The sequence below is a fragment of the Teichococcus aerophilus genome (assembly GCF_014490485.1).
In the GTDB taxonomy this organism is placed as follows: Bacteria; Pseudomonadota; Alphaproteobacteria; order Acetobacterales; family Acetobacteraceae; genus Pseudoroseomonas; species Pseudoroseomonas aerophila.
In genome coordinates this window covers 19,933-66,132 of record NZ_JACTVA010000029.1, presented here as the reverse complement: position 1 = coordinate 66,132, position 46,200 = coordinate 19,933, and the positions used below count along the sequence as shown (strand labels likewise).

The 46,200-nt window shown below is 67.4% G+C and carries 35 protein-coding genes; 20 read left to right on the top strand and 15 right to left on the bottom strand.

Annotated elements, in window-relative coordinates; genetic code table 11:
• Window positions 1-992: 992 nt before the first annotated feature.
• The 9 genes from xrtA to IBL26_RS15715 form a co-directional block, all read right to left on the bottom strand.
• A complete protein-coding gene (gene xrtA, locus IBL26_RS15755) occupies window positions 993-2,471 on the bottom strand; it encodes an exosortase A (RefSeq protein WP_187785459.1) in 1,479 nt (492 codons plus the stop codon).
• Window positions 2,468-3,715, bottom strand: coding sequence for a TIGR03087 family PEP-CTERM/XrtA system glycosyltransferase (locus IBL26_RS15750; protein ID WP_187785458.1), 1,248 nt, complete (start codon window positions 3,713-3,715; stop codon window positions 2,468-2,470). The genes xrtA and IBL26_RS15750 overlap by 4 nt, the downstream gene beginning before the upstream one ends.
• Window positions 3,716-3,721: 6 nt before the next feature.
• Window positions 3,722-4,756, bottom strand: a complete 1,035-nt coding sequence (locus IBL26_RS15745) for a FemAB family XrtA/PEP-CTERM system-associated protein (protein WP_187785457.1) — start codon at window positions 4,754-4,756, stop codon at window positions 3,722-3,724.
• Entirely contained in the window at window positions 4,753-5,613 is an 861-nt protein-coding gene (locus tag IBL26_RS15740; RefSeq protein ID WP_187785456.1) for an XrtA system polysaccharide deacetylase, read from the bottom strand. The genes IBL26_RS15745 and IBL26_RS15740 overlap by 4 nt, the downstream gene beginning before the upstream one ends.
• Complete coding sequence (locus IBL26_RS15735; protein ID WP_187785455.1) at window positions 5,610-6,572, bottom strand: AAA family ATPase; 963 nt, start codon at window positions 6,570-6,572, stop codon at window positions 5,610-5,612. Before IBL26_RS15735 ends, IBL26_RS15740 begins: the two co-directional genes overlap by 4 nt.
• 11 nt (window positions 6,573-6,583) lie before the next feature.
• The gene (locus tag IBL26_RS15730; RefSeq protein WP_367615444.1) at window positions 6,584-8,200 is read right to left on the bottom strand and encodes a TIGR03016 family PEP-CTERM system-associated outer membrane protein; all 1,617 of its coding nucleotides are present in this window, start codon (window positions 8,198-8,200) and stop codon (window positions 6,584-6,586) included.
• A 73-nt stretch (window positions 8,201-8,273) separates the two neighbouring features.
• Window positions 8,274-9,140, bottom strand: coding sequence for a P-loop NTPase (locus IBL26_RS15725; protein WP_187785453.1), 867 nt, complete (start codon window positions 9,138-9,140; stop codon window positions 8,274-8,276).
• On the bottom strand, window positions 9,137-10,669 hold the full coding sequence (locus tag IBL26_RS15720; protein ID WP_187785452.1) for an XrtA system polysaccharide chain length determinant: 1,533 nt from the start codon (window positions 10,667-10,669) through the stop codon (window positions 9,137-9,139). The genes IBL26_RS15725 and IBL26_RS15720 overlap by 4 nt, the downstream gene beginning before the upstream one ends.
• A 2-nt stretch (window positions 10,670-10,671) precedes the next feature.
• Window positions 10,672-11,304: an XrtA/PEP-CTERM system exopolysaccharide export protein gene (locus IBL26_RS15715; protein ID WP_241749435.1), complete on the bottom strand. Its 633-nt coding sequence runs from the start codon at window positions 11,302-11,304 to the stop codon at window positions 10,672-10,674.
• Between the two features lie 349 nt (window positions 11,305-11,653).
• On the opposite strand from IBL26_RS15715, the gene IBL26_RS15710 reads away from it, so the two are divergent.
• The 10 genes from IBL26_RS15710 to IBL26_RS15670 all read left to right on the top strand — a co-directional run bounded on the left by IBL26_RS15710 (window position 11,654) and on the right by IBL26_RS15670 (window position 26,535).
• A complete protein-coding gene (locus IBL26_RS15710; protein ID WP_187785451.1) occupies window positions 11,654-12,982 on the top strand; it encodes an exopolysaccharide biosynthesis polyprenyl glycosylphosphotransferase in 1,329 nt (442 codons plus the stop codon).
• Window positions 12,979-15,027, top strand: a complete 2,049-nt coding sequence (gene prsK / locus IBL26_RS15705; RefSeq protein WP_187785450.1) for an XrtA/PEP-CTERM system histidine kinase PrsK — start codon at window positions 12,979-12,981, stop codon at window positions 15,025-15,027. Before IBL26_RS15710 ends, prsK begins: the two co-directional genes overlap by 4 nt.
• A complete protein-coding gene (prsR, locus tag IBL26_RS15700; RefSeq protein ID WP_187785449.1) occupies window positions 15,024-16,439 on the top strand; it encodes a PEP-CTERM-box response regulator transcription factor in 1,416 nt (471 codons plus the stop codon). Before prsK ends, prsR begins: the two co-directional genes overlap by 4 nt.
• 16 nt (window positions 16,440-16,455) lie before the next feature.
• Window positions 16,456-19,242, top strand: a complete 2,787-nt coding sequence (gene prsT / locus IBL26_RS15695; protein WP_187785448.1) for an XrtA/PEP-CTERM system TPR-repeat protein PrsT — start codon at window positions 16,456-16,458, stop codon at window positions 19,240-19,242.
• 1 nt (window position 19,243) lies between these two features.
• Entirely contained in the window at window positions 19,244-20,557 is a 1,314-nt protein-coding gene (locus IBL26_RS15690) for a putative O-glycosylation ligase, exosortase A system-associated (RefSeq protein WP_187785447.1), read from the top strand.
• A 45-nt stretch (window positions 20,558-20,602) separates the two neighbouring features.
• Window positions 20,603-20,899 (top strand): hypothetical protein, encoded by a 297-nt coding sequence (locus IBL26_RS25735; protein ID WP_241749443.1) that lies wholly within the window; start codon window positions 20,603-20,605, stop codon window positions 20,897-20,899.
• Window positions 20,856-21,971, top strand: a complete 1,116-nt coding sequence (locus IBL26_RS15685) for a glycosyltransferase family 4 protein (RefSeq protein WP_367615443.1) — start codon at window positions 20,856-20,858, stop codon at window positions 21,969-21,971. The genes IBL26_RS25735 and IBL26_RS15685 overlap by 44 nt, the downstream gene beginning before the upstream one ends.
• A 35-nt stretch (window positions 21,972-22,006) precedes the next feature.
• Entirely contained in the window at window positions 22,007-24,061 is a 2,055-nt protein-coding gene (locus IBL26_RS15680) for a hypothetical protein (protein ID WP_187785445.1), read from the top strand.
• 14 nt (window positions 24,062-24,075) lie between these two features.
• Window positions 24,076-25,290 (top strand): glycosyltransferase, encoded by a 1,215-nt coding sequence (locus IBL26_RS15675; protein WP_187785444.1) that lies wholly within the window; start codon window positions 24,076-24,078, stop codon window positions 25,288-25,290.
• 267 nt (window positions 25,291-25,557) lie between these two features.
• Complete coding sequence (locus IBL26_RS15670; protein WP_187785443.1) at window positions 25,558-26,535, top strand: NAD-dependent epimerase/dehydratase family protein; 978 nt, start codon at window positions 25,558-25,560, stop codon at window positions 26,533-26,535.
• Here IBL26_RS15670 and IBL26_RS15665 read toward each other — a convergent pair.
• A complete protein-coding gene (locus IBL26_RS15665) occupies window positions 26,516-26,662 on the bottom strand; it encodes a hypothetical protein (protein WP_187785442.1) in 147 nt (48 codons plus the stop codon). The genes IBL26_RS15670 and IBL26_RS15665 overlap by 20 nt on opposite strands.
• A gap of 79 nt (window positions 26,663-26,741) precedes the next feature.
• On the opposite strand from IBL26_RS15665, the gene asnB reads away from it, so the two are divergent.
• Genes asnB through IBL26_RS15650 form a run of 3 tightly spaced genes read left to right on the top strand, consistent with a single transcriptional unit; the run spans window position 26,742 to window position 31,171 of the window.
• Entirely contained in the window at window positions 26,742-28,655 is a 1,914-nt protein-coding gene (asnB, locus tag IBL26_RS15660; RefSeq protein ID WP_187785441.1) for an asparagine synthase (glutamine-hydrolyzing), read from the top strand.
• Entirely contained in the window at window positions 28,652-30,181 is a 1,530-nt protein-coding gene (locus IBL26_RS15655; RefSeq protein ID WP_187785440.1) for an oligosaccharide flippase family protein, read from the top strand. Before asnB ends, IBL26_RS15655 begins: the two co-directional genes overlap by 4 nt.
• A gap of 3 nt (window positions 30,182-30,184) precedes the next feature.
• On the top strand, window positions 30,185-31,171 hold the full coding sequence (locus IBL26_RS15650; RefSeq protein ID WP_187785439.1) for a glycosyltransferase: 987 nt from the start codon (window positions 30,185-30,187) through the stop codon (window positions 31,169-31,171).
• Here IBL26_RS15650 and IBL26_RS15645 read toward each other — a convergent pair.
• A complete protein-coding gene (locus tag IBL26_RS15645) occupies window positions 31,144-32,208 on the bottom strand; it encodes a GNAT family N-acetyltransferase (RefSeq protein ID WP_187785438.1) in 1,065 nt (354 codons plus the stop codon). The genes IBL26_RS15650 and IBL26_RS15645 overlap by 28 nt on opposite strands.
• Before the next feature lie 65 nt (window positions 32,209-32,273).
• Here IBL26_RS15645 and IBL26_RS15640 point away from each other — a divergent pair, with 65 nt between their 5' ends.
• The 5 genes from IBL26_RS15640 to IBL26_RS15620 are packed head-to-tail and all read left to right on the top strand — an operon-like array spanning window position 32,274 to window position 38,583.
• A complete protein-coding gene (locus tag IBL26_RS15640; RefSeq protein WP_187785437.1) occupies window positions 32,274-34,481 on the top strand; it encodes a glycosyltransferase in 2,208 nt (735 codons plus the stop codon).
• Complete coding sequence (locus IBL26_RS15635) at window positions 34,478-35,236, top strand: YdcF family protein (RefSeq protein ID WP_187785436.1); 759 nt, start codon at window positions 34,478-34,480, stop codon at window positions 35,234-35,236. Before IBL26_RS15640 ends, IBL26_RS15635 begins: the two co-directional genes overlap by 4 nt.
• Window positions 35,220-36,287, top strand: coding sequence for a GNAT family N-acetyltransferase (locus IBL26_RS15630; RefSeq protein WP_187785435.1), 1,068 nt, complete (start codon window positions 35,220-35,222; stop codon window positions 36,285-36,287). Before IBL26_RS15635 ends, IBL26_RS15630 begins: the two co-directional genes overlap by 17 nt.
• Window positions 36,284-37,444 (top strand): glycosyltransferase family 4 protein, encoded by a 1,161-nt coding sequence (locus IBL26_RS15625; RefSeq protein WP_187785434.1) that lies wholly within the window; start codon window positions 36,284-36,286, stop codon window positions 37,442-37,444. Before IBL26_RS15630 ends, IBL26_RS15625 begins: the two co-directional genes overlap by 4 nt.
• Window positions 37,441-38,583, top strand: a complete 1,143-nt coding sequence (locus IBL26_RS15620; protein WP_187785433.1) for a glycosyltransferase family 4 protein — start codon at window positions 37,441-37,443, stop codon at window positions 38,581-38,583. The genes IBL26_RS15625 and IBL26_RS15620 overlap by 4 nt, the downstream gene beginning before the upstream one ends.
• A 316-nt stretch (window positions 38,584-38,899) precedes the next feature.
• Here IBL26_RS15620 and IBL26_RS15615 read toward each other — a convergent pair whose 3' ends face one another.
• Window positions 38,900-39,301, bottom strand: a complete 402-nt coding sequence (locus IBL26_RS15615) for a helix-turn-helix domain-containing protein (RefSeq protein ID WP_277817325.1) — start codon at window positions 39,299-39,301, stop codon at window positions 38,900-38,902.
• A gap of 1,226 nt (window positions 39,302-40,527) precedes the next feature.
• Here IBL26_RS15615 and IBL26_RS15610 point away from each other — a divergent pair.
• On the top strand, window positions 40,528-42,201 hold the full coding sequence (locus tag IBL26_RS15610; RefSeq protein ID WP_187785431.1) for a hypothetical protein: 1,674 nt from the start codon (window positions 40,528-40,530) through the stop codon (window positions 42,199-42,201).
• 41 nt (window positions 42,202-42,242) lie between these two features.
• Here IBL26_RS15610 and IBL26_RS15605 read toward each other — a convergent pair whose 3' ends face one another.
• The 3 genes from IBL26_RS15605 to IBL26_RS15595 all read right to left on the bottom strand — a co-directional run bounded on the left by IBL26_RS15605 (window position 42,243) and on the right by IBL26_RS15595 (window position 44,757).
• The gene (locus IBL26_RS15605) at window positions 42,243-43,466 is read right to left on the bottom strand and encodes an MFS transporter (RefSeq protein WP_241749433.1); all 1,224 of its coding nucleotides are present in this window, start codon (window positions 43,464-43,466) and stop codon (window positions 42,243-42,245) included.
• Between the two features lie 143 nt (window positions 43,467-43,609).
• On the bottom strand, window positions 43,610-44,092 hold the full coding sequence (locus IBL26_RS15600; protein WP_187785430.1) for a hypothetical protein: 483 nt from the start codon (window positions 44,090-44,092) through the stop codon (window positions 43,610-43,612).
• Window positions 44,092-44,757, bottom strand: coding sequence for an NlpC/P60 family protein (locus tag IBL26_RS15595; RefSeq protein WP_187785429.1), 666 nt, complete (start codon window positions 44,755-44,757; stop codon window positions 44,092-44,094). The genes IBL26_RS15600 and IBL26_RS15595 overlap by 1 nt, the downstream gene beginning before the upstream one ends.
• A 164-nt stretch (window positions 44,758-44,921) precedes the next feature.
• Here IBL26_RS15595 and IBL26_RS15590 point away from each other — a divergent pair.
• Window positions 44,922-46,200 (top strand): serine/threonine-protein kinase (locus IBL26_RS15590; protein WP_187785428.1); only part of this gene is annotated, 1,279 nt, incomplete at its 3' end.

The following is a 46,200-nucleotide window of genomic DNA, read 5'->3' as shown; positions in this document are numbered from 1 at the left end:
CCAACTTACCGGACCACCACCTCAGTGTCAACCAGTATTTTAGCTTTATTTAGCAGCGCCTCAGTCTTTACTTCCCGACCACTCAGTTGCCCTTGCGGTGGGGGGCGGTTTCTACCCAACCATCCCAACACCGTCAACACCTAAACTCAGGAAAAGATAGCCCCGAGGAAAATAAGGTGTTCGAGCGTGGGCTTGGCATTCGGAGCCGGCCTACTCGCCGTCGTCGTCGCCTATATATAGGCAGACCCAACCTTAAATTTGCTCGCAAGCTTTGCGCCATAGTGGCCAAGTTCGTATGGCAGATTACGATGCTCGCGGCCCAGACCCACCGCCCCGTCTGCCGCGCGCCCGTGACAACAGGGATAGCCTCTAGAGGCTGTTATGGACCTGCCGCTAGAAGCTTGATTTTGCAGGCGTTCCGCGCCGAGCCCTTATATATAAAGTCAAGCAATTTCAGCTGTTTATGGGTGGTCCATAACAGCCTCTAGCGAGCAGACGCTGAAAGGTTAGTGGCCCCGACAGGACGGAATATGGGGGACGCTGTAGCTGTATGTGATGGCCACCCGCTTGCGCATGCGATGGCAGGTGTCGCTGATGAGCATCTCAGCACAACCTGCTACCGGACCCATCGACCTGTCCTGGAGCAGCGCATCTCGAATTTTTAGGGCCCGCTGCCGAATTGTAGCCGCGCATAAGGTAATCCTCTACGTCGTCATCACCCAGGCCCTTCACCTGGTGGGTAGTCCAGGGGCCCTTTCGGCAGACGAATTAGCTATCTCGGCCTAGAGGCTGTTATGGACCTGCATACAAGCGCTTGATTGCACTGCATTTTCGATGTGGCGCGGCCAAAAAATTTTGAACGAAATCAGCTGTTTATGAGTGGTCCATAACAGCCTCTAGCTGAGCCCAGCGGCGAAGGCAGCAAGACCGCCTGCGAAACGCTCCGCAGCAGCCGCTCAGGGGCGCCCCACGCCCTCAGCCCGTCGCATACCCTAGCGGGAAAGCGCAGCGGCCTGGTCAACAAAGCCGGTCGCCGACGCCTGCATGATGGCCTTTAGCCACGCGCGGTCCCGCTGCTGGCTGGCGGCGTCCCGCGCCTGGGTGTCGTACCGCACGATGATGGCGGCGACGACTGGGCGGCCGGAGCCTTCATGGAGGCTGTTCAGCGCCTGGGAAACGCGGCTTCGGAGCCCATCCCCGGCTGGGCGGCCGCCCAGCCACGAAGCCACTGCGACCATCGCGGCGGACTTAGCGTCCTGACGCACGTTCCAGGTGACATCGCCGGTGGTGATATTGAAGGTCACAGCCTCGTCGTCGTCAGCAGCCATGCCGCGCCGTTCCGCCGAGACCTTGGACCAGGTCACTCGGGGCGAGAACACCAGGAGACGGGCGCTGAGCGTGGCATTGCCGCAGCGGAACTCCGCGCCTGGACCCGTGGCGACACATTCCGGTGGCAGAGCCAGCCGCGGCGCCACGGCCACAGCCGGTGGCACGCGATCGAGCACCGCAGCCAGCGCGGGCGCCGCCGCTGCAAGCCCGGAGCACAGCACGGCGGAGGCCAGCAGCGCTGTGGCGCCTTTGCCAGGGGCACGCGGCAGCATGGAGAGTTGGGGATCCGGCGCGGCGTCCTCCCGGAATGGCAGGCCGGCAAGCACCAAAAGCAGGATGACGACCGAGAAGAACACCCAGCCGTAAAGAAGATGGTCCGCCGCCGCCGCCTCCGCACTGCCGATCGTGTGGCCTAGCAGCACGATCCCCAGGGCGCGCACGCCGTTGGCGATCACGGGCACAACGATAGCCATCGCCATGACCGCCAGACGCCGGGACGGGCTGCGGAAGACGACCAGGGCGTAGACCGCACCGAAGGCCAGCGCGGCGATGATGAAGCGCAGCCCGGCGCAGGCTTCCGCCACCAGGAAGGTGCCGGCCGGGATCTCGATCACCAGGTCATCATGGTAATGCGGGATGGAGAGAACCTGCAGGCCGGTGACGATGAACCAGGCGGTGAAGCGCTGCAGAAGCGGCACGATGAACGCACCGAATGGGACCAAGAACACCAGGTACAGCAGCGGCCCGAGCATGGCGCGCACGAACTGCCAGCCGAACACGGCCAGCACCAGGCTCCAGATCATGCCAAGGACGGCAAGCTGACGCCCTTCCATGATGCCCAGGCGCTCCGCTACCAGCCATGCGCAGCCCGCAAGCAAGGCGCAGATGGCGGCCACGGGCGCGGGCGAAGGCTGCATGCCTTCCAGCCGATGCCGCCGGCCCCAGGCCAGCCACAGGGCCACCGGCAACACCAGCCAGCAATGATTATAGGCTGTCGAGCTTTCCCAGGTATCCAGCGCAGCGATGACCTCCGTGGTGAAGGCCACGAGGAGGACCGCCAATCCGGCCGCGAAAGCCGAGATCGCCATTGGCCAGGATACGCCCCGCAGAGCTGGCGACAGGATAGCGGGATGCGCGCTCATGCCACCGCGCCCAGTTCATGCACCTGCTGCGCCGGGGCCGGTGCGAGCATGCCATCCAGCCGGCGCAAGGTGGCGGACCAGTCATGGCCGGCCAGCATCGCCCGCCGGGCCGCGGCGCCCAGGCCGGAATGCTCGCCACGCAGCACCGCAGAAACCAGGTCGAAGGTCTGCGCGACGCCATCGCCTACCAGCAGGTCTCTGCCAGGCACGGCATGCACGCCCTCGAAGGCCGAGGACGAGGCGACCACCGGGCGCGCCAGGGCCATCGCCTCCAACACCTTGTTCTGGATGCCGCGGGCGATGCCCAGCGGCGCGACCGCGACCGATGCGTGCGCGATATAAGGCCGGATATCCGCCACGGCGCCGACGACATGCACCCCCGGGATGCTGGAGAGCGAGCGTACAGCAGGGGACGGGTTGGCGCCGACGATGAAGAACTCGGGGCTTGGATTGAACGCCGCGCGCAGCCTTGGCAGCACGTTACGGGCAAACCAGCAGACGGCCTCCACATTTGGCCGGTAGTTCATGGTACCGGTGAACACCAGCGGCGAGGCGACACCCTCATAAGGACTGGGATAGGAGCGCGCCGGGTCAAAGAACGCCATGTCGACGCCGTTCTCCACCCAGTCGAGATGGCTGGCGGTCTCGGGCGCCAGCTCCGCAAAGCGGGCGCTCTCATGCCCGGAGACGAAAAGGCAGCGGTCGAACGCCATGGCGGCGCGGCGTTCGAACTCCAACAGGGTCCGCGCCTCGCGCTGCCAGATGTGCCGCATGGGTGACTTGGTCTCCGCCGCATAGGCGCGCCACTTCTCGGAATCCACGTCCACCAGATCCAGCACGCGGGACTGGCGGGGGGAAAACCCGGGTTGGCCGATCAGATACGGCGCCATCGCGGCGGAATAGGCGAACACGGCGTCGTAGCGCCCCGACGCCAGACCCTGGCGGACCCAGGACGCCAGATCGGCGTTGTAGAACCAGCCGGGCGTCAGCGGTTTGCCGGGTCGATAGTGCAGCAGCGTCCGTGCCGCCGCCCGCCAGGATGATCCGGTCGGGTGGGCACGCACGACGTTGCAACATTCCTCCAGCACCGGCAGATGCTGCAGGTCCTGCGGATCATCCACGAGGCAGCCGAGGTCGACGTCCCAGCTCTGCGCCAGATGGCGCAGCATATGCCAGGCGCGGATCTTGTCCCCCTTCTCCGGCGGGTAGGGAATGCGGTGGCACAGGAACAGGAGGCGCTTCATGATGTCCTACCCCAATCCGCGCACGATGGGCGGGCCCAGGAGATTGGCGACCGGCAAGGGCAGGTGCCGCCAGGCAGCGATCAGCAGTTTGTATTTCGGGTTGGACGGGTTGTGTTCGGCCAGAACCGCCCCCTCCCCCAACCGGTAACAATAGTGCAGTGGCTGCGGCGTGAAGCCCCAGTTCTTCTTGAAGTCAAATGCGCCGGTGCCGGATTTGCTGCGCCCGAAATCATACAGGCGGCACCCACGCTCCGCCCCGGCGCGCCGCATGACTTCCCAATACATGAAGTCGTTGGCAGCGACTTGGCGGGCACGGGCCGTGCCACCGCCGTAATAGGGGATGACTTCGTCCCGGAAGTAGAAATTCAGCACCGATGCGACGGGAGCATCGCCGTCAAAGACAGTGACAACGTCGTGCTGCTCCGGGAAATACTTCGCCAGCATGCGGAAGTAATGGCGAGAGAAGACCGGTGTGCCAAGGTTCCGCACACTTTCCGCATAGACCTTGTGCAGCAGGTCGATGTTTCCGTCGCTTACTGAGCGCAAGCCGTTCTGGATGCCCTTCCGGACCATGGCCCGCTGCTTGCGGGGAATGGCCTTCATGTCGATCTCGGCGTCGCCGGAGAAGCTCTTCCTGAAGGTGTAGTGCAGGGGCGGCCGCACGGCCCAGCCGGGCCAAGGCGTGTGAAGCTGCCGGAACTCCAGGCTATCGGCGCCGATGCGGCGCAGCAGCTCCAGCGCATAATGCTCCAGCGCATCCGAGGCAGCCTGCGACATCGCGATCGGCCCACCATAGACGCAGAATGGCGTGGAGATGAGCGCGTCCCCGAACAGCTTCGTCCGCATCCGTGCCAGGGGCAGGATGCCAACGATCTCGCCTGCTTCCTCGGCATAGACATAGTAGGTCTGGTGCGAGAAGGATTCCGCGATGACGTGACGCCAGGCGGAAAAATGGAAGAAGGTCGCGTCCGGCATCGCGCGGACGAAGGCGTCCCAGCGCGCTTCGGACGCCTCTTCCAACTGATGGATCTTGAGCGTCATGCGAGATTCGTCCGCGCTTGAATGGCATCTGCGAAGACCTGGTCCATGCGGCCCCAGGTGAAGTCACGCAACAATTGCTCCACCCGGCTAGCCATTTGGGAGAGGCCGGTGTAATGGCGGAACCGGGAGAGCCTGCTGGCATTGCCGACCCGTGGCTGGGACGGGTCCACTTCCCATGGATGGAAGTAGAACACGCCAGCCCTTTGGTCCGCGGCATTGGCCCTTCTCAGGCCGGCCTTGAAGACCGGGTAAGGAACAAGCCGGAACCACCCGCCACCGGAGCAGGGGAGATTGCGCCCCAGCATCTGCACCGTCGTCATCGGCAGTTCCACGACGCCATTGGCGCTGGGTCGATAGGGCTGCCGAGGCGCATCCGGTGAGCCATACAGGTCGTGGCTGATGGGAAAGACCGATGAGCTGTACAGGTAGCCTTCATCGGCGAGGACTTGATGCGCCCAGGGTGTGTTCCTGGCGCTGATGGAAAAGGTGGGGGCACGGTAGCCCACGACCCCGGCCCCCCCGGCATCCTCCAGGACCGCCTTGGCACGGCGGATATCCTGTCGGAATCTTTCCTCGCCGATCTGGTCCACACGCTCGTGACCGAAGCCATGGCTTGCAAGCTCATGACCATCAGCCACGATGCGCTGGATGAGTTGCGGATGCCGCTCCGCCACCCAGCCCAGTGTGAAGAAGGTCGCGCGCACGCCGGCTTGTGAGAAGATGTTGAGGACACGAACCGTGTTGTCGACGACACGTGATTCCAGATTATCCCAGTCACCCCGGGCGATGACCCCGGCGAAAGCCTGAACCTGGAACCAGTCCTCGACATCGACGCTCATGGCATTGCGCAGGGTCATCGACGCAGCCTCTCGCCGCCGGCGAAGAGGTCGGACATGCGGGAGAAGACGCGCTCACGCCGTGCCACCAGCCGCTCGAGCGCTTCGACGCGCAGGGAGAGCTTGTCCAGCGCGTCGTCGTCGTCATGGAAATCGTCGCGATCGGCATCGTGCGGGCCGCCCAGATCCTCTTCCAGCTCCAGGGCAGTCGATTCCACCATGGAGGCGGTCAGGGTCTCCGAGCCCTCCAGCGCTCCACCCAGCAGCACGCGTGCGCAGAGACGGTTGATCCGCCGCGGAATGCCGCCGCTGTAGCGGTGCACCATGTCCAGGGCCGCCGGTTCCCAATCTGGCCTGCCGTCCCAGCCCACCGCCCGCAGGCGATGCTCGACATAGGCGTGGGTTTCCTCGCGGGACAGGCCGGAGAGGTGGTAGGACGCCAACACGCGTTGCCGAAGCTGAGAGAGATCCGGGCTGGCCATGATCCGCCGCAGCTGCGGCTGGCCGAGCAGGATGGTCTGCAACGGCGCCTCGCCGGACCCGGTGACGTTGGACAGCATGCGCAGTTCTTCCAGCGCCTGCAGCGGCAAACCCTGCGCCTCGTCGACGATCAGCAGGTGGCGCCGGCCGCCCTGCCGCAGTACGGAGGCGATGCCCAGCAACAGCCCCGCCTTGCTGCCCTCAGTCGGCACGCCGAAGGCGTCTGCCACCAGGCGCAGCACGTCCTCCCCCGACACCTGGGTGGTGGCAATCCTGGCCACGGCGAAGCCGCCGCTATCGAGCTCGCCACAGAGCCTCTCGATCAGGGTGGTCTTCCCCGCACCGACCTCGCCGGTGACGACAACGAAGCCTTCCCGCTGCGCCAGCCCGTACATCAAATGGGCATAAGCCCGGCGATGGACGGTGCTGGGAAAGAAGAGACGGGCATCCGGCGTCATTTGGAATGGCGGTTCACGGAAGCCGTAGTGATCCAGCTGCATATCCAATTTCCTTAGAAAGTCTGCCGCAGGCCGGCGATGATGGTGTTCTGCAACGCCCGGCCACTCTCGACATCGTCCGCACGGCTGTTCGTGATGAATTGCAGGGTGCCCACCAGCCCGGGTGCAAGCTGCGTGACCAGGGTCGCGCCGACGGTGAAGACATTGCCGCTACCGCGCGCCGGCGTTTCGAACGTGCCGTATTGCAAGTAGCCGATGGCGGTGGTCGCCGGCGTCAGGCCGTGGGACCAGGTCAGGCTGCCCGAGGTGCCGCTCTGCCGGGAAGCCACGGTGCCGATATCGGTCGAGACCGGCTTGCGCTCCTCGCGCAACAAGGTCAGCGTCAGGATATCCCGACCCCAATCCTGGCTGACGGATGCCGAGGCGCTGCGTACCCGCATCAGGCTGCTCTGCACGCCGAGGAACGAGTTGGCGAATGGCAGCACGGACGGTGCGCCAGTCGCGGTATCGACAGGGTTGCCAAGCTCATCCAGGGTCGTGGTGTTCAGCAGGTCGGCCGAACGCTGCGCCGCCGTCGTCAACCGCTCCGAATAATTGGCGTAGAGGCGGGTGCGGCCGCCCAGCGAGAGCGCGGCATCGACACGTGCTGAGTCGAAGCCATCATGTCGGCCGTAGCGCGCGGTGATGGAACTCTCCGGCGAGAAGGTCAGCTTCGAGCCGACAGACCAGACCGGCTCCGAGATCTCGAACGGCGGCACGCCTGAATAGCGCTGCTGCTCATAACCAACCTCGCCCAGCACGGAGACGAATCGCGTGACCGCGTAGCGGGCTTCGACCGCCGCGATGCGCCGGTACGCATTCTCCAGCACGCCGGTTCCGTCATAGTCGGTGGAGATGGCGCGGCCTTCCAGGGCCAGGCGGCCAAGGTCCTCGCCGGAACGCGCAACCGCATAGAACTCGTTAGCGGTGAAGTCCTGGTCCGAGAAGTATCGCTGGCCCGTGGGCGTGAAGGCGGCCGAGCCATTATCGCTCAGGTTCTGCGTGACCGACTGGAAGGCATAGCCCACCTGCAGCGTCATCAGCCCGCCAAAGCGGTGCACCAGGTAAGGCGAGACCTGAAACGACGTGGTCTGGACCTGATTTCCGCGGCTGTTCGAGCTATCCCCGGCCGCGGCGTAACCGCCATTGGCCGCCTGGACCCCGCCACTGCCGCGCAGATCCAGGAAGAACGTGCTCGGGACAACAGTGACAAGCATCTGGCCATTGAACTGGTGGTCGATGCCGCTCTGGCCGCTATCCGACGCATAGAGCCGCAGATCAGGTTCGTAATTCACCACACCCTGAAAGCGGGCGGTATCGACCGTCACCAGGACGCCGGGCGTCAGAGTGGTGATGAACTCCGCTTCGCGGTTGGAGCGGCTCTGATACAGGTTATCTGTCCCGAGAAACTGCAGGCCAAGGCTGGGCGTGATCGACCAACCGCCGACAGACGGATCCTCCTGCGGAACGGCCACGGCGTTGTACGGAAAGCCGATATCGCCGAGGCGAACCGGGCCCGCCGCCGGCCAAGGCGCTACGTAGCCCCCCTCCTGCGTCCCGGTCCCGGTCCCCGTCCCTGTCGCGCCGCTCGGCGCGATCGAGGGGACGGTCGTGCCGGGGAGCGGCGGCACCTGCGCCAAGGCGGGTGCCGCTCCGATCATCGCCAGCGCGGAGATCAGGGCAGCGGCCCTGTGCGGACACGCCTCAGCCACCTTTATGTGCCCCGTAGTCGCCATAGGCGCCGAAGCTATCGCTGGCGGTCAGGCACACCCGGTTCAGCAGAAGGCTGAGATTGGGGCAGGCTTCCATCATATCCAGCGCCGCTTCTACCTCGTTCCGCTGCGTCCGCTCGGCGTCCACCACCACGACAACCTGCCCTGCGATGGAGGACAGCGCATGGGCGTCGCTGGTCGACAGACTGGGCGGGGTGTCGATGATGAGAACGTGGTCCGGCAATGCGCGCGCCAGCCGTGCCAAAGCCTCCGACACCTGCGAACCCGGCGGCACCACACTCTCGCCGGACACCGGCTTCCCATACGGCAGCAGCAGCAAGTTCCGGACCTCACAGGTCAGCAAGGGGGGTGCCATCCGCTCCTGCGCGGCCAGGCTGCGCAGACCGTTGACTTCGCCATTGGCCAGCAGGTCGCTCACCGAGCCACGCTTGCCATCGACATCGACCAGGATGACCTTCCGCGTACTATTCGCCGCCATGCTGGCCGCGAGGTTGGTCGCCACGAAGGTCTTCCCCTCGCCCGGCCGTGCGCTGGTGACGACGACCATCCGGTTCCGCCCGGCGCCGACATCCTCCATGCCCCGAAGAATCTGCTGCTGGACAACAGTGATCTCTTCGACTGACCGGCTGCGCTGCTGGCCTTCGGGGGCGTCAATCAGGCCGGCTGCCCGCAGGGCAGCCAGGGAGACGTCAGGCTTTGCCGGGGCGGCAGGCGCGGCCGGCGCGGGCGGCGGCTCCGGTGCCCTCGGCGCCACGCGGGGGCCCAGGGCCTCGCTGCCGCCGAGCGCTTCGATCGCACGCTCGACCAGATGGGTGCGGTCTCGGACGGGAACATTCATGCGAGCAACCTCACGATCAAGCCCGGCATCCCAGCCAGGACAGCACCGAAGACGGCGAAGAGTGCCACGACGCCCGCCGCGAAGCTAAAGTTTGCTGCCGTCCGCCTTGGCAGCGTCATGGCAGAGATGCCGCCCAGCACCGGCAGCCCAAGCTTCCGCAGGTCGTGCACACTATAGAAGGCCTGGTCGAGTTGCATGAAGCCGAGCGCGGCGACCAGACCGGCACCGATGCCGGCAATCAGCACGGCTGTGAACAGCAACTGGCGGTTGGGGGAAATCGGTACGCTCGGCAGGCTCGGCGGATCGATGATCTCCAGCCGGACACGGTCGGAACTGGTCCTGGCGGCGCCGGCGATCTGGATCGATTCGCGGCGGGCCAGCAGTTCCTCATAGTTCCGCCGGAGCACGTTATAGTCGCGATCAAGGTTAAGGAACTGCGCCTGCAATTCAGGCTCGCCGCGCGCGATGGTATCGAGGCGATCGACCTCGACCCGCCCATCCTGTTCCTGCCGCTGCAAGGAAGCGATCTGGGCATCGACATCAACCAGACGGACCTTCAACGCTTCGTAGAGCGGGTTGGTCCGTGGTGCCGATGATGTCGTGCCACCACCGGACGTAACAGTGCGCGCTCCGCCTCCCCCGCCGCCACCTTGGCTCCGTAGCGCCGCGATAGTGTTGCGGGCGGAGACGACATCCGGGTGCTGGTCGGTGTAACGCAGCCGCAACTCGCGCAGCTCACGCTCAGCTTCCGCCAGCCGGCCGCCACCCCCGCCGCCACTGCGGACTTCCGGCGTGGCAACCCGGGCCGGAATAGCATCCAGCTGCTGTTGCGTCAGGTCCCGGCGCATCCGGGCGTCCTGCAACTCGCCCTGGACCTGCTGCAACCGGGCGCGTGCCGCTTCCAGGCGGGAAGAACCACCCAGCGCATCGGACGGCAGCAAGTCGATATAGCGTGCCTGGAACTCGGCCCGCCGGCGCTCGGCCTGGCGGAGCTGCACCTCGTAGGAGGACAGCTGCTGCGCCACGAAGGCCCTGGCACTTTCCATCTGCTGCCGGTCGGTCGTCGTCGCGGCCTCGATGAACAAGGTCAGCGCCGTCTGCACCACTTCGCGTGCCACGCGCGGGTCGCGGTCACGATAGTCGATGGTGAACAGGTTGCGGGTCTGCGGCGTGATGCGAATGTCACGCGCCAGGCGCTGCACCAGCGCATCGCGCTCCGCAACCGTGCTGACCCGGTTGTCCAGATCCGTGCGGACGATGACCTTCTCCAGATTCGGCTTGCTCAGCAGCGTCCTTTGCAGAACCTCCACCTGGCCGGCCGGCGAACTGTCGATGGCGATGCCACGCAGCAGCAGCCCGAGCACTGCATCCGCATCCGCATAGATGCGCGCGCTGGATTCGAACTGATTTGGAATGGCATAGACACCCGCCCAGCCTGCGAGGCACACGCCCCAACCGACCACCAGGGCTTTCCAACGCTGCCGCCAACCGGCGGCGGCGTAGCGATGAGCCAGTGCAAGCGCGCTCATGATTAGAACCAGCCCTGCGGGATGACCAAGGTGTCACCTGGCCGCATCGGGAAGTCCTGCGACATGTCGCCATCCCGCAGAAGGTCCGCCAGCCTTACCGGGATGACCCGCGCCGGTTGGTCGTCCCGTTCGCGGCGGATGATCTCCGCCCGGTTGCCGGCCGCATAGCGAGTCAGGCCGCGGGCGCTGATCATGACGTCCAGCACCGTCTGACCTTCGCGATACGGCATGCCCATCGGCTGCGCCGCTTCGCCGATCACGCGGATCTGGCGATTGGGCGGGCCCTGGAAAGACCTGACCATGACAGTGACGTTGGGATCCCTGACATACTCCTTGAGGCGCTGTTCGATCTGCCGTGCCAGCTGCGTCGGGGTGCTGCCCGCAGCTTCGATATCCGGCACCAGAGGCAGAGACAGACGCCCGTCAGGCCGGATCGGCAGTTCCGCGGCGCTGAGCTCGGGCGAGCGGTAAACGAACACACTCAATGTATCTCCCGCGCCCAGAACGTATTCTGAGGCTTCGGCCGCGGCCTGGGTTGGCGGTGGGGGAAGGCTCGGGGCTCCGGCACAGCCGGCCAGCCCCGCAGCGCACAGCAGTCCCAACGATACTTCGATGAAACGATAGCGCATCGGCATGGTCCTGATTTGCTTATTTAATCGGTTGGACGGGGGTGCGTGGCCGCTCGGGCAGCCCACCTTGTTGGCGTGCTCCAACGTTATCAGAAGAACCCCCACCTGCAATCTGCAATTTACACCTCACCCAAAAATATCTGTCAGGAAAATGTCGAATTTTTTGACCATCATATTGATGAATTCGCAATCGAGCCGGCATCTGAAGAAAAAACTCACGCTTTGATTTCTATATTTTTCACTCAATGTAAATTCCTTGTATTATCGATCCTCTTCCAAAGTCATACAGATAGATGCTAACGATTCCACACCGAAGCAGCTGGCTATCCCAACGAGGTCCCCCCCGATGACGAGCATGTTTGGCCACAACATCCGCTCAGATCTGGTCCTCCTATACTTATCCGAAACTCTGGCTGTCTTTCTCGCTGTCTATTTACTGATGGCTTCTGGAATGCCGCCCGAATATCCGGTGGACCATGTCCGTGCGGCCATGATGGCCGGTATCCTGGCGCTGTGTTCCGGCGTCGTCTGCAGCGCCAGCGGGCTTTACCGGCCGGAGCTGCTGTCGCGCTCCCGCCGTGTGTGGAGCGGTGCGGCCCTGGCCGCCACACTCCTTCTTCTTGTCACCTGGATGAGCCTGATCATCACGACGCCGGCGAATCTTCGCGCCGCGGCGCCGGGCATCCTGATCGAGATCCTGCTCGGCAGCGTCGGCGCCGTCATCCTGACGCGGTTTGCCTTTGTCCTTCTGCTGCGTGGCGGCTTTCTGAAGCGCCGCATCCTGGTCGTGCCCTCCAGCACGCTGGTGGATGAGCGGGACATGGGGCCGAGCGACGTCTTCGAAGTGGCCAAGCTCCCGCCTGGGGAAGATGCGCTGGCCATCCTGAGCCAGCCGGATAAGCTGCGCGCTCAGCGCGTCTGGGCGGTTGTCGCCTCCCACGCCGCGCTCGACGAGGCAACCCGTCGGCGGTGCCGTGAGGCCGGGATCCAGGTCCTGGATGAATCCGAATATCACGAGTGCCGCCTCAACCGGATCATTTGCGAGAATCTCGCGCCTGACTGGCTGAAGTCAGCGCATGGTCTGTATGACGGCTGGCTCCAGCGGGCCCTGCGCCGCGGGTTCGACATTGCCGTCAGCCTCTTCCTGCTGCTGCTCACATTGCCGGTCATGGCGACAGCCGCGATCATCATCCGGCTGGACAGCCCGGGCCCGATTCTCTACCGGCAGCAGCGTGTCGGGCAGAACGGCAGCGTGTTCACGCTGATCAAGTTCCGCAGCATGGTCGTGGATGCGGAAGCCGGCGGCGTAGCCCGCTGGGCCACCCTGAAGGACACGCGGGTCACGCGGTTCGGCCGCTTCATCCGCCTGACGCGTATCGACGAGCTGCCGCAGATCTTCAATGTGCTGAAAGGCGACATGTCGATCGTCGGTCCGCGCCCGGAGCGTCCCTCCTTCGTCGAGGAACTGGGCCAGGTGATCCCGCACTACCATGACCGCGCCTGTGTAAAGCCTGGCATCACCGGCTGGGCGCAGGTCAATTATCCTTACGGCGCGTCCATTGAGGATGCGCGGATGAAGCTGGCCTATGACCTTTACTATGTCCGGCACCGCAGCCTGTTCCTGGATCTGCTGATCCTGGTGGCGACGGTTCGCGTCGTCCTGTTGCAGGAAGGCGCCCGGTGAACCCAGAGATCTCCTCCATACTCTATGCCGGCTGCGCCGTGGCCTGTCTGGCCTGGGGCGTGCTGGTGTTGGGTACGGGGCGCGGGCGGCGGGCCTGGCCGCCGGCGGCGGCCTGCATCGTCACGGCCTTATGGGCCGCGTCGGTCGCATTGTCGCCGCAGGCGCCCCTGGCCGGCGTTGCCGGCGCGCTGGAGGTGATCCGCACCGCGACCTGGATGTGGGTGCTGCTGCTGCTGGGCCACCGCATCGGCGGCCGCCAGGCCCTGCCACTTCTGCGCTATTCCACTGCGGCCGCCTGCGCCCTCACGATCCTGGCGCTGGTGACGCTGGTCCCCGCCATCGCTTCCGCATTGACTTGGGTTCCCATCGGGTCCCCCGTCGTTCTGGTGCGTCTGGCGCTGGTTCTGATGGTCGTCGTCCTGGCCGAGAATCTTTACAGGAATGCCGGTGACGCAACGCGGTGGCATGTGGTGCTGCCCTGCATCACCCTCGGCGGTCTCGCTGCCTTCGATGTGCTGCTTTACGCCCACGCGGCGCTGTCGCGGGAAATCTCACCGACGCTGGCCGATGCCAGGGCCATCCTGACAGCCTTGGTGGCTCCCCTGCTCGCCATCGGCGCGGTGCGGGACCGCCGGTGGCACCGCGATCCGCCCGTCTCGCGCCAAGTGGTGTTCCATGGCGCCACCCTGCTCATCGCTGGCAGTTTCCTGCTGGCGGTCGGTGCGGTGGGCGAGGCCATCCGGCACCTGGGTACCGACTGGACCCGGGCCGCCGAGGTCGGGCTGTGGGCTGGCAGCGCCATGGCTTTCGCTGTCGCCCTGACCGCCCGTTCGGTCCGTTCGCGCCTGCGGCGGAGTATCGTCGACCATTTCTTCGCCGCTCGCTTCGACTATCGGCAGGAATGGCTGCGCTGCGTCGCGACCCTGTCGGAGCCGGAGGTTCCCGCCCCCCTGCGCGCCATCCGCGCCATCGCCGATCCAGCCGATAGCCCGGCGGGCGTCTTGCTGCTCCGCGAGGCGGGCGAGGACGGGCTGAGCTGGGCCGGTTCCTGGAATTGCCCGGTGGAGGCGCTGTCCATCGCCGGCGGGCATCCGCTGTTGGACCGCTTGCGCGACGGCAACTGGGTCCATGTCTTCAGTGCCGGCGATATGCCCGACCTTCAGGCCGCCTTCGGCCGGCTGTGGCTCGCCGTCCCGCTGGCGCATCACCGGGATGGCGTCCTGGGCGTCGTGCTGCTGGCGCGGCCGCGTGCCAATCTGCCGCTGGATATCGAAGTGTTCGACCTGTTGAGGAGCCTGGGCCGGGAGGTTTCCATGTTCCTCTCGGAACGCCGCAGCGCCGAAAGGCTCAGCGAGCATCAGCATCTCCAGGATCACGCCCAGAGATTTGCCTTCGTTGCCCATGACGTGAAGACCGTCGCCAGCCAGCTGACCATGCTGTTGGCCAACGCAGAACATAACATCCAAGATCCGGAGTTCCAGCGCGATATGCTTCTCACCGTTCGCGCCTCAGCTGCGCGGATCAACACCCTGATCGCTCGCCTGCGCCAGCCCGAGGCAAGCGCCAGTGGGGAGACCAGCGGGATCGATCCGATCGCGCATCTTCGCGCCCTGACCTCCCGGCACAGCCACCCGATGGCGTTGGAGGATGACGGGCAGCCACCTCCCCGCGTTCTGATGCAGGCCGAGGCCTTCGATGCCGCCATCGGGCATCTGCTGAACAACGCCGCCGAGGCCTCGCCGGCCGAAGAGCGGGTCGAGATCCGCGCCCGGCACTGGCAGCACCGCCTGACCATCGACATTGTCGACCATGGCCCCGGCATGACGCCGGAATTCATCCGTGACGCGCTGTTCCGGCCGCTGGAGACCCGCAAGCCGAATGGCAGCGGTGTCGGCGCCTGGCAGGCGCGGGAGCTGCTGCGCCGGGCCGGCGGCGACATCACCGTTCTCAGCCGCCCCGGCCACGGCACCACCATGCGGCTTACCCTGCCCATCTGCGAGACGCCGGCGACGCCCCAGCTCCGGCAGGAGGCTTTGCTGTCATGAGTCGTCCCAAGCTTCTGGTCGTCGAAGATGATGCCGCGCTCGCGGCACAGTATCGCTGGGCCTTCCCGAATTGCCGCGTGCTGCTGGCGGCCGACCGCCGCCAGGCTGAGCAGATCGCGCGCGCCGAACAGCCGACGGCAGCGCTGCTCGACCTCGGCCTGCCGCCGGACGAGGAAGGTGTGAGCGAAGGCTTCGCCACGCTAGCGACGCTCAGCCGCCTGTGCCCTGGGATGCCGATCATTATCGCCAGCGGCCAGGGCCAGCGGGAACATACGCTGCGGGCCATTGGGCTCGGCGCCTATGATTTCTGTGAGAAGCCGGTCGACCTGGATGTGCTGCGCACCATCGTGGACCGCGCCCTGCGGCTGCGGGCGCTGGAGGAGGAGAATCTTCGCCTCGCCGCCCTGCCCCGGCCCAGCCCCATCCGCGACATCGTCACCGCCGATGAGTCGATGCTGCGGATCTGCCACACGATCGAGCGTCTGAGCCAGGTCTCCGTCCCGGTGCTGTTGTTGGGCGAGAGCGGCACCGGCAAGGAGGCGTTGGCGCGTGCCCTGCACGATATGGGTCCGCGCAGCCGCAAGCCCTTCGTTGCCATCAACTGTGCCGCCATTCCGGAACCGTTGCTGGAAAGCGAGTTGTTCGGGCATGAGCGCGGTGCCTTCACCGGCGCGGTGAAGCAGGTGACCGGCCGCATCGAGGCGGCAAATGGCGGTACGCTGTTCCTGGATGAGGTCGGCGATCTGCCGCCCGCCCTGCAGGCCAAGCTGCTGCGCTTCCTGCAAGACCAGGTGATCGAGCGTGTCGGCGGCCGGACCTCCATCCGCGTCGACGTCCGCATCGTCTCCGCCACCAATCAACCATTGGAAGAACAGACGGAGAGCGGCCGTTTCCGTGCGGACCTGCTGTACCGCCTGAATTCGCTGACCATCCGCATTCCGCCGCTACGGGAACGGGGTGAGGATTCGCTGTTGCTGGCACGCTGGTTCCTGGCCCGCTACGCCAAGGAATTCGGCCGCCGGCTGCGCGGGCTGGATGCCTCGGCGGTCGAGGCCGTCACCACCTACCGGTGGCCCGGCAATGTGCGGGAGCTCGGCAATCGCGTTCGCCGCGCGGCGCTGATGACCGAAGGCCACACCATCTCGGCTTCGGATCTTGAGCTGAGCGCCTCGCCTTCGGCATCCGACACCGATCTCGACCTGCGTGCCGCCCGGTTGCGGGCGGAGCGCGCGACCATTGAGCGGGCCTTGGCCCGCAGCAATGGCAGCCTCGCCGCCGCGGCCCGCCTGCTGGGTGTGAGCCGGCCGACGATCTACGGGTTGCTGGAGACCCACCGGCTCTCCCCCAGCCAGACTACCCCCCCCGACACCGCCGCGAGGGACACAGCTCCCTCGGATGGCGACACCCCGTAGCAGCAGGATGCACGTCATGCGTCGCTCCCCTTTTTCCGCCATGCCGCGCTCGCTCCGGGCCCTGCCGGTGGTGCTGGCCTTCACCCTGGGTGCCGCGCCGGTCATGGCGGGGCCGCAGGAGCGCGCACAGGCTGCTCAGGCGCGCGGGGATCTGCGCGCCGCCCAGCTGGAATGGCGCAACGCGGTGCGGGAGCAGCCGGATTCGGCGGCCACCCGCGCCGCGCTGGCCGCCACCAGCCTGGACCTGGGCGACACCGAGCTGGCCGAGCGGGAAGCGCGCGCGGCGCTGGAGCGGGGCTACGACAAGGGCATCGGCACCGCGATGCTGCTGCGGGCCTACCTTATCTCCGGCCGTTTCGAGGAACTGTTGAGGGACTTCCCGGCGCAGGACAGCCCGGCGCTCGTCGGCGGCCAGATCGCCGCCGCGCGGGCGCAGGCGCAGTTGGCGCTTGGCCAGGTGGAGGCCGCCACGCAATCCGCCGCTCAGGCGAGGCAACTGACGCCGAATGCCACCGAGGCCGGCCTGGCCACCGCCGCCGTGACCCTGGCGGCAGGGGACCGTGCCGCATCCGAAGCCGCGCTGGACGCCATCCTGGCGCGTGAGCCGGACAATGCCGAGGCGCTGGTGCGCAAGGGCAGCCTGCAGTTCGAGCGGCGCGAGCCCGCGGCGGCGGCCGCTACCTTCACCCGTGTGCTGGATCGGACACCCGGCAACATCTCGGCCCGCCTGCGCCGTGGCGAAGCCTTCATGCAGATGAACGAGGACGCGAAGGCGCGCGCCGATGTGGAGGTCGCGCTCGCGGCCCTGCCCGGCAGCGGCCCGGGCATCTATCTCCTCAGCCTGTTGCAGGCGCGGGCGCGGGACTGGGGGGGCGCGGATGCCAACCTGCAGAAGCTCGGCGCCGTGCTGGGCAATTTCCCCGATGGCTACCTGGTGCTGGCCACCACGAAGCGCGGCCTGGGCCAGGTCGCGCAGGCCGAGGACGCCGCGCGCCGCCATGTGGCCCGCCGGCCGGAAGACCCGCGTGGGGTCAAGCTGCTGGCCAGCCTGTCCATGGATGGCGGACGACCGGAGGACGCCGCGGCGGCGCTCTCAGCCCTGGCCGTGCGGGGCAAGGCGGATGCCGAATCCTACGACATGCTGGGCCGCATCCAATCGAGCCTGAACCGGCCGCGCGAAGCCGCCGAGGCCTTCCAGTCCGCCGCCGCATTGGCCCCCAACGACTCCGCCATTCTCAGCCGCCTGGCCGCATCCCGCCTGGCCATGGGCGATGCGGAGGGTACGACAGACGCCGCCAACCGCGCCGTGCAGGCGGGCGCGCAGGCGCCGGCCGCGCGGCAGATGCTCGCCTATGCCGCGCTGTTCCGGGGCGACCTGCAGACCGCGGCGGCCGAGATGGCCAAACTGCCGCCGGATGTCCGGCGCAGCGAGAATGGCCAGGTGCTGGAGGGCACGCTGCAGTTGATGCAGATGGACCTGCCGGCCGCCCGGACCGCTTTCGAAGCGGCGCTGAAAATCAATCCGCAGTCCAACCCGGCCCGCATCGGCATGGCGCGCGCCGCTAACCTGCAGGGTATGCCGGCGGAAGCCGAGCGACTGTTGGGCGAGATCCTGCGGCAGGAGCCCGGCCACGTCGAGGCGACGGCGCAGCTTTCCGCCGCCGCCATGCCCGGCGCGCCACGGGCGCAGGAAGCCCGCGCGGTGCTGGAAGCGGTGCAAAGCGCCGCGCCGGCGGAACCGGTGCTGGCCCTGGCGCTGGCCAACGTGTTGCTGCGCGGCGGGGACGCCCCCCGCGCCGTGGCCGTCCTGGCAGCGGACCCGATCCGCAGCCGCGCCATCCCCGCCGTCACGCTGGCGCGCGCCGAAGCCCGCGCCGCCGCTGGCCAGTGGACCGAGGCCGAGGAGGATAGCCGGGAGGCCCTGGCAGCAGCACCTGAGTCCACCGCAGCGCACCGGCAGCTCGCCGGCCTGATGGTCCGCGCCGGTAATGCCCGTGGCGCCGAAGCGCTGATCCAGCAGGGCCTGCGCAACAAGCCGGACGACGCCGCCCTGCAGCAGACCCTGGCCGGGCTGGTGCTGCAATCCCAGGGCCTGGAAGCGGCCATGGCGGCGGCCGAGCGCCTGGCGCAGCAGCCTGCCGCCCGCCCCGCCTCGCTGACCCTGCCTGGCGACCTGCTGGTGACGGCACGACGGCCTGAGGACGCCGCGCGCGCCTACGCCGCAGCCGCCAAGACCGACGCCTCTTCCGCCCTCGCGGTCCGGGAGGCCGCCGCCTGGCGTGCCGCCGGCAAGCCGGCCGATGCCGTGCGCGTGCTGAAGGCCTGGCTGGCGCAGTCGCCGGAGGATGCCGATGCGATGCTGCTGCTGGCGCAGTTCGACATCGAAGCCAACCGCCTGCCGGAAGCCGAGCAGCTGTTGCGCGGTGTGGTGACGCGCCGCCCGCAGGATGCCGTGGCCCTGAACAACCTGGCCTGGACCATCGGCCAGCGCGGCGGGGCGGAAGCGCAGCCCCTGGCGGAACGCGCCTTCTTCCTCTCGCCCAACCCGGATACGGCGGACACGCTGGGCTGGATCCTGGCGCGCAACGGCAAGGCGGGGCAGGCGGTACCGTTGCTGCGGCGCTCCGCCGCCGCCCGTACCAGCGATCCGGCGGCGGCCTTCCGGCTGGCCTACGCGCTGCAGGCCACCGGTGCCAAGGATGAAGCCCTGGCGCTGCTGACACCGGCCCTGGCGGGCACCAACGCCTTCCCGGAACGGGCCGAGGCGAGCCGCCTGCTGGCCGAGCTGCGCGGCCAGCGCTGAGATGCGTGACGCCGTCTTCCTCCTGGCGATGCTGGGGCTGATTCCGCTCGCCATGCTGCGCCCGTTCGCGGGGATCCTGCTCTGGAGCTGGATCTCCTTCATGAACCCGCACCGGCTGATCTGGGGTGCGTCGGCGGAGCTGCCCTGGGCGATGGCGGTGTTCATCGCCACGCTGATCGGCTGCCTGCTGGCGGCGGAGCCGCGCCGGTTGCCGGTCAACCCGGTCACGCTGCTGCTGATGGCGCTGATGCTGTGCTTCACCGCCACCTCCGCCGCCGCGCTGGGCGAGCCCACCGCCGTTTGGGCCAAGTGGGAGCATGTGACGAAGGTGCTGGTCGGGCTGCTGCTGACGGCGGCGCTGCTGACCGAGCGCAAGCGGATCCATGCCCTCATCTGGGTCATGGTCATCTCACTCGGCTATTACGGTGTGCGCGGCGGCATCTTCTCCATCATCACAGGCGGCAACTACCGCGTGTGGGGTCCGGAGCAGACGATGATCACGGACAACAACCACCTCGCCGCCGCGATGCTGGTGACGCTGCCGCTGATGCACTACCTGCGGCTGCACTCAGCCCACCGCGTCGTGCGCGTGGTGCTGGTCATCGCCATGGGGCTGACGCTCCTGGCCACGGTCGGCAGCTACTCGCGTGGCGCGTTGCTGGGCCTGCTGGCGGTGACGGGGGTGATGTGGTTCCGCAGCAAGCGGAAGGTGATCTCCGCCATTGTCCTCTCCATCGGGCTCGTCGGCGCGGTTGCCTTCATGCCGGAGAGCTGGACTGAGCGCATGAACACCATCGGCAGCTACCAGGAAGACGGCTCGGCCACCGAGCGCCTGGTGCTGTGGGGTATCTCGTTCAAGCTGGCGCAGAGCAGGCCGCTGGTGGGCTCCGGCTTCACTGGCCCCTATACGCGCTCCGTCGTGGATACCGTGGCGCCGGATGGGCCGGCGCGCGCCGTGCACAGCATCTGGTTCGAGCTGCTGGGCGAGCACGGCTTCCCGACCTTCGCATTGTGGGTCGGGCTGACCGTGGCGGGACTGATCACCTCCATCCGCCTCGCCCGCATCACGCGGGACAAGCCAGAGCTGGCCTGGGCGCATGATCTGGGCCGGATGGCGCAGGTATCGATCGTCGCCTATCTGGTCAGCGGCACCTTCCTGTCCCTCTCCTACTGGGACTTCTACTGGACACTCCTGGTCGCCGTCGCGGCGACATACACGCTGGCGCACCGGGCCACGGTGCGGGCGCGGGTTCCCGCCGGCAAGCTGGCGCCGGGTTGGCGCGACCATGCCCTGGCGAAGGGTGCGCGCGCATGACCGGCCTGCCGCCCAACCTTCCTGTTTCCATCGGGGACATGACGCATGGACAGCCTCTACTTCGTGGCGATGCTGGCCGGGATCACCTGGCTGGCGTGGTGGAGCTCGGTCTCCGCCGTGGGGGAGAAATGGTCGCCCTTCGAGATGCTGCAGGACGCGGCCGATGACACCGGTGATAGCAGCACGGCGACGGGCGATCGGTACCAGCGCGGCAGCGTACGAAGCTGGCGCGACAAGGCCGATCCGGTTGCTGACGTTCAGCACCCTGTACCCAAACGCCACGCAGCCGCATCATGGCGTGTTCGTGGAAAACCGCCTGCGGCATCTCGTCGCCAGCAGTGAGGCCAGCAGCACTGTGCTCGCGCCGGTGCCATGGTTTCCCTGGACGTCGCCCCACTTCGGCAGATGGGCCCGCTATGCCGGCATCCCCGGGCAGGAAAGCCGCCACGGGCTGACGGTCCATCACCCGCGCTTCCTGGCGCTGCCGCGGCTTGGCATGCTGACGGGTCCCACCAGCCTGTATCAGGCAGCCAGGGTCGCCCTGCGCCGGCTGCTGGCGCAAGGCCTGCGCTTCGATGCGATCGATGCCCACTACCTGTACCCGGATGGCGTGGCGGCGGTGCGGCTGGGCCAGGAATTCGGCCTTCCCGTGGTGCTGACCGCGCGCGGCTCCGACACCAGCCAGTTGCCGCGCTACCGGCTGCCCCGGCGCGCCATCGGCTGGGCGATCGGGCAGGCGGATGCGTTGATCGCGGTCAGCGAAGGCCTGAAGGAAGGCCTGGTTGCCCTGGGCGCACCGCCCGAGAAGGTCACGGTCCTGCGCAACGGCGTCGATCTCGAAGCCTTCCGCCCGCCGGCTTGCAGGGACTCCTCGCGCACCGCCCTTGGCCTCGGGTCCCAGCCGGTCCTGCTCTCGGTGGGCCATCTGATCGAACGAAAGGGCCACCATCTGGTGATCCGCGCGCTGCCGCAGTTGCCCGACCATCACTTGCTGATCGTCGGCGAGGGGCCGGAGCGGGAGGCCCTGCAAGCCGAGGCCCGGAAGCTGGGCGTAGCCGGCCGCGTGCGCTTCGAAGGCCCGCAGCCCCATAGCCGCTTGCCGCACTATTACGGCGCCGCCGATGCGCTGGTGCTGGCCTCCAGCCGCGAGGGCTGGGCCAATGTGCTGCTGGAAGCCATGGCCTGCGGCACGCCCGTCGTCGCCAGCCCCGCCTGGGGCAGCCGGGAGGCGGTTCGCGCACCGGAGGCCGGGTTGGTGCTGGACCAGGCATCACCGGACGCGATCGCCGCCGGAATCCGCACGTTGCTCAGCAATCCACCAGATCGGGCCGCCACGCGGCGCTACGCCGAAGGCTTCGGCTGGGACGAGACCACCGCAGGCCAATTGGCCGTGTTCCGACAGGTGTTGGCATGAACGGGCCGCAATGGGTGCCAGGCCGTCGTGAGGCCATGCTCGGCCTCGCGGGTCTCCTCGCCGCCCCCGGCTGCGCCCATGCGCAGTCCGCACGTGCCACCGCCCTGCCCTGCCCCTCGCGTGCCGGCGACATTGTCGGGCTGATGCTGGAAGGGCGTGGCGGACAGGCCGGCAGCGTCGTCGCGTTTGGGCAAGCCTTCAAGGCGGGCGACCTGCCGGCGGGGCAGGCCCTGCAGGCGCGGCGGGAGAACGGCCAGCCCCTGCCCGTCCAGATTGATATCCTGAACCGCCATCCGGACGGTTCGGCACGACTGGCCATCGTCACGCTGGCGGCGCCCGCGCTGAACAACGGGCAGGCGGCCGGGGTCGTGTTGTTTGCCGGCACCGGGCCGGCTGGCGTGCTGGATGAAGCGGTCTGGGGTCGCCACCAGGCCTCGCTGGAAGTCACCGGCCCCTCCGGCGAAAGCTGGACGATGGAGTTGCTGCCGGCCGGGCTGCGCGGGCAGCGCTTCCAGTCCGGCCTGCTGGCGCTGCAAGGCCGGGTTGAGGCCATGGTGCCATCCCGTGCCGCAGGCGGCGTCAGTTCGCTGCGGGTGGTGGCCGATGTCACGGTGCAGGCCGGTGGCGCCGTGCAGATCGATGCATGGTTCCGCAACGACATCGCCATGCGCGGCGGTGGCGGCGCGGCCCGCTACCGCGCCCGGCTGGTGCTGAACGGGAAGGAGCTGGGGCGCCTCGATATCGCACGGCAGCCGCAATATACCGGCTGGGGCCGGCAGGCGGTGGTCGCGCCGCTCGGCCAGCCGCCCTTCATCCGCCACGACGTCAGCTACCTGGCCGACGCCGGCGCCGTGGCGCGCTACGACCTGACCACGGGGGTCGATGATAGCATCCTGGCGCAGATGGCGCGCGCCACGGCCGCGCCCGACTGGGCAACGCCGTTCAGCCCCCGAGGCATCACGCAGGATATGAGCCAGACCGGCGGCCGGTCCGATATCGGCCCCGCCACCCAGCCGCAGGTCGTCTGGCTGATGACGGGTGACAGCCGGGCGGCGGCCTTCGCCATCGGCCAGGCGGAAGCGGCCGGCAGCATTCCCTGGCATCTCTGGGACCCTACCGGCGGCAACGGCCAGGGTGGCTGGCTGGATGCACGCCGCTGGCCCCGGCTCTGGACCGATTCACGTGGCGGGCCGCCCCCCGGCGGCCTGTCACAACAGATCCCTGGCGACGGCGGCTGGACGCTGGACAGCGCCCACCAGCCGGATCTCAGCTTCGTGCCATTCCTGCTGACGGGGCGCCGGGCTTTCCTGGATGGCCTGCAGGCGCAGGCAGCCTGGTGCGTCGTCTCGCAGTGGCCGGAGACGCGCGGCCACCCGGCCAATTCCGGCCCGGCCGAAGGGCTGAACGTCGTGCGCTCCAACCAGGTCCGTGGCGCCGCCTGGTCTCTGCGGCAGTTGGACAATGCCAGCTGGGCCAGCCCGGACGGCGACCCAAACCTGCCCTATCTGCGCACCTGTGCCAGCAGCAACTGGGCCTGGGTGCGCGCGCAACTGCCAGCCTGGAGCAACGAGCAGGGCGAATTGCGCGGCTGCATTCCCGGTGTCTACGGCGTGGCGGATGTGCTGCCGCCCTGGCAGCAGGACTACTTCGCCTCCACCGCCGCCGCCGCCGCGCGGCGCGGGCAGGACGATGCGAAGGTGGTTCTGGCCTGGATGAGCAATTTCCTCGCGGGCCGCTTCCTCTCCGCCGCCAAGGGGTTCGACCCGCGGGATGGCGTGGCATACCTGATCGCCGGCAGCTCCAAGGGCGATGTGGCGCGGCCGCTGCGGAGCTGGGCGGAAACCGGCCAGGCCATGCGGGCCCGGGACCTGTCCAACGGCCCGCAATGGCGCAAGACGGAAGGCGACTACGCCCAGCTCGCCCTGCAAACCCTGGCGGCGCTGGTGGACGTCATCGGCTCGCCGGAAGCGCGCGCGGCCCATAGCTGGCTGGCCGGTGCCGGCGCACCCTTCACGCGGCAGCAGGATTTCCGCCGCGATCCCCTGTTCAACATCGTACCGCGCGGCGCCGGCCGCTGCGGCCGGTCATGACAAAGCGCCAAGGCATGCAGCAGCGTCTGACGATTCTCTTCGCGCATTACGGCGAAAACTGGATCCGTGGCAGTGAGCGGGTGTTGCTGGACCTGATGGGCGGGCTGGACCGCAAGCAGTTCCGTCCGGTGCTCTGGTGCAATTCGGAGGTGATGGCGGCGGAGGCCCGGGCGCTGGGCGTGCAGGTCCATGTCTCCCCGATGGCGTATTTCCTGGACTACGCCTCGCCCCGCTTCTCGCCACGGATGGTGCTGCGGCTGATGTCCGAGGCCCGGCGCATGATACGGCGGGAAAAGGTGGACTGCGTGCACGCCAACAGCGCGGCACCCTGCCAGTGGCTGGCGCCGGTTGCCCGCAGCATGGGTGTGCCGATGCTGGCGCATCTGCATGCCAATTACCTTCCGCGCTCCCGCTATGTCTGCCTGCTGCATTTGGTGCCGCTGCTGGTCGGTGTCTCCCGCTCCACCCTGCAGGGCTTGCAGCAGGACGGACTTCCCGATGGCCGTACCGAGGTGATCCCGAACGGCATCGACTGGATCCGCATGAGTGGCGGCGACCATCGTGGCTTCCGGCAGGAGCTGGGCATTGCGGCCGAGGATTTCGTTATCCTCGCGGTCGGGTCGCTGATTCCGCGCAAGGGGCATGACAGGCTGATCGCGGCGCTGCAGCGCCTGCCGGCCGAGCGGAACGCGCATCTGGTCCTGGTCGGCGAAGGCAGCGACCGCGGCCGACTGGAGGCCCTGATCGCGGAGCTGGGCCTGACCCAGCGAGTGCATCTGCTCGGCGCCCGTTCGGCGCTGGCCGACATGTACATGGAAGCGGATTGCTTCGCCCTGGCATCGCACGACGAGGCCTATGGGCTCGTCTTCGCCGAAGCCGGCTATTGCGGCCTTCCCACCATCGGCATGCGCTGTGGGGGGGTGCCGGAGGTGGTGCAGGACGGCGTGACCGGCCTGCTGGTCGAGCCTGGCGAGGAAGCCGCGATTGTCGCCACGCTTGCCAGTGTGATGGACCGTCTGGCGGCGGACCCGCAGCTGCGTGTCAAGTTAGGCGACGCTGGCAGGGCGCGCATCATGCGGGACTTCGATAGCGAGCGGATGATCGAGGCCTTCGCCACGATCTACCGCCGCCTGACAGCATCCCCCGCCTTGGCCACGGGTTGGCGGGGAATCGAATTCGGGCCGTATCTGCGGATGCTGCAAAAACGCAGGCCCAGCCTCGGATTCTGACATTCCGGCCATGTTGGGGCGCTGGCGGACCTTGGTGCGGAGCGGCGTGATAGGCCGTGCCAGCCAGCTGCGGCATCCGGCATTTCATCAAGTTGGAATATAGCGGGATTCTTTACAGGTTATTTACGCGGAATTTTACTTATTTACTTGAAGTTCCAATTCTACATTTAAAATGTAAATTGAAACTCAGCATTTTTTACACTTCATCATTTGCCTGTACTTAGTTAGCATTCCGAACGGGCAACGTTGTCGGAAGGTCTTACAAACATGGCGACCGTACTTGTCACAGGTGGCTGTGGTTTCATCGGCTCGCACCTCTGCTCGGCCCTGCGTGCGCGCGGCGACCGGGTGCGGGTGCTGGATGATCTTTCCACCGGCTCCGAAGCCAATCTGGCTCCCGGCGCGGCGCTCCTGATTGGCGATGTCGCGCGCCCCGCGACAGTGCGCCAGGCGCTGGCAGGCGTGGATGTCTGCTATCATCTGGCGGCCATCGCCTCAGTCCAGCGCGGCGTGCAGGATTGGTACGGCACGCACCGCGCCAACCTCTCCGGCACCATCGCGCTGCTGGAGGAAGCGCGGCGCCACGGCATCCCCGTGGTCTATGCCTCCTCCGCCGCCATCTATGGCGACAGCACCGTCCTGCCGCTGCATGAGGATGTGCGGCCCCGCCCCCTCTCCGCCTATGGCGCGGACAAGCTGGGATGTGAGCAGCACGCGCTGGTCGCCGGCCACACCCATGGGGTGGCGACCACCGGCCTGCGCTTCTTCAACGTCTACGGCCCACGCCAGGACCCCCGCTCACCCTACTCGGGCGTGATCTCGGTGTTCTGCGACCGCCTGGCGCGTGGCGAGGCCGTGGACGTGTTCGGCGATGGCCTGCAGACGCGGGACTTCGTCTATGTCGCCGATGTCGTGCGGATGCTGTTGGCGGCGATGGACACAGCTTCGACGTCAGCGCCGGTGTACAATGTCTGCACCGGCCAGCCGACCTCGATCCTGAACCTTGCCTCCATCATTGCCGATCTGTGCGGGACGTCCCTGACGCTGCGGCACCAGCCGGCCCGCGCGGGGGAGATCCGTCATTCCCTGGGCCAGCCCGCCCTGGCGCGTCAGCGTTTGGCGACAAGCGCGGCGACGACCCTGCGGGATGGCCTGGCCGAGACCCTGGCTTGGATTGGCGCCGGGCGGCCCGGCCTCATCGACCAGCCCGGTCCGTTCCTGCCCGTCAGCGCAGAACGGTATTGAGCACGAAGGCGATGAACAGCCAGCCCAGCACGGAGCACGCGACGATCAGCAGTGCCGCTGCGGGCCATGACCAGCGACGTTCCGTCGGGCCACCGCCCGGCGGTCCACCATGCTCCTGAGGCGCCATTCGCCCATCACCCTTTCGTTACCGCCGATGCGCCGGACGTACCCGTCTTTGCGCGCCGTGTCAGCAGGATAAGCGTTGAATGTGCGGTCTGACAGGTTTGTTCCGCTTTGCCGGCGATCGGCAGCCCGATGCGCAGCTGCTGCGCCGGATGACGGACGCGCTCCGCCACCGTGGTCCGGATGGCGAAGGCTTCCATCTGGAGCCCGGCATCGGCCTCGGCCATCGCCGGCTGGCGATCGTCGATCTCGCCGGCGGCGCGCAGCCCATGTCCACGCCGGACGGGCTGGTGACGATCGCCTTCAATGGCGAGATCTACAACCATGAATCCCTGCGGCGTGAGCTGGAGGAGGCGGGGCATGTCTTCTGCACCCGCTCGGATACCGAGGCCATCCTGCATGCGTGGCGGGAATGGGGCCCGGCCTGCCTGGACCGGCTTAACGGCATGTTCGCCTTGGCATTGTGGGACCAGGCCCGCGGGCAACTGATGCTGGCCCGCGACCGGCTGGGGGAGAAGCCGCTGCACTACGCGCAGCTGCCCGATGGCAGCGTCGCCTTCGCCTCGGAGTTGGCGGGGTTGCTGGTCATCCCGGAGCTGTCGCGCCGCCTGAACCCTAATGCGATCGAGGACTTCCTGGCGCTCGGCTATGTGCCGGACCCGGCGACCATCTATGCCGGCATCCATCGCCTGCCGCCGGGCCACCTGCTGCTGCTGCATCGCCCGGCCATCGCCACCCTGCCAGCGCCCCGTCGCTACTGGTCTCCACCCACGACGCTGGCACCGACCCCTGCCCAGCCGGCCGAGCAACTGGCCGCGCGGCTGGAGGCATCGGTACGGATGCGGCTGATGGCGGATGTGCCGCTCGGCAGCTTCCTCTCCGGCGGCGTGGATTCCAGCGCGGTCACCGCCATGGCGGCCCGCGCGTCCACCTCCCTGCGCACCTTCACCATCGGCTTCCCGGGCGGGGCCGATGAGCGGCCCGCCGCAGCCGCCATGGCCGCCCGGCTGGGCACGCGCCACCAAGCGCAAGCGGCGGAGATCGACTATGTCAGCGCCGCACGGAGCCAGTCGGCCCTGTTCGGCGAACCGTTCGGCGACCATTCCGCCGTGCCCACCCTGGCCGTCTGCCGGCTGGCCCGGCAGCAGGTCACCGTCGCGCTCTCCGGCGATGGGGGTGACGAGGTGTTCGCCGGCTACCGCCGCTACCGCTTTCACCAGATGGCGGAGGCCGTGCGGTCCTACCTGCCCGCCACCGCCCGGCGCCGGGTGCTGGGCGGCCTGGCCAGCATCTATCCCAAGCTAGACCGGGCGCCCCGCTGGCTGCGCGCCAAGCACACCCTGACCGAGATCAGCCTGGACAGCGCCCTGGGTTACTACCGCACGGTCTGCCGCGTCCATGCGGAGCAGCGCCGCGCCCTGCTCTCCCCCTCCTTGCGAGCGGAGCTGGATGGGTATGACCCGGCCACCCGCTTCGTCGAGCTGATGGACGAATGCGACGAGGATGCCCCACTGCTGCAAGCTCAGTACGCGGACCTGCACACCTTCCTGCCGGGCGACATCCTGACCAAGGTGGACCGCACCAGCATGGCCGTCTCGCTGGAGGTGCGGCCGCCTTTGCTGGACCATACCCTGGTGGAATGGGGCATGGCGCTGCCGACCAGCCTCAAGCTGCACCGGGGCCAGGGCAAACATGTGCTGCGGCAGGCCATGGCGCCCTTTGTGCCGGCGAGTGTCCTGCACGGCCCGAAGCAGGGCTTCGCGGCCGCGATCGGCGGCCAGTTCTGCCGGCAGGCCGGTGCCATCCGCGCGAGGCTGATGGATAGCCCCATGCTGGATTCCGGCCTGTTCGACCCCGGCGCGCTGGGCGCCATGGTGGACAGCCACGCTTCCGGCCACCGGGACCATAGCCAGGCGCTCTGGCAGTTGCTGGTTCTCGAAGGCTTCCTGGCGCATGAGGGCCAGCGCTCCGCCGCGCCTGAACTGGTGGAAGCATGACGCCGGAAGGAAGCATCCTGGGCCGCACCATGCGCGGCGCCGGCTGGGTGGTGGCGTGGCGCATGCTGACGCGCCTGCTGGGCCTGGCCAGCACGCTGGTGCTGGTGCGCCTGCTGGCGCCGGACGATTTCGGCCTGGTGGCGCTGGCGGCGGCCTTCGCCACCACGCTGGATGTGTGTCTCTCCATCGGTGTGGAAGACCAGATCATCCGCGCCAAGGACCCACGCCCGGCGCTGTACAACACCGCCTTCACGTTAAACCTGCTGCGCGGCGTCCTGGTCGCCGCAGCCGTCGTGGCGGCAGCGGAGCCGGCGGCGCGCTTCTTCTCTGATGCGCGGCTGGAGGATGTGCTGCTGGCCATCGCCGTGTCGGCGGCGGCGGCTGGCCTGACCAATGTCGGCACGGTGGATTTCCGCCGGCACCTGATGTTCGAGAAGGAATTCCGGCTGCAATTGCTGCCCCGGCTGGCCGGCATCGCCGTGACCATCGGCGGCGCCATGGTGCTGCGCAGCCACTGGGCCCTGGTGCTGGGCATCCTGACCAACCGGCTCGGCGTCATTGCCATGAGCTACGTGCTCAGCCCTTACCGCCCACGCCTCGATCTCTCCGCCTGGCGGGAACTGGCGGGGATCTCCTGCTGGAGCTGGGCGATCAGCACCACCGCCGTATTGCGGGACCGGATGGATAGCCTGGTCATCGGCCGCACGCTGGCGCCGGTGCAGGTCGGCATCTTCACTGTTGGCGTCGAGGTCGCGACCCTGCCGACCACGGAGGTGGTGGACCCGATCTGCCGCGCCTGCATGCCCGGCTTCGCCGCCGCGCTGCGGACCGGTGGGACAGAGGACGTGGCGGACGCCTATCTGCGCATCCTCTCCCTGATCGCGTTGCTGACCTTGCCGGCGGGCTTCGGCGTCTCGTTGATCGCCGGGCCGGTGGTGGCGCTGGGCTTCGGCCAGGCCTGGCTGGATGCGGTGCCGGTGGTGGCGATCCTTGGCGTGGCGTGGACGATGACGTTGTTCGGCAATGTCAGCATCGCCCTGCTGAATGCCCGCGCCATGCTGCGGACCATCCTGGCCATCTCGGCCGCCTCCGCCCTGCTGCGGGTGCCGCTGCTGCTGGTGCTGATCCCGGCCTACGGGCTGACCGGCGCGGCGGTGGCGGTGGCGGTCGTGATGTCGATCGAGCAGGTGACCTTGATGATCTTCGCCCTGCGCCTGCTGCATCTGCGCGCTGCGCGCCTGGTGGCCCGCGTGGTTCGCCCGCTGGTAGCCTCGGCCTCCATGGCACTGGTGTTGTGGAGCACCGGGCTGGGCTGGGCGCCGCCGCCACCGGCCGCTGGCACGGCGGTGTGGATGATGTTCGGCGGCATTGGGCTCGGGATGGTCAGCTACGTCGCGGTGCTGGGTGCGCTGTGGACGCTTGCTGGCCGCCCGCAGGGGGCCGAGGCCGACATGCTGCAATTGTTGCGCAAGCTGCTGGACCGTGTGGCCGCCGGCCGCCGCTTTGCCATCCAGCGGGGGGGCTGACCAATGCAGGTCCTGGCACAACGTCTGGCGCCCGCCAGCCAACCCGCCTCACTCGATTGGTCCGTCGCCGTCTTCGCCCATAACGAAGCCGCTTCCCTACCCGCCTGTCTGCAAGCCATCGCCGAGGCCGGGCGCGGTACGGCGATGGACGTGACGGTGCTGCTGAACGGCTCCACCGACGCCTCTCCGGCCGTCGCCATGGCGTCGCTGCGCCGGGCCGGGCTGCGCGGCCGGGTCTGCCTGATCCCGCATGCCGACAAGGCCAATGCGATCAACCAGTTCCTGCACCGCCTGCGGCCGACGGCAGAGGCCTATGCCTTCGTTGACGCCTACGCCGTGGTGGAGCCGCATGCGCTGCGCCACTTGGCCCGCGCGTTGCGTGCGGCGCCGGGCGCGAATGGCGCGGCGGCGGTGCCCAGTTCCGGCCGTAGCGCCGCCGCCCTGCGCCGGCAGATCCAGGAGCAGGGCGGCCTGCACGGCTCGCTCTTCGCGCTGCGCGGCACCTTCGTGGAGCGCATGGTGGCGCAAGGCGTGCGCCTGCCGCTCGGCATGTATCGGGGCGACGGGCTGCTGGGCTCCTTCGTACTGCACGACCTCGATGCTCAGGGCGGCGGCTGGGAGCGGGAGCGCATCATCGTGGCGCCGGAAGCGACCTGGACGGCGCCGACCCTCCGCCCCTGGCGGATGAAGGACGCGAAACGCCTGTGGCGCCGCATGATCCAGCAGGGGCGTGGGCGGCTGCAATGGCCGGCCATTCGCGGCGCCATCTACGATCGCGCCCGCCCGGCCAATGCCGCCGGCTTCGCCGCGCTGCCGTCCGAGGCCGATCGGCTGACGCTGGAATGGCTGGCGGAAGCACCGCAGGCGCGGATGCCGCGCTGGTGGCGCGACCCCTTCGCCGTGCTCGCGGTGCGCCGAATGCGGCAGGCGCCACCACCGCCCAGCCAGCCTTCTCTGGCGCCCTACCTGTTGATGGAAACCGGGGCATGATGCGGTTCGCTCCGGCGCCACGCCTGCCGCAGCCGGGCGGCCATCCCGAGCGGGGACCAGCGCGGCACCAGTTCCGCCCACAGCAAAGGCGCCTCATCATTGGCCAGGCTGAGCTTGTAGCGGTCTGCCCCGCCGAGGAAATCGTAGACGGCGTCGCCGTCCGCCAGGGCACGCTCGATGGCCAGGGCATGGCAGGTAAGGCCGGGCTTCTCATGGCCAGCCGCCGCCGCGAGGCCGCTCTGGTAGGCGGAGACCTGTCCGCGCAGGCGGAAATTGTAGAGATAGCCGACGACCTCGCCACCCGACGTCACCCGCAGCATGTCGAGCGTCTGCTCCGCCATGGCGCGCAGCACCAGCGCGTGATGGAAGCGGCGCAGGTATTCGGTGGCGAAAGCGCCGGGCTGACCGCGGGCCTGCCAGGTGACCTCGTGCAGGTGGATCATCGCCCCCAGCCACACCAGGGCCTCCGCCGTATCGGCGGCATGCTGCAGGACCACGGGTCCGCGGCTGGCATAGGCGCGCAGGGAGCGGCGCAGCTGGTAGCGGGCATTGCCGCTGCGCGTGGCGAGGTAATCCCCGCCCGCCGCCCGGACGGCGTCCAGCGTGACACGCGGCGCCAGGCGCTGGTGCAGCCGCAGCTGGGTTCCGCCAGCGGCAGCGAGGGTCAGCGGGTCCGTGCCATCCAGGACAAGCCGGTGCGCGCCACGGGCACGCCAGGCGGCAGCGAACATTGCCTGCATGGCATCGTGGCTCAAAGCCAACGGTGCGTTGTGCTCGACGAACGGTGCATCGAGCGCGGGAACGCCGCTGGCGGCCAGGTGCAGCCGGCCGCGATGGCGGTTGAACAAGGCCAGGCCCAGCACGGCGCCATCCTGTTCCGCCCGCAGCAGCACGGGGTCGGGGTAGCGTTCCGCCGCCAGGCAGCCCACCCAGCACCAGGACTGGAAGAAGGAAAGGCCCGGCACGCGCGCTTCCACCGCGCGCCACTGCCCTTCCAGTTCGGCCAGACTTTGGACCGGAGCGATACGAACCTGCACGCCGCCCAGAGTGCCGCCTTCCTTGCGGGAAGGAAATGGGAAACCGAAGCCTGGAAGATCTCCCGATGACCAAGGGCCGCGTCCTGCACGTCCTGAAATACTACCGGCCGAACTTCACGGGCGAAGGGGTGTTCCTCGAGCGCTCCAGCGCCGTGATGCAGGAGCTTGCCCCCGGGGTGGAGCACGACCTGCTGGTGACCCATACCACCCGCCCGGCGGAGCCAGCGGCGGCCTGCACCACGTTGCGCCGGGTGATCTACCTCTCCGCCCAACGGAGCAGCGAGACACGGCGGCAGATGGCACTGGTCTGGTGGTTCCTGCGCAACCTGCATCGCTACGACACAGTGCATTACCGCACCCATGCCGACTGGTATTTCCTGACCTGCCTGCTGGCGGCCGTGACCCGGCGGCGGCTGGTGCTGTCCGCCACGCTGGACGACAGCGTGCCGGTGCTGGTCAGCCATTACCGTCCGGAGTTGCGGGGCTTGGCGAAGCGTGGCTTCCGGCTGTTCGACGCCTTCGTCAGCATCAGCCCGAAACTGTTCCAGCAGAACCGCGAGGCGGGGATCGGCGCGGATCGCTGCCATCTGGTTTCCTGCGGCATCACCCTGCCGGCCGGCGAGCCGGGCGGACGGGAAGCGCTGCGGAGCTCGCTCGGCATCGCGCCCGAGGACCCGGTGCTGCTGTTCGTCGGCGGTCTGTGCGAGCGCAAGGACCCCCGTTTCCTGATCGACGCGCTGCCCGGCATCCTGGCCCGGCATCCGCGCACCAAGCTGATTCTGGTCGGGCCGCCGCTGGAGGCCGACTACGTCCGCGGCATGGAACAGGCCGTCGCCACCGCGCGGCTGGGCCATGCGGTGATCTTCGCGGGCGAGCGGATGGACCCGCATCCGTGGTTCGAAGCGGCGGACATCCTGGTCTTCGCCTCCCGGCTGGAAGGCTTTGGTACCGTGGTGCCGGAAGCCATGGCACATGGCCTGCCGGTGGTGGTGCGCCACCTGCCAGGCGTGAATGACGACTTCGTCCTGGACGGCGAGACAGGCTACTTGTTCAACGACGCCCCACGCTTCCTCAGCGCCGTCTGCGACCTGGCAGGCGACCCGGACCTGCGCAAGCGTATCGGCACAGCGGGCCGGGCGCTGGCCACGGCGCGGTTCGGCATGCGGCAGGTGGCGGCGCGCTACCTGAGCATCTACGGCATGGCCGCCCGCCCCACCGCCGTCGAGGACGCGGAGACCAGGCTGGGCTGCACGGCCTCCATCACCGATCCGCGCTTCCACGCCGCCACGAGGCCCGCGGCCGGGCCGACCCCCTTGCTGCTGACGACGGTGGATGCGGAGGAAGCCTTCGACTGGTCTGGCTCCTTCTCCCGCAACGCCTGCGACGTCTCTTCGATGAAGAGCCAGCATCTCGCGCACCGGGTGTTCGAGCGGCACGGCGTGATGCCGCTCTATATGGCGGATTACCCGGTGGCCACGCAGGATGCCGGCCGGGCGCCCCTGCTGGAGTTATTGCAGGGCCGGCTGTGCGAGGTCGGCGCCCAGATGCATCCCTGGGTGACCCCGCCTTTCCTGGAGCGGGTCGACGAGAGCAACAGCTATGCCGGCAACCTGCCGGTCTCCCTGGAACTGGCGAAGGCGCGTTGCCTGACCGAGGCGCTGGCGGATGCCTTCGGCGAGACGCCGAAGATCTACCGCACCGGCCGCTACGGCGTTGGCCCGCGCACGGCCGATGTACTGAAGGCGTTGGGGTACGAGGCCGATAGCAGCCTGGCACCCTGCTGGCCGCCGCCGGGGCGCCGCAACGCGCCGTCGGCCTGGGCCAGCTCCCCCACGCCCTATTGGACCGATCGGGACAAGACGTTGATGGAGATCCCGGTCTCCGCCGCCTTGGTCGGCCGCCTGCACCGACAGGGGGAAGCCCTGGCGCCGATGGTCTTCCACAAATGGCCGCGGCAGGTGCCGGTGGCGGGAGCGATGTCCCGGCTTGGGTTGCTGGAGCGCATCCGGCTGACGCCGGAAGGCATGACCATCCCGGAAGCCAAGCGGCTGGTGCGGCATATGTTGGCGGAGGGCCACCGGGTCTTCGCCCTGACCTACCATTCGCCGTCGCTGGAGCCGGGCAACACGCCCTATGTGCGGAACCTGGCGCAGCGGGACCGCTTCCTGGATTGGCTGGACGAGTTCTACACCTTCTTCCGCGAGGAGATCGGCGGCAGGAATGGCAGCTGGCGGGATGTCCGCTTCGGAAATGCCCAGGGCGGCGCGGTATGAATCCCGCTGCCGGCATGCTGCTGCAACAGACGCTGACGGCGCTGGTGCTGCCGCCCATCGGGCTGGTGCTGGCCTGCCTGGCGGGTGGCGTCCTGGCGTGGCGCGGGTGGCGGGCCGGCGGCGCCGTTGTCGTGCTGTCGGCGCTGGGGTTGGGGCTGCTGTCCACCCCGGTGGCCGCCAACCTACTGATGAGTTCGCTGGAGCGCGAGGTCGTCGAGGAGAATGCTGGCGTGCAGGCGGTGACGCCCGGCGCCATTGTCATCCTCGGTGCTGAGACGGTCAGCAGCCTGAACGGGATTGAGGTCGGGCCGCTGACGCTGGAGCGCCTGCGCGCCGGTGCCGCCCTGCAGCGCCGGACCGGCCTGCCGCTGCTGGTGACCGGTGGCCGGCTGTCCGCCGGCGCACCGCCGCTGGCCACGTTGATGAATGAGAGCCTGAAGACGGATTTCGGCGTGCCGGTCCGGTGGATCGAGGCAGAGGCCGCGGATACGCGCGGCAATGCCACCGGCAGCATTGCCATCCTGCAGCAGGCCGGCATCAACAGCGCCTATGTCGTGACCCATGGCTGGCACCTGCCGCGCGCCCTGGCCGCCTTCCGCCGTTATGGCCTGGAAGTGGTCGGCGCGCCGGTGCGCATCGGGCGCAATCCCTCCATGGCATGGTCCGACTGGCTGCCCCGGCCTGACCATTTGGCCGAAAGCTGGTTCGCGTTGCGTGAATGGGCCGGGAGGATCGTCTATGCCTTACGCGACTGACACCACGCGGCTGGTCCCCCTGGCACGCCACGGCCTGCCCGAGATCTGCGACGCCTTCCTGTCGCCGCCCGGCAAAGGCGATTTCTTCGCCAGCCGGGCCTGGTACGACACCGTGCTGGCGCATGCCCTTCCCCCCAACGCCACCGCGTTGCTGGCGTTGAGCGACGAAGGCCTGATGCTGCCGCTGCTGCGGGACGCGGAGGGTGCGCTGCAAAGCCTGACAACGCCCTATACCCTGAGCTGGAAGCCGCTGCTGGCCGCTGGCGTCGAACCCAGGCAGGCGGCGCGCGCCCTCGGCCAGTTTCTGCGCAACGAGCGGCCGCTACGACTGGATGCGCTGGACGCCAATGCCACGGGGATGGATGACATTCTGGGCGGGCTCCGCTCGGCTGGGCTGGTGCCAATGTCGTTCCTGCATTTCGGCAATTGGTGGCAGCCGCTGCTGAAGGGCGCATGCTGGGGCAACTACCTGGCGGCCCGGCCGCCGGCGCTGCGCACCACCATCCACCGCAAGCTGGCCCGCGCCGCGCGCGACAGCCGCTTTGAGCTGGTCACCCAGCACGGCGGCGAGCTGGAAGCCGGCATTCAGGCCTACGAAGACGTCCGGGCCCGTAGTTGGAAGCCCTGGGAACCGTTTCCGGATTTCGACGCGGCGTTGATGCGGGCCGCTTCCCGGGTTGGCGCGCTGCGGCTGGGCGTGCTGCGGGACAACGCCGGCGTGGCGATGGCGGCGCAATACTGGATTGTCTGGGGTGGCCAGGCGGCCTTGCTGAAGCTGGCCCATGCCGAGGATGCCCGGGCGGCCTCCCCCGGCACGGTCCTGACCGCGCGGATGATCCGCTGGCTGATTGACGAAGACCGGGTCGCCGCGCTGGATTTCGGCCGGGGTGACGATGCCTATAAGCCACTCTGGGTGGCGGAGCGGCGGCAACGCATCGGCCTGATCCTGGCCAACCCGCTGCGCCCCGCCGGCCTCATGGCCCTGGCGCGGCAGGCGGCCGGGCAAGGGCGTAGGCAGGCACTGCAATGGATAGGGAAAGCACAGGGATGAAGATCCTCTACAGCCATCGGATCGGCTCGCGCGATGGGCAGGGGGTGCATCTCGATGCCATGGTCGCTGCCCTGCGCGCTAATGGCCACACCGTCCACGTCGTCGGGCCCGCGGGCTTCGAGAATACGGGGCTGGGCAGCGACAACCGGATGGTCACGCTGCTGCGGAAAAGCCTGCCGGCCTGGGTGGGCGAGCTGGCGGAGCTTGCCTATGCGGTGCCCTCCACCCTGCGCCTGGCGCGTGCGGCGGCGTCCTTCCAGCCCGACGTGATCTATGAACGTGCCAACCTGTTTCACCTGGCTGGCGCATGGGTGGCGGCACGGCGGCGGGTGCCGTTGCTGCTGGAAGTCAACGCCCCGCTGGCCGATGAGCGTGCCAGCTTCGGCAAGCTCAAGCTGAAGCGGCTGGCGGCAGCGCTGGAGCGCCTGGCCTGGCGGCGTGCGACCTATGTATTGCCAGTGACAGATGTGCTGGCCTCACGCATCGCCGCGTCGGGCGTGCCGCAGTCGCGTATCCGCGTGGTGCCGAACGGGATCGACCTGCAGGATTTTCCGCTACAGCCCGCGGCTGAATTGCCGGGTGACCAGCTGGTGCTCGGCTTTGTGGGCTTTGTGCGGGACTGGCATGGGCTGGACCGCGTCGTGCGCTCGCTGGCCGCGTACCGGGCCTCACCGCCACTCGCCCTGCATGTGGTGGGAGACGGCCCGGCGAGGACGGGGCTGGAGGCGCTGGCGAAGGAACTGGGCGTGGCTTCCAGGGTTCGGTTCAGCGGGTTGACGCATCGGGAAGCCATTCCAAGCATGATCGGAGCATTCGACATTGCCTTGCAGCCAGCCTCGGTGGCCTATGCGTCGCCGCTGAAGGTGTTCGAGTACATGGCGGCCGGTCGGGCCATCATCGCCCCGGACCAACCGAACTTGCGCGAGATTCTCGAGCACGAGCGGACGGCGCTGCTGTTCGATCCGCGGGACCCGGATGCCATGTGGCAGGCCGTCGAGCGACTGGCCTCTGACGAAGCATTGCGGCGACGGCTGGGCCAGGCGGCGCGCGCCGAAGTTCTGAGCCGGGACCTGACCTGGTCCGGCAACGCGCGCACCGTGGTGGGGCTTGCCGCCCGCGCGCTCGGACAGGGCGCGATGCAGGAGCGCGCACCGTGAGCGCACCGCTTCTGCTTCATGTCTTTCCCAGTTTCAGCGTCGGCGGCGCGCAGGTTCGCCTGGCCAAGCTGGTCAACCGGTTCGGCCAGCGCTGGCGTCATGCCGTGGTCGCGCTGGATGGACGGACGGAATGCCTCGAGCGCATCGACGCTGGCGTGGACTTCAACGTCCTGCCCTCGCCGCTGCGACCGGGGCAATCACTGCCTTCCAGGTTGCTGAGCATACAGGCGTTCCTGCGGCAGCTTCGCCCGGACCTGTTGGTCACGAGCAATTGGGGCAGCATCGAATGGGCCATGGCCCGGCTCATGACTCCATCCTTGCCGCATCTGCATACCGAGGACGGCTTCGGGCCGGAGGAAAGCCAGGGGCAGTTCAGGCGCCGCATCCTGACGCGGCGCGCGGCACTGCGCTGGAGCGAGGTGGTGGTTCCCTCAAAGATCCTGCTGCGATCGGCCACCGGGCAATGGCGCCTGCCTGCCACGCAGGTCCACTACATTCCCAATGGGCTCGACCTTTCGCAGTTCCAGCCGAGGCCGGACAATGCGGTGGGTGAATCTCTCGATCCGGTCATCGGTACCGTTGCCGCATTGCGGGCCGAGAAGAATCTGCCGCGCTTGCTCCGCGCAGCTTCAATGTTGCGACAGCAAGGATTGCGGTTTCGTCTGGCGATTCTCGGACATGGGCCGGAGCGGGAGCCTCTGGACGCGCTGGTGACGGCCCTTGGCTTGGGCGATCGCGTCACCTTTGCAGGGCACGTCGCCGATCCATCCGCTGCCTACCAAGGCTTCGACATTTTCGCCTTGTCATCAGACACCGAGCAGATGCCATTCTCCATTCTGGAAGCCATGGCGAGTGGATTGCCGATTGCCAGCACGAATGCCGGCGATGTCGCTGTCATGGTCAGCGCTGCGAATGCACCCCATGTCGTGCGCCATGACGACACGGCGTTGGCTGAAAGCCTGCGGCCGCTCCTGATGGACGCGGCACTCAGGCGCCGGCTGGGTGGAGCCAACCGCATCAAGGCTGAGCAGGATTACGACCAGGAAGCGATGTTCCAGCACCATGCCAGGCTGATTGAGCGCGGCTGCGCCGCCCCTGAGGGCCGCGTCAGTGCCGTGTGGCGGCAAGGTTCGGTGTGAGGGCAACGCCCGCTGCGGCCTGATAGGTTCTGGGCTGGCGCTCAAAGAGCACCGATGCCGCTCTGGCCAAGCGGCGCATGCTTTGTGGGATCAAAGTTGTTTACGCCTGAAGGCTGCGCGTTGGAAACGCCGCTGCCTGCAGCTTGTCAGAAGTCTAGCGCGTTTAACGCATGGTGGCCCATCGTAAGCCGGAAGGGCCGAACGGTGGGCAGATGCTCAGCGGTTGACAGCTGTAGCGTTGATACCAGCGCGAACCGACCGGCGCCAAAGCGGCACTCCTGGATCTGGAGAACGGCCAAATCCAGGATGCATCTCGTCAGGTCGTCTCTTCAGGGGCGCTGCGCTGCGCATGCTGCGTCGTCATCATGCGGGCAACGGCGACCAGGGCCGTGCGATGGCGCGGGTCAGCGATGTTGCCGAACATCTGGATCAGCTCAACGATCTCCTCGCTGGTGCTGACGGGGAGAGACGTCACGTGCGGCTCGCCGTTGGACGCGGTGGCCAGCAGGGTGTCGGGCCTGACGCCCAGTGCATTGGCGATGGCGATCAATCGGCTCGCGGCGATCCGGGTAGACCCGGTCTCGTAGCGGTGAAGCTGCGCGCCCGTCACGCCAACCATGTTGGCGATCTGCTTCTGCGTCATGCCGGCCGACCGCCGGTACTGGCGGATCTCACGTCCGACTGCGGAATCCGAAGTCGTAGGACCTCTGTTCTTCATGACTACACTCCCACTTCATAAACAAGCTTCTTGATGGCTTAGACACGTGGCCATCGGCCGAATGCGAAGACGCTTCGCTCCGCGCCGGTAAAAGGAACCGCTGTCAGGACAGCGGGTCCGTTGGCCTTCCTAATTCAACAGCTTCGGGTTCCTCCGAATCTCCTCGTCATTCCATCTGAGGGATCAGGAAGGAATAACGTTACGGCTCATGAAACGGTCAATTCGGGTGCGATGGAATAGTTCGATTACGCCGCGCTTGCGAATTTGGAGGCAAGCTTTCCCCAGGATTCCCTACTGGTCCCACGGTCTAAGCTGCGCTGATCTGGCCATTAAAGGTCTATATCGTCTCAAAAAACGTTCAACGTTTACTAATACGATACAACTGATTTACTGGCCGCGCTCGCACCGCACGAAGATCACCAAGAAAATAGGTTTTTATTCAGAAATTATAGATATTTATTTGTTTTTTCTTTAACAACGCCGGAGCAACCTAGAGTTTTAGATATTAGTTGGCATTTGTATTTCCGCCAACTGGGTTTGACAGTAACAAGGAAATGTGAAGGTCGCTTGCGAGAAATCGCCCTTTCGTGGAAGCGAGAACCAATGCGCACGTTTTCCAAAGTCGGTGTGGAAACTCTCCCAAACAAACCGCATTCCCTATTTTATTCAGGATAGTACGGTCATTCGAAAGCTAAGTCCTGGCTTTCCGTCCTTGCTAGAACAGGGGTTACGCGTCACTAGGCTGCCATCGGCCTACCGCAATTCGTCTCATGATTTTGATAAATCCAGGCGCAAAAAGGTTCGGAAATTTGCTTCTGGGTGCTGCGGTCAACGCCTGAGGGACTTTCCTTCTTCCAAGGAAAATTCACTTATCGGAGTTTTAATTTGGCGGAATATTTCGTTCGGACTGAAAAAATCGGCAGGTGTAAAGAAACAGAGCCTCAAGATTCCGTGAGCCGTAAAATTTTTTGTTGTTGATCGTTTCGGTTTTTTTATAATTGTCCGTGCTGGCCGCTCGTTGGCCCTATAGACTTGGCTTGCCCAGAGAGGGCAAGGGTCTCACATGGAGAGAGCCATGCCGGCGACTGATGGGATTCGAGACTGCAAAGCCTATGAAGATCTTTTTTTAGATATTCATCGTTGAATACGACGATGGCCGATTTCACCCCGTCCCGGACCCCGCTCCCCTGCTCATGATGCAAACTCCTCCCCTTGGCGATCAGGGCGTGGCGGACGAGACGAACCAGTCTCACACCGACCTCACCCCCCTTTCGGTCAGCCTGCGCCTGACGACGATCTCGCCCGTGGCGGCGCGGACGCTGCTGTCCCGCGTCCACCCGGCGGCGAAGCGGCGGGACGACGCAGTGCAGACTTATAGTTCTGCCATGCGAGAGGGCTGCTGGGTGTTGAACGGCATACCCGTCGTTCTCTCCCCTGGACGGGTGTTGCTGGATGGCGTGCAAAGGCTCACGGCCTGTGCCGAGACCGGCATACCGCTGGAGACCTTCCTCGCCGAGAACGTGCAGGAGAGCTGCTATTTCAGCATCGACCAACATCAGCGCCGCACCTTCGCCAATGCACTGAAGGGCCTCGGCTACGCTCATCCGCAGTTGCTCAGCCATCTTCTGCATCAACTGGCGCGGTATGAGGAAGGGACGCTGTGCGAGAAGGCGCCCCCGCAGATGAACAGTGTCCGCATGCTGCGTATCCTGAAGGCGAATGCGGGGTTCCGGGAGGCTCTGAACGCGGTGATGGGCCCACCGGCGCCGCTCCCGGCATCCGTTTTAAGCGTCCTGGTCTTCATGGGCTACCAGACGAATGCGGCGCTGACGGAGCGCTTCCTCGATGCACTCCGGCGTCCCAGCGCATATCCTCCGTCCGAACCCGGCGGCATGTTGGCTGCCGACCTGAAGCGGGGCCGTGATAGCCGCACGCATACCTGGGACAGCACCGTGATGCTGGCGCTGGGCATCAAGGCGCTGAACGCCATGATCCAGGGCACCGAGGTTCGCCGACTATCCTGGTCAAGCCAAGCAACAAGCCAGCGGCCGGCAGAGCCCTTCCCCAGCCTGATCGGCTATCCCGGCCTGGCCGGCCTTGGGCTGCGGCCGGCCGCCTGCCAAGCCGATACATCTGGCATTTCCTGGCGGATGGAAGCCATTGATGCCGAAGCCGCCGCCCGTTATCTGGCCCAGGGCCGCGCGGGCCGCCCGCCGGTGCCGGCCCAGGTGGACGCCCTGGCTGAGGAAATCCGGCAGGGAAGCTGGCAGGCCAATGGGCAGCCCATCTGCTTTTCCGGCACCGGCCTGCTGCTGAACGGACAGAACCGGCTCCTCGCCGTCATGGCTGCCGGCAGGCCTGTCGAGGTTGCCGTCATCCAGGGGCTGCCGGAGGAAGCAGTGGTCACCTACGACCTGACCGGAAGGCGGGACCTGCCCAACACGTTGCAGGACGGCAAGTTCGGGGACCAGCCCTTGGCAACGGCCATGGCTAACCTGCTGTGGCGGTTCGAGCATCGCCATGATGGTGCCCGCCACAAGCGGGCCAGTGTCGCAGAAGTTCGGGCCATCCTCGCGCAGCATCCGCGCCTGGTGGAATTGCGTGGCTTCGCACGCAAGATGGTCGAGTATGGCCGTTCCTCCGTCATGGGGTACGGCGCCTACGTGATCGAACGGGATGACCCGCGGCTAGCGGCAGGCTTTCTGCATGCGCTCAGCACGGGGGCCGATCTTTCGGCCGGCCATCCCATCCTGGCGTTGCGTGTCACGCTGCAGCGGATGCGGCGAGACAATGCGACCCAGCTGGAGCAGCTCAATGCCCTGCTGGCAGGCTGGCGGCGGTACAAGGCGCATCCGTCCGCCGATCGGTCGCAGCGTGATCGGCACGATCACGGCTTGTGACCGGTGCCGGCCTGCAAACCTGTAGGCCGGCACAGATGCTGTCAGGACAGTTCGCTGCCCCGGCGCTCCGGGATCAGCAGCCACATCGCGATGATGTCGAGGATGTAGAGCAGCGCGAGCAAAGCGATCGCTGTCTCAAAGCCCAGGCTGACGGCAACGGCGCCGACCACCAGGGGGCCTAAGCCGCCGACCGCACGGCCAATGTTGAACAGCACGTTCTGTGCCGTCGCCCGGGCCGCGGTGGGATACAGCTCGCTCATCAAGGCGCCATAGCCGCCGAGCATACCGTTGACGAAGAAGCCCATGATGGCGCCAACGATCAGCAAGGCTGCAGGGTCGGTCAGCCGCGAATACACGACCACCATCACCGCCGCGCCCAGCATGTAGCCGAAGAAGGCCGGCTTGCGGCCGACGCGGTCCGCGATATGGCCGAAGGCGAAGATGCCCACGGCCATGCCCAGGATAGTTACCGCCGTCCAGGTCGCCGACTGCGTCAGCCCGAAGCCGAAGCGGGTGGACAGATAGTTCGGCAGCCAGATCATGACGCCGTAGTACCCGAAGTTCTGCACGGAGCAGAGGATCACCATGCCGATGCTGATCCGCGTGGTCGGGCCATCCGCCACCAGCAACCGCAGCGGCGAAACCTTCGGCGCCTTGGTCGTGCGTTCGACGAAGACGTCCGGCTCGTGCAGGTTCTTCCGGATGAAATAGGCGGCGACCGCCGGCAGCAGGCCGATGGCGAACATGCCGCGCCAGCCGATGGAAGGCAGCAGCAGCGGCGTCAGCACCGCGGCGGCCAGCACGCCCACCTGCCAGCCAAGGCCGACATAGGATGATGCCCGCGCGCGCTTGGAAGCCGGCCAGGCCTCCGCCACCAGAGCCATGCCGATACCGAATTCGCCACCCAGGCCGATGCCGGCAATGGTGCGGTAGAACAGCAGGTCCCAGTAGCCCTGGGCCAGGGCGCACAAGCCGGTGAAGACGGCGAAGAGCACGATGGTCCAGGTCAGCACCCGCACCCGGCCCAGACGGTCCGACAACATGCCGAAGCCGACACCGCCGATGACGGCGCCGACCAGCGTGGCGGTAACGAGCGACGCCGCCTGGGCCTGGGTCAGTTGCAGGTCGGCCGAGATCGCCCGTAGCATGAAGCCGAGGATCAGCAGGTCGAAGCCATCCATGGCGTAGCCCAGTGCGGACCCCCATAGGGCTTTGCGGGCCTGTGGCGTCACCACGTCGCTTTCGGGCATTATTCCTGAGGTCATGACGGTTTATCCATGTGTGACGGCGGACCGGTTTCCGCACGGAGCAAGCGGCCCCGTGCGGCCCGGCGGTTATTTCCACCGCAAGGGCTACAGGATCATCTTTCCGTCAAGTGCCGGCGCAGAGCGCGCGCCGGCCAGCGGCTTCAGTCCTCGCCGATATAGACGCGGCTCAGCTTCCAGCCGTTGCTGTTCCGCCTGAAGACGAAGGGGCCGAGCACGGCCTCGTCGCCGGCGACGATCGGGTTGCGCTGGTCCGGCACCAGGGTTGGGTTACGCCGCACCAGCTCCCGGTTGGTCAGCGTCTCCCGCATGCCGAGGCCGCTATCGGCATCCAGCACGCGCCGGATCATCGCGGGGAAGCCATCCGCGCCGGTCCGGCGCAGCGGGGTGTCGTCCAGTTCCCCGGCGAGTTCGAGCGGGAAGCGCGTCATTCGCGCCATCGCCTGGGTGTCCCCGGCCAGGGCGGCGGTGCGGAAGCTGGCCCAGGTCGCCTGCAGCGCGGCCGGTACGGCGGATGGCGCGGGTGCCTGGGTGGCCCGTGCCGTCTGGGCGCTGCAGGCGGTGGTGACGCCGGGCAAGGCCAGCATCGCCACCCCCAGCAGAGCCTGGCGCAGGAACGGCCGCATCAACGCGGCCACCGCTGGGCTTCGATATTGTAGCTCGAGAGATTGAAGTTGGAGAGCTTCACCATATTGCCCTGGTTGCCGCCCAGCAGCTGGATGTGCCCAGCCGTCTGCTTCGTCATGAAGCCAACGTGGAAGCCGGAGGAAGAGCCGGTGGACGCATCATGGCCCGACCGCTGGCGCCGCAGCACCGTGATGGCACCGTAGCGCCCGCCGGAGGCCGAGCCCCACCCCTTCCAGCTTTTAGCGGCCGCACTGTTGGTGCCGCTGTAGCCGGCCTGGCGCATCACCCAGTTGACGAAGGACGCACACCATGGCGTCTCGTCATCCCCCGCCTGCAGGCTGGTCGTCATGTGATATTCGACGATGCGCGGATTGTGCTGGCGGCCGGGTATCTCGGCGACGCCCAGTTCGTTCTCGGCGATCGCCATCCAGGGCGCGCTGCCATCGTCATGCAGGGGTGTTGCATGCTGGGGCGCCGGGTTTGCCACTTGCAGGCCGCCATGGGACTGGCCGGGCACGCTCTGCTGGGCCTGCTGGTACGCCCGCAATGCCGCCCGGGTCTTCGGACCGATGATGCCGTCCACCACCAGACGTGGCGGCGGGCGCAGCCGGGCGTTCAGCATGGATTGCAGGCGCCTGGTTTCATCGGATCGTGCCAGGGGCATGATGTCTCTCTCCCATCCTTGGTGCCGTTGCACCTTCCGGGCGCAAGCTAGAAGCGCCAGCGGGGCCGGTCCAAGTCACCAGGGCGTGGCGGCGGGTCACAAAGTCGGGCGCCGGGGGGACTGGGGTACTGGACGCGCCGCCTGCCACACAGCAGGGTGCGCCCATGCCTGAGCCTGCCATCCCAGCCGAGATCACGGCGAAGTACGAGATTCGTGGCACCCTTGGCCGGGGTGCGACCGGGGTCGTGCTGGATGCCTTCGACCGGCTGATCGAGCGCCCTGTCGCCATCAAGCTCGTCCAGTTGCCGGCGGCCGGAGACCCTGAGGGGGCGGAGACGCATCAGCGCTTCCGGCGGGAGGCGCAGGCGGCGGGCAGACTGTCCCACCCCGCCATCGTGGCGATCCATGATTATGGTGAGGGCGCCCAGCAGGCCTGGATCGTCATGGAGCAGGTCCGCGGCGGCACCTTGAAGGACTGGCTGGATAAAGGTGTGCGCCTGCCGCTGCCGCAGGCGATGCAGATCACGCAGCAGGTGCTGGAGGCTCTGGAGTACTCGCACGCCCGTGGCGTGGTGCACCGGGACATCAAGCCCGCCAACATCATGCTGGCCGGCGACATCGCCACCGATCCCAGGATCAAGATCGCCGATTTCGGCATCTCCCGCCTGGAGGACTCGGCCATCACTCGGCTGGGTACAGTCCTTGGCACCCCCAGTGCCATGGCGCCGGAGCAGCTGCGTGGGGAACCGGCTGACCATCGCGCGGATATCTGGGCGGCCGGTACGGTGCTGTACCAGTTGTTGACAGGAGAGAAGCCGTTCGACGGCGGCTTCTCCGCCATCATGCACAAGGCGCTGAATACGGAGCCGGTGCCACCCTCGGCCCTGACAGTGACCGTGCCGCGCGAGCTGGATGGCATCGTCGCACAGGCCCTGGCGAAGCGGCCGCAGGACCGCTTTACCAGCGCCGCGGCCTTTGCGCAGGCTTTGGCCGCCGTCCCGCTCGATGGCACACCCTTGCCGAGTGGCTTCCCAGGCGCCGGCCCCCTGCCCGGACTGGATGACGCCACCATGCTGGGGGCGCCTGTCGCCGCGAAGCTGACCACTCCACCGACACCGGCCAGACGGCCGCGTTCAGCCGCATGGACGGTGCTGCCTGCCGTGGCCCTGCTGGCACTGGCGGGCGGCGGCTCCGCCTGGTGGTTCCTGATCCGACCGGCGGCGACGCCGGAGCCACGCGTCATCGCCGGCACGCTGCCGGCCCCCAATCCCGCCCCGACACCAGCTCCGGCTCCCCCACCGGACCAGACCGCCGCCCCTCCTGCCCCGCCACCGGACACGCCCGAAGCGCCGCCGGCCCCGGACACACTGCCGGTTCCACCCCAGTCGCAGCCGTCGCAGCCGTCGCAGCCGTCGCAGCCGTCGCAGCCGTCGCAGCCGTCGC

Excerpts from the sequence above, each read along its gene's own strand:
- IBL26_RS15710 (WP_187785451.1), top strand. The coding sequence starts at position 11,654 with ATGTTTGGCCACAACATCCGCTCAGATCTGGTCCTCCTATACTTATCC.
- prsR (WP_187785449.1), top strand. The coding sequence starts at position 15,024 with ATGAGTCGTCCCAAGCTTCTGGTCGTCGAAGATGATGCCGCGCTCGCG.
- xrtA (WP_187785459.1), bottom strand. The coding sequence starts at position 2,471 with ATGAGCGCGCATCCCGCTATCCTGTCGCCAGCTCTGCGGGGCGTATCC.
- IBL26_RS15680 (WP_187785445.1), top strand. The coding sequence starts at position 22,007 with ATGCTCGGCCTCGCGGGTCTCCTCGCCGCCCCCGGCTGCGCCCATGCG.
- IBL26_RS15675 (WP_187785444.1), top strand. The coding sequence starts at position 24,076 with ATGCAGCAGCGTCTGACGATTCTCTTCGCGCATTACGGCGAAAACTGG.
- IBL26_RS15745 (WP_187785457.1), bottom strand. The coding sequence starts at position 4,756 with ATGACGCTCAAGATCCATCAGTTGGAAGAGGCGTCCGAAGCGCGCTGG.
- IBL26_RS15640 (WP_187785437.1), top strand. The coding sequence starts at position 32,274 with ATGACCAAGGGCCGCGTCCTGCACGTCCTGAAATACTACCGGCCGAAC.
- IBL26_RS15665 (WP_187785442.1), bottom strand. The coding sequence starts at position 26,662 with ATGGCGCCTCAGGAGCATGGTGGACCGCCGGGCGGTGGCCCGACGGAA.
- asnB (WP_187785441.1), top strand. The coding sequence starts at position 26,742 with ATGTGCGGTCTGACAGGTTTGTTCCGCTTTGCCGGCGATCGGCAGCCC.
- IBL26_RS15615 (WP_277817325.1), bottom strand. The coding sequence starts at position 39,301 with ATGAAGAACAGAGGTCCTACGACTTCGGATTCCGCAGTCGGACGTGAG.
- IBL26_RS15735 (WP_187785455.1), bottom strand. The coding sequence starts at position 6,572 with ATGCAGCTGGATCACTACGGCTTCCGTGAACCGCCATTCCAAATGACG.
- IBL26_RS15605 (WP_241749433.1), bottom strand. The coding sequence starts at position 43,466 with ATGACCTCAGGAATAATGCCCGAAAGCGACGTGGTGACGCCACAGGCC.
- IBL26_RS15750 (WP_187785458.1), bottom strand. The coding sequence starts at position 3,715 with ATGAAGCGCCTCCTGTTCCTGTGCCACCGCATTCCCTACCCGCCGGAG.
- IBL26_RS15670 (WP_187785443.1), top strand. The coding sequence starts at position 25,558 with ATGGCGACCGTACTTGTCACAGGTGGCTGTGGTTTCATCGGCTCGCAC.
- IBL26_RS15720 (WP_187785452.1), bottom strand. The coding sequence starts at position 10,669 with ATGAGCGCGCTTGCACTGGCTCATCGCTACGCCGCCGCCGGTTGGCGG.
- IBL26_RS15690 (WP_187785447.1), top strand. The coding sequence starts at position 19,244 with ATGCGTGACGCCGTCTTCCTCCTGGCGATGCTGGGGCTGATTCCGCTC.
- IBL26_RS15715 (WP_241749435.1), bottom strand. The coding sequence starts at position 11,304 with ATGCCGATGCGCTATCGTTTCATCGAAGTATCGTTGGGACTGCTGTGC.
- IBL26_RS15635 (WP_187785436.1), top strand. The coding sequence starts at position 34,478 with ATGAATCCCGCTGCCGGCATGCTGCTGCAACAGACGCTGACGGCGCTG.
- IBL26_RS15630 (WP_187785435.1), top strand. The coding sequence starts at position 35,220 with ATGCCTTACGCGACTGACACCACGCGGCTGGTCCCCCTGGCACGCCAC.
- IBL26_RS25735 (WP_241749443.1), top strand. The coding sequence starts at position 20,603 with ATGGACAGCCTCTACTTCGTGGCGATGCTGGCCGGGATCACCTGGCTG.
- IBL26_RS15740 (WP_187785456.1), bottom strand. The coding sequence starts at position 5,613 with ATGACCCTGCGCAATGCCATGAGCGTCGATGTCGAGGACTGGTTCCAG.
- IBL26_RS15650 (WP_187785439.1), top strand. The coding sequence starts at position 30,185 with ATGCAGGTCCTGGCACAACGTCTGGCGCCCGCCAGCCAACCCGCCTCA.
- IBL26_RS15625 (WP_187785434.1), top strand. The coding sequence starts at position 36,284 with ATGAAGATCCTCTACAGCCATCGGATCGGCTCGCGCGATGGGCAGGGG.
- prsT (WP_187785448.1), top strand. The coding sequence starts at position 16,456 with ATGCGTCGCTCCCCTTTTTCCGCCATGCCGCGCTCGCTCCGGGCCCTG.
- IBL26_RS15595 (WP_187785429.1), bottom strand. The coding sequence starts at position 44,757 with ATGCCCCTGGCACGATCCGATGAAACCAGGCGCCTGCAATCCATGCTG.
- IBL26_RS15655 (WP_187785440.1), top strand. The coding sequence starts at position 28,652 with ATGACGCCGGAAGGAAGCATCCTGGGCCGCACCATGCGCGGCGCCGGC.
- IBL26_RS15725 (WP_187785453.1), bottom strand. The coding sequence starts at position 9,140 with ATGAATGTTCCCGTCCGAGACCGCACCCATCTGGTCGAGCGTGCGATC.
- IBL26_RS15600 (WP_187785430.1), bottom strand. The coding sequence starts at position 44,092 with ATGCGGCCGTTCCTGCGCCAGGCTCTGCTGGGGGTGGCGATGCTGGCC.